Genomic DNA, 55,891 nt, shown 5'->3' with positions numbered 1-55,891 from the left:
GTTCCTCGACGCGGGCCTGCAGACCGCCGCCGGCGTGCCGCTGCAGTGCGGCGAGGGCGCGGACTTCCAGACCTTCCGCATCGGCCTCTTCGGGCTGGAGAAGTGGCACCACGCGGACCGCACCGTGGGTCACCTCGCCGCCGCGCTGGACCGCGTGGCGCCGCACTGAGCCGGCGCCGGTTCGCCGCCGCGCGCGGGCAACCGTCTTACGCCGCGCGCGGGCCGCGCGGGGCTATTCTCGGGGGATGGACAGCAGCAGTCGCAACCGCAGCGCCGGCGAGGGCGGCCTCCGCCCGGCCGGGGAGACCCCCGGGGCCGCCGGGAACCTGTTCGCGGGCCTGTCCCCCGAGGGCGACGACCCCGGGCCCTCGCCGGCCGCCACTGAGCGCGCGGTGCTGCTGGCGCGGTCCAAGTGGCTGGCCACCGGCCTGCTGCTGGCCGTGGCGGGGGTGTTCGCCGCCACGTACGCCTTCCCGCCGAGCCTGGCCGTGGAATGCATCCGCGCGATGTCCGAGGCCGCCATGGTGGGCGCGCTGGCCGACTGGTTCGCGGTGTCGGCCCTGTTCCGGCGCATTCCGCTGCCCTGGGTGCAGCGCCACACGGACATCATCGCGCGCAACAAGGACCGCATCGGCGGCAATCTGGCCGTGTTCGTGCGCGACAAGTTCCTCGACGCCCCGACCCTCGTCACGCTGATCCGCCGGCACGACCCGGCGGACATGCTCGCGCAGTGGCTCACCTCGCCGGGCAATGCCCAGTTGCTGGGTCGGCAGGTGGCGCGGCTGGCGCTGGCGGCGCTGGACACGGTGGAAGACGCGCGGATCCAGCGCTTCATGAACCAGGCCGCGCGCGCGCTCGTGGGCCAGCTCGACCTCTCGCGCACCATGGCCGCGGCGCTGGAGACGCTCACCCACGGCGGGCGCCACCAGGTGCTGCTCGACGACCTGCTCGCGCGCGTGACGCTGCTGCTGCGCGCGCCCGAGACCCGCACCTTCATTGCCGAAACCATCGTGCAGTGGATCAAGCGCGAGCACCCGCTCAAGGAAAAAGTGCTGCCCACCGACTGGCTGAGCGGCAAGGGCGCGGGCGCCATCGCGCAGGCCATCGACAGCCTGCTCGCCGAGGTGGCGAGCGACCCCTCGCACCAGTTGCGCGGCACGCTCGACACCGCGGTGCAGCGCCTCGTCGCCCGCCTGCAGACCGACCCGGAATGGGAGCGGCGCGGCCACGAGCTGCGCGAATACCTGCAGAACGACGACACCCTGGGCCGCTACGTGCAGGAGCTGTGGACCGGCCTGCGCGAGCGGCTGCAAAAGGACCTGGCCGACGAGGATTCCGAGGTGTCGCGCAAGGTGGCCGCCATGGGCCAGTGGCTGGGCATGGCGCTGGCGGGCGACCCGGCGCTGCGCGTGCGCCTCAATGTGCGCCTGCAGATCTGGGCCACGCAGGTGGCGCCCGACCTGTCGCAGTTCGTCGCCGAGCACATCCGCAGCACGGTGGACCGCTGGGACGCCAAGGAGATGGCGCGCCTCGTGGAACTGCACATCGGCAGCGACCTGCAGTTCATCCGCATCAACGGCACCGTGGTGGGCGGGCTCATCGGGCTGCTGCTGTTCGCGCTCTCGCACGCGCCCGAGCTGGTGCAGGGCGTGCAGGCCTGGATCGGGGGGTGATGCCCGGCCCGGGCACCCGGCGGCCGAACGCCGGGCCCTCGGGTCGTGAGCACGTTCTCAGTCTTCCTTGCTGCGCTTGGCCTCGCCGGCCTCATGCGCGCGGGCGATGGCCAGGATGACCTCCCGCGCGAGGCGGCGCTGGGGCACGGGCAGCTTCAGGTAGATGTCGAACAGCTCGCGGTCGTCGTAGCCCATGCCCGCGTGCCACTTGTGGATGGGCTCGCTCGTCCCGCGCTGGGCGGCGCTGCCCGGGTCCACGAAGTCCTCGATGCGCACCTGGAGCCATTGGGCGAGGGTGGTCAGCTTGCGCGGGCCCGGCATGGTTTCGCCCAGCAGCCAGCGGCGCACGCCGTGCAGCGTCATGGGCTTGCCCCAGTGGCGGGTGTTGAACTCCCGCTCCAGCACCGAGGGCTTGGCCTCGTACCCTGCCTTTTCCATTGCCTCCCGCAACTTCCGGGCGAATTTTTGTTTTGCTTCATCCTGCATGCGGTCACGCTAGGCACCGCTGGAGCGCGTGGCGTGACTCGCATGGCGAGTTACGGTCGCAGCGTGATCGCAGGTTCAGTTGCGTTCGTGACCAGGGGGTTGGCAGCCCCGGTGCGCGCCGCGCCGCAGGACCCGCGATGATGGCCTGGTTCGCCGTCGCGCGCCATGGGGCGCCGTGTCCGGGAGATCAGCTGCCGCCGCGGAGCGCCTCGTCGGCCTCGTGCGCGCGGGCGATGGCCAGGATGACCTCGCGGGCGAGGCGCCGCTGCGGCACGGGCAGCCGCAGGTACACGTCGAAGAGCTTGCGATCGTCGTAGCCCATGCCGGAGTGCCAGAGCGCGGACGGCTCCGTGGCGCGCGGCGCGGTGGCGGGGGTGTCGGCAACGCCCAGGAAGTCCTGGATCGGCACCTGCAGCCACTGCGCCAGCGTGGCGAGCTTGCGGGGGTCTGGCAGGGTTTCGCCGCACAGCCAGCGCCGCACGCCGTGCAGGCTCATGGGCTTGCCCCAATGGCGGGTGTTGAATTCCCGCTCCAAAACCGAGGGTCGGGCCTCGTAACCGGCCCTTTCCATAGCATTCCGTAACTTCTCGGCAAACTTTTGCTTTGCATCCTGCATGCAGTCACGCTAGATGGATGGCTGCATAAGTGCGTAATTCCAATATATAGTCACCAGATTGACGTGATTCATGGTTACGCAATGGCGGGCAAGGGGCCTGCGGATGCGGTGGCGGTCGATTCAGGAGGTGGCGCATGGGAGGCAATGGCGGCATGGGCACGGGGGAAGCGGTGCCGGGCCGAGGGCGGACAAGGGCGGGGTGCGCGGGGGCGCGTTCCGGCCATGGGCCGTCGGGGGGCTTGATGTTGTGCATGGGCGGGGGCGGCTGTCACCCCGCACGGAGCGAGTTTCCGTCCCTCGGGGCGGCGGCCCGTCCGGGACGGGCCCCGCGCGGGCGGGAGGGCGGGGCATGAACGGCATGGACACGGCGCTGGCGGCGCCGCGCAAGAGGGCGTGGCCGGAAGCGGCGGTCGGGGCGGGGCGCCCCTGGGTGGGCGAGCGGCCGGGCTCGCCCCGGGAGATGGTCGAGAACGCCGTCGCGCGGCTGCGCATCGCCTGGAGCGTAGGAGACCCGGACCTGACCGCCGACCACTGGATCGCCTCGGCCGAGTGGTCGTTCCGTGACCTGGCCCAGGCGCTGGAGGCGCGGCGGCGCGAGGTGGGCGCCCGGCTGGCGGCCCTGGGCGCGGCCCGGCTGCATGCCCAGGGCCGCAGCCTTGATGCGGTGGTGGCGCTGGCGCGGCGGCTGCCGGCGCGCCAGCTCTTCGGCCGGGCGCTGCCCAGCGGCGGGGTGCCGCGCCTGGAGGATCTGGTCACCACGGCCTGCCGCGCGGCCGGGTTGCTGGACTACGGCTGGCAGGGTCTGTCGGCCCCGGCCATGGCCGCGTGGGCGCTGGGCCACGGAACGGGCCGCATCGGCGTGGCGGCGGAGAACCCCACGGTGGCCTGGCTGGGCGGCGGGGCCGTGGCCCCGGCCACCGCCGAGGGGCCGTCCCTGGTGATGGATGGCGCCATCGACGTTCCCGTGCTGCGTGCGCTGCGGGCCAGCATCGAGGGCCGGCTGGACGAGGCGCTGTCGATCGCCCGCGTGCATTCGGCGCTGCTGCAGGACGCGGCCGAGCAGGTGGAGTGCGCGGCTGCCGCGCTGGACGCGATCGATCTGCGGGTGCAGGAGGTCACCTGGGTGCTGGGCCGCCTGGAGGCCCGCCTGGGCCCCGTGGTCCACCACGTGCGGCAGGTGCTGGATGCGCGGGAGGCGGTGCGCTCCGTGCCCCGGCCCCCGTTCCCGGGCGCCGTGCCGGGGGCGGACGGCGGCGTGGCGCCACCGGCGCCGGCGGGGTTGCCGGCGCCCCCAACGGTGCCGGAGCCCATCGCCCGCGAGACCCTGGAGCCCCTGGCCCTGCTGGGCGCGGCCCTGTTCCGCGCTTCGACGGTGCACATCCTGGACGACATGGGCCGGCTTACGCGGCAGAGCGGCGAGACGGTGGCCGCCATGCGCCGCCTGCTGCTCACCGTGGCGTAAGAACGTGTTCACGATCTCCCAGGGGTCGCGCAGCGGTGCCGCATCTCAAAACCGGGGCAGGTCCGGGTGCGCGATGCGGCCGCCGCGCACGAGCATCTTTCCGTACTCGGCGCAGCGGTTCAGCGTGGGGATGACCTTGCCGGGGTTGAGCAGTCCGGCCGGGTCGAACGCGGCCTTGAGCGCGAGCATCTGTGCGTTCTCCTCCGTGGTGAACTGCGTGCACATGCTGTTGAGCTTCTCCACGCCCACGCCGTGCTCGCCGGTCACGGTGCCGCCCATGGCCACGCTGGTCTCCAGGATGTCGGCGCCGAAGCGTTCGCAGCGGTGCAGTTGGTCGGGATCGTTGGCGTCGAACAGGATGAGGGGGTGCAGGTTGCCGTCGCCCGCGTGGAACACGTTGGCGCAGCGCAGGCCGTATTTCTGCTCCATCGCCTGGATGGCCAGCAGGATGTCGGCCAGGCGCTTCCTCGGGATGGTGGAGTCCATGCACATGTAGTCGGGGCTCATGCGGCCGCTGGCGGGGAAGGCGTTCTTGCGGCCGCTCCAGAAGCGCAGGCGCTCGGCCTCGTCGCGGCTCACGGCGATGGCGGTGGCGCCGGCCGCGCGCAGCACCTCGCTCATGCGGGCGATCTCTTCCTCCACCTCTTCGGGCGTGCCGTCGGATTCGCACAGCAGGATGGCCTCGGCCGCGAGGTCGTAGCCGGCCTGCACGAAGTCCTCGACGGCGGCGGTCATGGGCTTGTCCATCATCTCCAGCCCGGCGGGGATGATGCCGGCGGCGATCACGGCAGCCACGGCATCGCCTGCGCGGCGCACGTCGCCGAAGCTGGCCATGATGCAGCGCGCGAGCTGCGGCTTCGGGATCAGCCGCACGGTGACCTCCAGCGCCACGGCCAGCATGCCCTCGCTGCCGATCATGGCGGCCAGCAGGTCGTAGCCCGGGGTGTCGAGCGCCTCGCTGCCGAACGTGACCGGCTCGCCCTCGGCCGTGAAGCCGCGCACGCGCAGCACGTTGTGCACGGTGAGGCCGTATTTCAGGCAGTGCACGCCGCCCGAGTTCTCGGCCACGTTGCCGCCGATGGTGCAGGCGATCTGGCTCGACGGGTCGGGCGCGTAGTAGAGCCCGTGGGGCGCGGCGGCCTCGCTGATGGCGAGGTTGCGCACGCCGCACTGCACGCGCGCGGTGCGCGCCACGGGGTCCACGCCGAGGATGCGGTTGAAGCGGGCCAGCGACAGCGTCACGCCGCGCGCATGCGGCATGGCCCCGCCCGAGAGGCCCGTGCCCGCGCCGCGCGCCACCACCGGCACGCCGAGCGCATGGCAGGTGCGCAGCACGGCCTGCACCTGCGCCTCGGTCTCGGGCAGGGCCACCACCAGCGGGCGCTGGCGGTAGGCCGTGAGGCCGTCGCATTCATAGGGCGTGGTGTCCTCCGCGTGCCAGAGCAGCGCATGGGCCGGCAGGTGGGCGCCGAGCGCCTGGACGACCGCTGCCTGCAGGGCGGCGGGCTCCGGGGTGCCGGGCAGCGAAGAGGGGGACGCGGGTGCAGAAGGAAGGGCTGCGCTCATGCCCGCCACTGTAGGGGAAGGCTGTGCGCGCTGCGTGAGTTTTCTTGCACGGCCGCGTGAAATGCCGGGGCAGGGCGGGGCGGCGCCTGCGGGGCCGCTCCGCCTCAGAACGTGTTCACGATCTCCCAGGGGTCGCGCAGTGGCGTGTGCGGGTGGGATGCAAGGCGCGGTGCGCCGCCCATCGCCCGGCTATGGGCCAGCGCCGCAACGCCGCAGACCGCTCGCACACGCCACTGCCCTTCGGGTTGGAGCGAAATCGGGCGATTGCACGCCCCGGCTGCTGGCATGGGCATGAGCCCATGCGGCGCATCCGAGGCATCCACTCATCCCGATTGCGCTCCAACGCGACCCCTGCGAGATCGTGAACACGTTCTCAGACCGGCCCGGGGCTGACGGGGCGGCCCGCGCTCTCCAGCAGCCACAGGCGCCGGGTGCTGCGCGTCATGGCGACGTAGAGCATGTTGCGCTCGCGCAGGGCGTCCGCCCCGGAGGCGCTGCGTGGAAAGCGCCCCCGCTCCACGAAGGGAACGGCCACGTAGTCGTACTCATGCCCCTTGCAGCGCTCCACGGTGAGCAGTTGCAGGCTGGGCGCTTGCTGCCGCCGGTGCTGGTCGATGCTGGCGCCGACCAGGGGCGCGAGGCGGCCCAGGAAGGCATCGACGGACAGCCCCGCGCAGATGCGGGCCAGCGCCTGCAGGCTGTCCTGGCAGGAGCGCCGCTCCTGCGGGCTGAGCGGGGCCTGGGCGAAGAACTCGCGCACGAGCGGGTGCCGGCACAGCCGCCCCGCATCCGCGCAGGCCTCGGGGGGCAGTTCCAGCAGTTGCTCGCAGGGGCGCGAAGCCACGGGAGCGTTCGGGTCGAAGCTGCCGCGGGCCAGGAAACGGCGCAGCAGCGGCTTCTGGCCGACGAGGTCCACCGCCACGGCCCGGGTGTTCACCTCCACGGGGGAGTCGCGCTCCAGCGCGTCCATGTCGAAGAAGCCGTTGGCCAGCACATCGGGGTCGGGCTGGCTGGCGCGCCGCACATACCGCAGCAGGCCTTCGATGGCGTTGCTCACGATGCCCTGCGTGAGCCGCAGGCCTTCGCTGCAGCCCTGCATGGCCCACATGAGGGTGAGCAGCAGCGCGACCTCGCGGCGCTGGTAGAAGTGCTTCATCCCTTTGCAGGTGTAGTGCACGCCTTCCTGGGCGAACATCCATTCGAGCAGGATCGAATCCTCCGGCGACCGCAGGATCACGTGCAGGCACGGCGGGGTGCCGCCGGGCTCCCGGGGCGGCTGGCGCTGCACCGTGCCGTGGATCGCCAGCAGCTGCCGGGCGCAATCCTTGTCGTCCGTGTAGCTGCGCGGCTCGAACCATGCGGCCTTGTCGCGGTAATACGCCGAGAACTCCACGCCGAAGAGGGGGTTGAGCCCGCGGCAGATCGCATCGCCGAAGCGGTAGGTCGTGCGGATCTCGGCCACCTGGGTGTCCGCGGGCAGTTCCTGCCGGATACGGGAGAGGCTGTCGCCGAAGACCGAGAAGGCCCCGGGCCGGATGTGCTGGTTGAAGTCGCCCGCGCCCACGAACAGGCCGTTGCCGCCGCGCACGAGGTGGCGCAGCACCAGCATGGCGGCGTTGTCCAGGTCCTGCAGCTCATCGAAAAGGACCGCGTCGAAGCGGCCCGCCAGCGGCGCGAAGACGTCCTCGAAATCCAGCGCGCCGAGCTGCGTGGCGATCTCGTAGGTGCAGTCGCCGGGGGCGTAGAACAGGGGCTCGTCGTTCAGTCCGCGCCGCAGCCGTTCGTAGCGCACCAGGAGCTGGTAGAGCCCGTAGTCCAGTTCGTGCTCGCGGCAGTATGGCAGGGCGCCCAGGCCGGAGTTTTCCCTGTCGCGCAGCAGCATCTGCTGCTTGGCCCGGGCCTCGAAATCCAGGAAGGCCTGCACGTCCAGTTCATGCGAGAGGAAGTCGCCGAGTTCGGGCGCGTCGCCACGGCGCGGGTCGTGGGCGAGCGCGCCGTAGGCCTGGCGCACCAGCAGGTTGCGCTGCAGGGGTTCCGTGACGTGCACCAGCGCGGCACCCTGCTTTTCGAGCACCTGGGCGCACAGCTGCTCCACGGTCATGATCTGCAGCTGGCGCGGGATGGGCGAAACGAATGTTCCCAGGCGCTGCGCGATGGCGGCCAGCCCCGATTCCGAGTAGGCGAGCATCAGGATGCGGCCCATGCCCTTGTGGCGGATGAGGTCTGCGGCCTTGATGGCCAGGGTGGTGGTCTTTCCCGTGCCTGCCAGGGCGCTGATCAGGACCGAACTCGCGGTGGCGTTGAGTACCTCGTTCTGTTCGAGCGTCGGGTATCTTTTCTGAAAACTGGCGTCGTGCGGCACGGTCATGGACATGGGGGCAAAAGAGGTGGCATGCGTGAGAGCCCGTTCACGGTCCCGCAGACCCCGCTGCGCGGCGCCTGGGAGATCGGCAACGGGCTTCTTATGGCCGGGGCGTGCCGAGCATCGCCTGCACCCGCTCCAGCAGCGCGCCGATCTTGAACGGCTTGTGCAGCGTGCCGATGACGCCCATCGACTGGCGCCACGCATCGCGGTCGGGCTCGTGCACCGAGGTGATGGCGATCACGGGGGTCTGCGGCGGGCTGGCGAACGCGCCCTCGCGCAGCCGGCTCAGCAGGTCCGAGGCGATGGCGTTGTCGTCGCAGTCGATCACCAGCCCGGAGAACGTCCGGGCGCCGAGCAGCGGCACGGCGCGCTCGATGCTCGTCGCCTCGTGGAACTCCACCAGTTCCAGTTCGCGGGCCACCGCGACGATGGTGCGGCGCAGCACGAACTGCGGCTCGACCAGCAGCAGGGGCTGGCGGGCAAGGGTGCGTCCCGGGCTCATGGCTCGCCCTCCTCGCCGGCGATGGCTTCGTTGATGAGCTGCTGCAGGGCATGGAGCACCGCGATCTCGGTGCCGTTCAGCGCGCGCGGCTCGGTGTCGAGCACGCACAGCGTGCCGATGCGCTCGCCGCCCGGCGCCTGCAGCGGCGCGCCGGCGTAGAAGCGGATGTGGGCCTCGCCGGTCACCATCGGGTTGCCGGCGAACCGGTGGTCGAGCCGCGCGTCCTCGACGATGAAGACTTCGGGCTGCAGGATGGCGTGCGCGCAGAACGAGATGTCGCGCGCGGTCTCCTCCAGCGCGATGCCGATGCGCGACTTGAACCACTGGCGTTGCTCGTCCACCAGGCTGACGAGGGCCATGGGCGCGTCCAGCTGTTCGGCGGCAAAGCGCACCACGCGATCGAAGCGCTCCTCGGGGGAGGTGTCCAGCAGCATGAGATCGCGCAGGGCCCGCAGGCGCTCGGCCTCGTTGTCGGGCAGCGGCGCGGGGACGAAGGGGGGCGGTGGCGGCGGTGGGGCGTCGGGCATGGCGGCATTGTCGCCATCCTGCCGGCGGCGTGCCATCCCGGGGGCGACGGAGAGGCAGGATGTTTGCTATTGAATATATAGCTGAAAACGCAATGGATACGGCGACATGGTGGCGATTTGGGCCAAAAATCACTCACCCCATGGTTTTGCGCAGCCATTCCGTGAAGGCGGCGCACTCCCAGCGGTCCATGGTGCCGGTGCGCCAGCACAGGTAGTGCGCGTGGGGGCTGGGCGCATCGAGCGGGAAGAGCCGCACGAGGGTGCCGTTCTCCAGCCAGGGCGCGCCGAGCTTCAGGCGCACCAGCGCCACGCCCATGCCGGCGGAGGCGGCGTCGCACATGAGGCCGATGTCGTTGAACTGCGAGCCCTCGGAGGGCTCGGGCCAGTCGAGCCCGGCGGCGGCGAACCAGGTGCGCCAGGGCTCCAGCGGGCTGCGCAGCAGGGCCGCGGCTTCGAGGTCGGCGGGCCGCTCGAAGGGGCCGTGCTCGCGCAGGAAGGCCGGCGAGGCCAGGGGCGTGACCACGTCGCGCGCCAGCTCCACGTGCTCCATGTCGGCATAGTGGCCGGGGCCGAAGCGCACGATCAGGTCGGCGTCCTCGGCCACCACGTCCAGCAGCGGGATGGAGACCTGCAGGGCCAGGTCGATCTCGGGGTAGGCCTCGGTGAACTGCCGCAGCCGCGGGATCAGGATGGCCCGCGCGAAGGTGGGCGTGACGGCCAGCTTGAGCCGCCGCTTGCCCGGCGCGGCCGCCGCGCCCGGAAAGCGCTGCAGCGCACCCAGGCCCTCGCGCACGTGGGCCAGGTAGGCGCTGCCCTCGGTGGTGAGCGAGAAATCCGCCCGCCCGAAGAGCCGCACGCCCAGGATCTGCTCCAGCTGGCGCACGCGGTGGCTCACGGCGCTGGGCGTCACGCACAGCTCGTCGGCCGTCTGCGTCACGCTGCGCAGCCGCGCCAGCGCCTCGAAGGTGAGCAGGCACTGGATCGGCGGGATGCGCTGGGCGGTGTTTCTGGAAAATGGCGAAGCGGTGTTAGCGGACGCCATCTCATTGATCCGTTGTGCCGTGCACTATCCCCAGTGCATGCCACTGGCGCGGCCCAGGCCAGGGCCGCCGTGCAAGGGCTGCCCCGCCGCCCCGGCGCTGCGCGCTGCCCGTCAGAAGGCCGCGGAGCAGGCTACACCCGCAGCCACCGCGGAACCGGCTTCGCCGGGCCGCCAGTGGCGTCCCCCTGGAGGGGGAAGGCGCGAAGCGACACAGGGGGGGAGGCATGCTCTAGCGGAAGATCACGGTCTTGTGGCCGTTGAGCAGCACGCGGTGCTCGGTGTGCCACTTCACGGCGCGCGCGAGCACCTGGCTCTCGGTGTCGCGGCCGCGCGCGGTGAGGTCTTCCACCGTGTCGGTGTGGTCGGCGCGGGCCACGTCCTGCTCGATGATCGGGCCTTCGTCCAGGTCGGCCGTCACGTAGTGCGCGGTGGCGCCGATCAGCTTCACGCCCCGGTCGTGCGCCTGGTAATACGGCTTGGCGCCCTTGAAGCTGGGCAGGAAGCTGTGGTGGATGTTGATCGCGCGGCCCTCCAGCTTGCGGCACAGGTCGTCGGAGAGCACCTGCATGTAGCGCGCCAGCACCACCAGCTCGGCGCCTTCCTGCTGGATGATCTCGTGCTGCCGGGCCTCGGCCTGGGGCTTGTTGTCCTTGGTGACCGGGATGTGGTGGAAGGGCACGTTGTAGCTGGCCGCGAGCTGGTAGAAATCGCGGTGGTTGCTGATGATGGCGCAGATGTGCACCGGCAGCAGGCCCGACTTCCAGCGGAACAGCAGGTCGTTCAGGCAGTGGCCCTCGCGGCTGACCATGATGACGGTCTTCATGGGCTCGCTCGCGGCGTGCAGGCTCCAGTGCATGCGGTGCGGCTCGGCGAAGGCCGTGAGCCGCTCGCGCAGGCCGGCCTGGTCGTAGGCACCGCAGGCGAAGCGCACGCGCATGAAGAACAGGCCCGTGGCGTGGTCGTTGTACTGGGCGGCCTCCTCGATGTTGCCGCCATGCTCCAGCAGGAAGCCGGAAACCGCATGCACCAGCCCGAGCTTGTCGGGGCAGGACAGGGTGAGAATATAGGCTTGGGTCATAGCGGGGCGATTGTCGCAGCACGGCCCGCAGAAACGCGGAGCAAGGAATTCGATGAACGAGGAGCAGGGGGCCGTGCCCCGCGGCGAGACGGAGGCGATGGCCGGCGGATGGATGCCGGCCGGCCTGCTCCTGTACGCGGCCGCCGGGCTCGCGTGGGTGGCTGGCGCGCAGGACGTGCTGCCCGCCGGCAGCGGCATGCGGATCGCGCTGGAGGCCGCCTTCGTGCTGGCACCCGCGGCCTGCGGCGTGTGGGCCCTGCGGCGCTGGCGCGCGCGGGGCCGCGAGATGGCCGTGCTGGCCGACGGCGCCCGCCGGGCCGGCGAGCGCCTGCGGCTCGCCGCCACGGTGGTGGACAACGCGGCCGAGGGCATGGTGGTGACCGATGCGCAGAGCCGCATCCTGTCGGTGAACGCCGCCTTCACCCGCCTCATGGGCTACAGCGAGGCCGAGCTGCTGGGCCGCACGCCCCGGCTCTTCAAGTCGGGCCGCCATGGCCGCGCCTTCTACGAGGCCCTGTGGGGCGAGCTGGGCCGCACCGGCCACTGGCAGGGCGAGATCTGGAACCGCCGCAAGAACGGCGAGGTGTTCCCCGAGCGCATGTCGCTGTCCAGCGTGCGCGGCGAGCGGGGCGAGGTCACCCACTACGTGTGCCTGTTCACCGACATCTCGCAGGAGCACGAGCAGCGCCGGCGCCTGGAGGTGCTGGCCCACACCGATCCGCTCACGGGGCTGCCCAACCGGGGCTTCTTCTCCCGCCAGCTCGACGAGGCGATGGCGCAGGCCCGCACGCGCCGCGAGCCGCTGGCCGTGCTGCTGGTCAACCTGGACGGCTTCAAGGATGTGAACGACAGCTACGGCCATGCCGTGGGCGACGAGGTGCTGCGCCACATCGCCGCCCGCGTGCAGGGCGCGCTCCGGCCGGGCGACATGGCGGGGCGCCTGGAGGGCGACGAGCTGGGCGTGATCGCGCGGCGCGTGGAGGGGGCGCAGGGCGCGGTGGAGATCGCGCGCGGCCTGCTCGCCGCGCTGGCCGAGCCCTGGCGCTCGCCCGACGGCTTCGAGGTGGTGGCCTCCGCGGGCGTGGGCATCTGCCTCTTTCCCGACCATGGCGACAGCCCCGAGGCGCTGCTGCAGGGCGCGCATGCCGCCGTCTACGGCGCCAAGGCGCAGGGGCGCTTCTTCGACGAGCGCCTCACCCAGGCCGCGCGCGAGCGGCTCGTGCTGGAGGCGCGCCTGCGCACCGCGCTCGCGCAGGGCCAGTTCGCGCTGCACTACCAGCCGCAGGTGGACATCGCCTCGGGCCGCATCGTGGGCGCCGAGGCGCTGGTGCGCTGGATCGACCCGCAGGAGGGCCCGATCCCGCCCGACCGCTTCATCCCCGTGGCCGAGCAGACGGGCATCATCGGCCCGCTGGGCGAATGGGTCATGCGCGAGGCCTGCCGGCAGGCCCAGCGCTGGCGCGAGGCCGGGCTGCCCGAACTGACGATGGCGGTGAACATCTCGCCGCGCCAGTTCCACCTGACCGACCTCGCGGGCTGCGCGGCCCTGGCGCTGGCGGACACGGGTTTCCCGTCCACGCTGCTGGAGCTGGAGATCACCGAGGGCGCGCTCGCCGAGCGCCCCGACGAGGCCCGGCAGGTGCTGCTGCGCCTGCGCGGACTGGGGCTGCGGCTGGCGATCGACGACTTCGGCACGGGCTATTCGTCGCTCGCGCACCTCAAGCGCTTCCCGATCGACGTGCTCAAGATCGACAAGGGCTTCATCCGCGACCTGCCGCAAAGCGCGGACGACACGGCCATCTGCGCGGCCATCATCGCCATGGGGCACAGCCTGGGGATGGCGGTGCTGGCCGAGGGCGTGGAGACGCCCGCGCAACTGGATTTCCTGCGCGGGCGGGGCTGCGACCGCTACCAGGGCTACCTGTGCCACCGGCCCGTGCCCGCCGAGGCCTTCGCCGCGCTGCTCCAGGCGCGGCGGGTGGTTGACGCACCGATTGCTGCATTGCAGTAATCGCGGCCGTTCCGGGCGGCGGGCTTCCCGCCGCCAGCTACACCGTGTACGTGGTGTGCACGCGCCGCGCCCGGGCCGAGGTGCGCGAGCGCATGGTGGCGCTGCTGGAGGCCGCCAACTACCCCGTGCGCGACGTGGGCCAGCACGCCTCCGGCCGCACCGAGATCGAGGCCACGCTCTACGCGATGGCGGGGGAGGCCGACGCGCTGAACGCCGCCATGGCGGAGATCGAGCGCCTGCCCGGCGTGCTTCAGGTGTTCTGGAACGCCGGCTCGGAGGTGTGACGGGCGCGCGGCCCGGCGCCGGCGGGTGCGGGCGGGCGCAGCGCCGCGCAGTGGTCCTGGGGCGGCAGCGCAGGCGTGGGCAGGACGAGGTCCGCCGCGCGGGACGGCCAGGCCTCCTGCGCGGACTGCGGCTGGGCGATGAGCACCCGGGCGCGGACGTCGCCGCCCCAGTGCGTGGGCACGCCCAGGTCGCGCCGCACGTGGCCCGCGCCGGCCACCAGCAGCACCGTCTGGCCGGGCCGGCGCGCATCGGCGGCGGTGCGCGCCAGGCTGGCGTCGCGCGCGATCTGGATGCGCGCCATGGCGGGCAACTGCGCCTCGGGCAGCAGCCCGCAGTGGCCCTCGCGCAGCGTGGCGATCTGCTGCCGGAAGCCGCCCGCGGGCAGGTGCACATCCCAGGCACTGTCGTGCATGGCATCGCGCATCCGCGCGCGCGGCAGGTTGCCGCCCAGCACGGGCACGCCGGCGCGCACGGCCTCCATCGCCGCGGGGCCGTAGCGCGTCCAGGGCCAGGCCTTGTCGTTCCAGGCCAGGGCCTCGCGCACGGCGGCCTCGGAGGCCTCGCGCGGCAGGCCCGCCGTGCCGTGGCCCGCCTCGGCCATCTCCATCACCAGCGCCGCGAGCTGGCCGCGCCCGGCCAGCGTGGCCACGGCCTCGCGCTGCAGGCGCTGGTGGTCGGGCGCGTCGTGCTGCTCGCCGATCAGCAGCACGTCGGCGGGCAGCAGCGCCTGCCAGTCGGTGGTGGAGGGCGTGGCCCGGGGCGTGCCGCCGCAGGCCGCCAGCAACGCCAGGGCGGCGATGGCGGCAAGGCGCGCGGCCGTCCGGCGGGGCCGGGCCAGGGCGGGTGCGAGAGCGGGATGGGGAGCGGAAAGGGGCGGTGTGAGATCGCGCATGCCCCGATGCTACGCGGCGGCCGCACGCGGCGTGAGCGCGCGAGCACGTTCCGGGCGCGCGGGCGGGCCGTCAGCGTGCCAGCGGCACCGCGCCGCGTGCCGCTGCGGCCCGCGCGCCCAGGTCCAGCGCGCTGCACAGCAGCCAGTAGAGCAGGGCGACGAAGCCAAAGATCTCGGCCGGGGCGATCATCACGCGCGCATTGACCTGCGTGGCCAGGAACGAGAGCTCATGGACGCCCACGATGTAGGCGAGCGAGCTGTCCTTGATGAGCGTGACCCACTGGTTGATGAAGGACGGCAGCATCATGCGCAGCGCTTGCGGCAGCACCACGTGGCGCAGCGCCCCCCAGCGCGTGAAGCCCATCGCCAGCCCCGCCGTCCACTGCCCCTCGCCCACGCCCCGGATGCCCGCGGCCACGCCGTGGGCCAGGTAGGCGCCGCTCACCAGCGCGAGCGCCGCCATCACCGACAGCACGCCCGGCACGTCGATGCCCAGCCACAGCGGCAGCAGGAAATAGGTCCAGAAGATCAGCATCAGCACGGGAATGGCGCGCAGGAAGCCCAGCACCGCCGTGAGCAGGTGCAGGGCCGGGCCGTGCAGCAGCACCAGCAGCACGCCCAGCCCCAGGCCGAGCGCGGCCGACGCGATGCCCGAGCCGGCGCTCAGCAGCAGCGTGAGCAGCGCGCCGCCCGGCGGCCCTTCGGGGAAGGTGCCCCACAGCAGGTAGCCCAGGTCGTCGCGCAGGAACGAGAAATCCATCACGCTGCCCCGCGCCGAGCACCCGCCGCGCGGCACACCGCCATCCGGCCCAGCGCCGCCAGCAGCGCGATGGCCGCGATGTACAGCACCGTGGCCAGGCCGTAGACCTGGAAGGTCTTCCAGGTTTCGGCCTCCACCTGGCGTGCGCGGTACGACAGCTCCGCCAGGCCGATGGCCATGCCCAGCGAGGTGTTCTTGAGGATGTTCATGGCCTGCCCGGTCAGCGGTGGCGCGGCGATGCGCAGGGCCTGCGGCAGCACCACGTGCCGCAGCGCCTGCCAGGGCGTGAAGCCCAGCGCCTGCGCCGCCGCGCGCTGGCCGCGCGGCACGCCGCGCAGGCCCGAGCGGATGTCCTCGCCCACGTAGGCGGCCGAATAGAGCGCCAGCCCGGCGAGGGCCGCGAGAAACTCGAACGAAGGCCAGCGCGCGATCACCGTGCCATGCAGGGTCAGCGCATGCGCGCCGTTGAGCCATTCGAGCGTGCCCTCGGGCAGCAGGGCCGGCAGGCCGAAGTACCAGAACAGCAACTGCACCAGCAGCGGCGTGTTGCGCACCAGCGAGAGATAGATCCCCGTGGCGCGCACCAGCGCCGCGCGGCCGCTCTCGCGCGCGGTGGCCAGCAGCGTGCCCAGCACGGCCGAGGCCGCGATCACCAGCAGCGCGGACCACAGCGTCATCAGCCAGCCGTCGAGCAGCCAGCCCAGGTAGCGGGGCGCGAGCAGCAGCTCCTGCAGCGCCGGGAGGGAAACGTCAGGCATCGGAAAAAGGGCGGCGGCCCTGCCCGGAGGCGGCCGCCGCGGTGTCGCGGGAGGGACAGTGGCCGGGCGCGCGCGCCGTCAGGACGGGTCGCCGATCTTGAAGATGCGCTGCAGCGGCGTCTTGGTGGCGGGGCCGAACCAGGCGTCGTGGATCTTCTGCGCGCGGCCATCGGCCTCCAGGTCGCGCAGCGCCGTGTTCACGGCCTCCGTCAGCGCCGTCTCGCCCTTGGGGATGCCCACGCCGATGAAGTCCTGCGAGATCGCGAAGGGCGGGATCTCGTACTTGTCGCGGTCGGGCACCGTGGCCAGCAGGCCGATGAGCTTGGGCCCATCCTGCGAGATGGCCTGCACGTTGCCGTTGCGCAGCGCCGCGAAGGCGAAGGGCGTGTCGTCGTAGGCCACGAGCGTCGCCTGGGGGTACTTCTGGCGCAGCTGGATCTCGTTGGTCGTGCCCTTGTCCACGCCGATGCGCAGCGCGTTCAGCTGGTCGGGCGATTTCAGGGTGCCTTTCTTCGCGATGAACTGGGTGCCCGAGGCGAAGTAGGGCGTGCTGAAGTTGACGACCTTGGCGCGCTCCTCGGTGATGGTGAAGTTGGCCAGCACCAGGTCCACCTTGCCCGAGGTGAGCAGCGGGATGCGGTTGGCCGGGTTGGTGGGCACGATCTCCAGCTTCACGCCCAGCGCCTTGGCCAGCTCGGCCGCCACGTCCACGTCCAGCCCGACGATCCTGCGGGTCTTGGGGTCCACCTGGCCGAACGGCGGGTTGGCGTCGAACGCGGCCACGCGCACCACGCCGGCCTTCCTGACGTCGTCGAGCCGGTCGGCCCACGCGAAGGTGGATGCGGCCGCCAGGGCCGTGAGCAGCACGGCATGGCGGCGGAGTTTCTGGAACGGGGTCATGCGGGAGTCCTCCTGGTGAACTGGTTTTTTGGAACGCTGGGGCGTTGGCGGCCCGCCGCTGCGGCGGAGCCGTGGCCCGTGGAGCCGATCTTAGGAAGCGCAGGCCGGGCTGCATTGGAGGAAAGTGGATAAGGGTATGCGCGGAGGCATTGCTCTTGCGGAGGATGTGCGGCCCGCCCCGTTCGTGGGACCATGCGTCCATGCCCCCGGATCACCCAGGGGAGCTTCTCAAGGACGATCGCCATGGTCCACCTCAGCGCCACAGCCCCAGCCCGCGGCGGCAGCAGCCCCGCGCCCCTGCCTTCCATCACGGATTCCGACCGCAAGGCCTGGTCGGTGCTCGCCGCGAGCACGCTGGCCTTCACCGTGTGCTTCATGGTCTGGATGATGTTCGGCGTCATCGGCATCCCGATCAAGAAGATGCTGAACCTGAACGCCACGCAGTTCGGCCTGCTCATGGCCATGCCGGTGCTCACGGGCTCGCTCGTGCGCGTGCCGCTGGGTATCTGGACCGATCGTTACGGCGGCCGCATCGTGATGGCCTGCCTCATGGCGGCCACGGTGCCGGCCATCTGGTTCATGGGATACGCCACCCAGTACTGGCATTTCCTCGTGGCGGGTCTGTTCGTCGGGCTGGCCGGCGGCTCGTTCTCGGTGGGCACGCCCTACGTGGCGCGCTGGTTCCCGAAGGAGCGCCAGGGCACGGCCATGGGCATCTACGGCGCGGGCAACTCGGGCGCGGCGGTGAACAAGTTCGTGGCGCCCGCGATCCTCGTGGCCTTCGGCTGGGCGGCCGTGCCGCACGTGTATGCGGCCATCATGCTCGGCACGCTGGTGCTGTTCTGGCTGTTCAGCCACAGCGATCCGGCGCACCGCGTGCCCGGCCACGTGACCTTCATGGACCAGCTCCAGGCGCTGAAGGACCCGCGCGTGCTCAAGTACTGCCAGTACTACAGCATCGTGTTCGGCGGCTACGTGGCGCTCTCGCTCTGGATGGTGCAGTACTACGTGGGCGAGTACGGCCTGGACATCCGCACGGCCGCGCTGCTCGCCGCCTGCTTCTCGCTGCCCGGCGGCGTGCTGCGCGCCATCGGCGGCGCGCTCAGCGACCGATACGGCGCCCACAGCGTGACCTGGTGGGTGCTGTGGGTGAGCTGGGTGTGCCTGTTCGTGCTGTCGTACCCGCAGACCGACTTCACCGTGCTCACCGTGGACGGGCCGCGCAGCTTCCACATCGGCCTGAACGTGTACGTGTTCACCGGGCTCATGTTCGTGCTCGGCATCGCCTGGGCCTTCGGCAAGGCGAGCGTGTTCAAGTACATCAGCGACGACTATCCCGCCAACATCGGCGCCATCAGCGGCATCGTGGGGCTGGCCGGCGGCCTGGGCGGCTTCGTGCTGCCCATCCAGTTCGGCCTGCTCATGGACTGGACGGGCGTACGCTCCAGCGCCTTCATGCTGATGTTCGGCGTGGTGTGGGTGTCGCTGGTCTGGATGTATTTCACCGAGGTGCGCCGCACCGGCGTGGTGGATGCCCGCGCCAGCGCGGCGGGCCGCTGAGCGAAGGGGCCACAGCCATGCCGCCTTCCTCCAGCGCCCGCGCCGGGAGCACCCTCACCCTCTGGACCCCCGAGGACCAGGAGTTCTGGGGGACCGAGTGCCAGGCCATCGCGCGCCTGAACCTCTGGATCCCGGCGCCCGCGCTGTGCCTCGGCTTCGCCGTGCAGGACCCCACCACCCGCGACCCGAAGACGCTGCTGCTCGCGTCGCTGTGCGCCCTGCGCCGAGCACGGCGGGCAAGTCCTTTGCGGCGACATTGACATAGCCCAGTACGGCGCGCGTGCGCAGGAGTAGAAAGGCGGTTTCGCCGTGTTCCGGCGCGGTCCACGCGCCGTCTCAGGAAACTGGAACCCATGCAACGCGATCCGATTGCCTCCCTGGCGCCCGATGCGGCCCCCGCCCTGCCCGAGCAGCCCATCAGCCTCGACGTGCTGCGCGAGAAATACCTCAAGCCCGGCGAAGCCGATGCCGAGACGCTCTACCGGCGCGTGGCCCGCGCCCTGGCCTCGGTGGAGGTGCCCGAGCGGCGCGCGGAGATCGAGGCGCGCTTCCTCGCCAACCTGCGCGCCGGTGCCATCGGCGCGGGCCGCATCATGAGCGCGGCGGGCACCGACATCCAGGCCACGCTCATCAACTGCTTCGTGCAGCCCGTGGGCGACTGCATCCAGGGCATGGATGAAGGCGGCTACCCCGGCATCTACGAGGCGCTGCGCGAGGCCGCCGAAACCATGCGGCGCGGCGGCGGCGTGGGCTACGATTTCTCGCGCATCCGCCCGCGCGGCGCCGAGGTGAAGGGCACGGCATCGATGGCCTCGGGGCCGTGCAGCTACATCAACGTGTTCGACCAGTCCTGCGCCACGGTGGAGAGCGCGGGCGCGCGGCGCGGCGCGCAGATGGGCGTGCTGCGCATCGACCACCCCGACGTGCTGGACTTCATCACCGCCAAGCGCACGCCGGGGCGCTGGAACAATTTCAACGTCTCGGTCGGCGTGCCCGACGCCTTCGTGCAGGCCGTGCTGGACGGTGCGCCGTGGGACCTCGTGCACCCCGCGCGCCCCGGCGCCGCGCTGCGCGAGGCCGGCGCCCGCCAGCGCGCCGACGGCCAGTGGGTGTACCGCACGCTGCCCGCGCGCGAACTGTGGGACACCATCATGCGCTCGGCCTACGACTTCGCCGAGCCGGGCATCCTCTTCCTCGACCGCGTCAACACCGACAACAACCTGGCGTACTGCGAACGCATCGCGGCCACGAATCCTTGCGTGACGGCCGATACCTGGGTGATGACGGCAGAGGGTCCCGCACAGGTGGCAGACCTCGTCGGCCAGCCTTTCTCCGCCATCGTGGACGGGCGCGCGTTTCCCACGCAGAGCGCCGGTTTCTTTCCCACCGGCCACAAGCCCGTGCTGCAGCTGCGCACCCGCCAGGGTCACGCGCTGCGGCTGACCGAGGACCACCGCGTGCGGCGCGTGGCGAAGCAGACGCGCTACGTGCGCCAGGTGGAGTGGGTGGCCGCGGGCGCGCTGCAGCCGGGCGACGAGATCGTGCTGAACGACCACCGCGCCCTGCTGGGCTGGGAGGGCGAGGGCACCGAGGCGGAAGGCTATCTGCTGGGCCTGCTGATCGGGGACGGCACCCTGACAGCCGACAAGGCGGTGATCTCCGTCTGGCTCGCAGGGCAGGGCGAGGAACGCCTTGTCGTCAACGGCCCGGCCGCACCCGCATGCGGCGCGCACGGCATCGTGATGGCGGCCGAGGCCGCCGCGGGAACGCTGGCGCACCGGTCGGATTTCCGCGGCTTCCAGCGCGCGATTCCGCGAAGCGGCGGAGCCTGCGCGGAGCGGCGCATGGCCAGCGGCGCCGTGCGCGCACTGGCGCTGCGCATGGGCATGCGCCCCGGCGCGAAGGCCATCACCCCGGCGATGGAGCGTGCCTCGTCGGCCTTCTCCGTGGGCCTGCTGCGCGGCCTCTTCGATACCGCTGGATCGGTCCAGGGCCGCCACGACAAGGGCGTGAGCGTACGCCTCGCGCAAAGCGATGCCGCGCTGCTGCAGACCGTGCAGCGCATGCTGCTGCGATTGGGCATCGCCTCCGTCCTCCATCAAAACAGGCGCCCCGCCGGGCTGCGGCTGCTGCCGGATGGGCGTGGCGGCCAGCAACCCTATGGGACGCGGGCACAGCACGAGCTCATCGTGAGCGGCGACAACCTGCGCGGCTTCGCTGAACGGATCGGCTTCGATGACACGGCCAAGGCTGCGCGGCTCGATGCGGCGCTGTCCGGCTACCGGCGTGCGCTCAACCGCGAACCGTTCACGGCCACCGTGCAGGACGTGCTGCCGGACGGGCATGAAACCGTCTACGACGTCACGGTGGCCGACTGCCATGCCTTCGACGCCAACGGCCTCTACGTGCACAACTGCGGCGAGCAGCCGCTGCCCTCCTACGGCTGCTGCGACCTCGGCCCCATCATCCTGCCGCGCTTCGTGCGCCATCCCTTCGGCTTCGCCGGCGAGCCCGGTTTCGACTTCGAGGCCTTCGCGGCCAGCGTGGCCACGCAGGTACGCGCGCTCGACAACGTGCTCGACGTGACCTTCTGGCCGCTGCCGCAGCAGCAGGCCGAGTCGACGGCCAAGCGGCGCATCGGCGTGGGCTTCACGGGGCTGGGCAACACGCTCGCGATGCTGCGCCTGCGCTACGACAGCGATGCGGGCCGCACCATGGCCACGCGCATCGTCGAGTGCATGCGCGATGCCGCCTATGCGGCCTCGGTGGAGTTGGCCCGGGAGAAGGGCGCGTTCCCGAAGTTCGACGCCGGGGGCTACCTCGAGCCCGGCACGTTCGCGAGCCGCCTGCCGGCCGCGCTGCAGCAGGCGATCCGCGCGCACGGCATCCGCAACAGCCACCTGCTGTCCATCGCGCCCACGGGCACGGTGAGCCTGGCGTTTGCCGACAACGCCTCCAACGGCATCGAGCCGCCGTTCTCCTGGACCTACACGCGCAGGAAGCGTGAGGCCGACGGCAGCACCAGCGAATACGCGGTGGAGGACCACGCATGGCGGCTCTACCGTGCGCTGGGCGGCGACGTGGGCGCGCTGCCCGACTACTTCGTGAGCGCGCTGCAGATGCCGGCCGCCGGGCACATCGCGATGATGGAGGCCGTGCAGCCCTTCATCGACACGGCCATCTCCAAGACGGTGAACGTGCCGGCCGACTACCCCTACGAGGATTTCAAGAACCTCTACCTGCACGCCTGGCGCGCGCGGCTCAAGGGGCTGGCCACCTACCGGCCCAATGCGATCCTGGGCGCGGTGCTGGAGGCCCCGGCACCGGCGCCCGCCGTGGAGCCGGCGGCCGCTGCGGCCGAGCTGGCCGCGCCCTCCGTGGACCCGATGCGCGCGTGCCGCTCTGGCATGACTCGGAGGTGGCCGCGCTCGCCTACGCCGTGCAGAACATCCTGGCCCAGCGCGCCGCCGCTGCTGCTGCCGGCCCCATGCACCAGCAGGAGCTGCCGCTCGATGCACCCACCGTGGCGGTGGGCCTGCCGCCCGCGATGGCCGGCCGCAAATGCCCCGAATGCGGCGCGCACGCCGTGATCCGCAAGGATGGCTGCGACTACTGCACGCAGTGCGGGCACCTGGGCAGCTGCGGGTGAGGGCGGCGGCCTCGGCCGTGCCGCAGCGGTAGCGCCACCGGCAGGCCCCGGATAGCCGCCTTCATTCGCTTCGCGTTTCGGTGGCGGCATGGGCCTGGATCAAGCGCTGCCGCAGCGCTTCGGCCGTGGGGCCGAGCACCCGGTCCCTGCGCTGCAGCAGGCCCAGGGTGCGCCACAACGCAGGCGCCGTGAGGGGCACCCCGCAGACCCGTGGATGGTCGTGCGGCAACGCTAGCTGCGGGAGGGCGGCCATGCCCAGGCCCGCCTCCACCAGCGCCAGCGCGCCGGTGACGTGGTTGCACTCGTACCACGCCAGGGGTTGTTCGGGCAGATCGGCCATGACCTGGTCCAGCAGCAGGCGGTTGCTGCTCTGGTGCGACACGGACACCAGGCGCTGCCCCGCCAATTCCGACCAGGCCACTTCCGTGCGGCCCGCCCAGCGGTGGCTGCGCGGCATGGCCAGCACGTAGCGCTCGCGGGTCAGCGTTTCGAACCGGAGGGCCGGCTCCTGGCTGCCCGTGAAGCTGAGCCCAAAATCCGCATCGCCCCGCAGGACCGCATCCAGCACGTGGCGAGCGTTTTCGTCGATGACATGCACCTGCACTTCGGGCTGCGCCACCGCGAACGCCCGCAAGATGCGCGGCAGCAGGTGGTTCGCCACCGATGGAATGCACGTGACGGTCACACGCCCGCGGCGCAGCCGAGCCTGGTCGCTCACCCGCTGGACGGCCTCGTCGAGGCCCGCCAGGGCCGTGCGCGCCTCGGCCAGAAACTCCTGCCCCACCGCCGTCAGCTCCACGTGCCGGGTCGTGCGCTCCAGCAGCCGCGCGCCCAGGGCGGTTTCCAGCCGCTCCACCCGCCGGCTCAGGGCAGGCGCCGACAGGCAAAGGGCTTCCGCCGCCAGGCGGAAGCTCGCCTTTTCGGCCGTGGCCACGAAAGCCAGCAACTCTCCCATGTCGAATTTGATGCGTTGCATGCAAGAGTTCCGCTCTAAATTGCAATTCACAGATTATTACGGGCTGCCTAGGATGCGGTTTTCAAAGAGCCGACCCGGTCTCGGCCGCTTCCGGAGACAACCCCATGCAAAGACGCCCCCTGATCGTGGCCGCAGCCACGCTGGCCGGCCTGTTCCTGGCCCCCCTCGCCGCGCAGGCCCAGGACTTTCCCCCCAAGAAGCCCGTGACCCTGGTGGTCGGATTCGCCGCCGGCGGCTCGGCGGACATCGCGGCCCGCATCATCGCCAGGAAGCTGGGCGAGAACATCGGCCAGAGCGTGGTGGTGGACAACAAGCCCGGCGCGGGCGGCAACCTCGCCCATGCGCAGGTGGCCAACGGCCCGGCCGACGGCTCGGTGCTGCTGTTCGGCTCCATCGGGCCGCTCAGCATTTCGCCCCATTTCATGAAGGTGAGCTACGACCCGCTCAAGGACCTGGCCCCCATCACCATGGGTGTGAGCTTCCCCAACGTGCTCGTGGTGCCCGCGAGCACAGGCATCAAGACCCTGGGTGAATTCGTGGCCAAGGCGAAGCGCGAACCGGGCAAGCTCGATTTCGCCTCCACCGGCCCCGGCTCGGCCGCCCACCTGGCGGGCGAGCTGCTCAACGATGTGGCCAAGATCGACACGGTGCATGTGCCGTACAAGGGCGGCGCCCCGGCGCTGCAGGACGTGCTGGGCGGTCGCCTGGCGTCCTTCTACGCAGCGCCCCCGACGGCCCTGCCGCACATCGAGTTGGGCAAGCTCGTGCCGCTGGCCACTACCGGCCTGACGCGCCCCTCGTACCTGCCCAAGGTGCCCACGGTGGCCGAGACCTATCCGGGTTTCAACGCGACCAACTGGTATGCGTTCGTGGCGTCCGCCAAGACGCCCAAGCCCCTGCTGGACCGCTGGAACACCGAGCTGGTCAAGGTGCTCAACACGCCGGAAGTGCGGGACAACCTGCTCAAGCACGGCCAGACGGCCACGCCCGGCACGCGCGACGAGCTGGGCAAATTCATCGCGGCCGAGTACGAGAAGTGGGGCCGCATCATCCGCGAGCGCAAGATCACCGCGGACTGAAACGCGCGCTGCCACACACCACCACAACAACCAGGAGACATTGAATGCAGCCGCTCGCCCCGATTCCGACTTCGACCGCCGCTCCGGCCGGCCGCCGCCGCTTCCTCGGTACCCTGCTGGGCACCGTCCTGGGCCTCACCCTGGCCCTGGGCGGCCCCGCGCCTTCCACCGCGCAAGCGGCGGAGATCCGGGTCATCACCTCCGGAGGGTTCTCGGCCGCATACGACCAGCTCGTGCCGCTCTACGAACAGGCCACCGGCCACACGGTGGTCACCGCGCGGGGTGCCTCGATGGGCAACGCCCCGGACTCCATCCCCAGCCGCTTGGCGCGCGGCGAGACATTCGATGTGGTCATCCTGGCGGACTCGGCTCTCGATGCCTTGGCGGCCGAGGGCAAGGTCCAGGCAGGCAGCCGCGTGGACCTGGCCCGCTCGATGATCGGCATGAGCGTGCGCAAGGGCACGCCCGTGCCCGACATCGGCACCGTGGAGGCGCTCCGGCAGACGCTGCTGGATGCGAAGTCCGTCGCCTATTCCGCCAGTGCCAGCGGCACCTACCTTTCGGGCGAGCTGTTCCAGCGGCTGGGCGTGGTCGAGCAGATGAAGGGCAAGGCCACGCGGATCCTCAGCGAACGCGTGGGCGCCGTGGTCCTGCGGGGCGATGCGGAGCTCGGTTTCCAGCAGGTCAGCGAGCTGCTGCCCTTCAAGGAACTGGTGTTCGTCGGCCCGCTGCCCGATGAAGTCCAGCAGCGCGTCTTCTTCTCGGCCGGCGTGGCCGCGGGCGCGCGGGAGCCCGAAGCGGCACGCCACCTGATCCGCTTCCTCGCGGCACCGGCCGCCGCCTCCATCGTGCGCAGCACCGGCATGGAACCTGCCGCCGCGCGCTGATACGGTTTCGCAATCAAAAAGATCACTGCGTTGTTTCGCCTGTTGCTGTGACCGCTTCGCATGGCCGCCCGTCCGGATCCCGGGATGCCGCGAAAGTGTCTCGACGGTGGTGCCGCCCATCCCACGCAGGCGGAGGTGGCCGTGCGCCGGCATGTCGTGCGTGGCCCATGCCGGGCGCGCGGTGGTGCTGCACGGGCCACTTTTCCACCTGCAGGCACGGATGCCCACTGCGTTCCGGCACATCCAAAGGATCCACCATGTTCTCGAACAACGGAAAGATCGGCGCGCAGTGGCGTGGTCCCTTCGACCGGCTCCCCGCCGCGGGCCCGGCCCGGCAACGATGCGTCGCCTCCGCGGCAAGGGGGCGTGCTCCAGGCCGATGGCCGGCTGACCGGCCTGAGGTCGCCCCAGCGGCAGGGGCGGGCAGCGCCTGGCCTGCCCGGTGATCCCCACATGCAGGCATCGGTGCGCCAGCAGCCGAGGGCGCAACTTCCCGGCCATCGCCAGGGCCCGGCCAGTCCGGCGTCGCTGTCCCGCGGTGGTGGCGATCCCTTTTTCCACCACACGCCCCCGGGATCGCCCCGTCGGGAGCCGGTCGAGGATTCCTTTGCACGCCTGTCCATGCACGGGCCGGGGGGCATCCCGCCCTTCGTCCACGGCGATGCCCCGCCGCCGCATGCCGCCTTCAGCCCCAGGCATGAAACGCCCATGAGCCCCCTGTATCCCCAGGAGGCATCGCCGTCTTCGCAGTACGGGCCGCTCTCCCCATGGGGCGGCACGCCGCATCTGTCCGCGCCGTCCTGGGAGCAGTCGGCAGAGCCACCATCCCTGCATTGGACGGATCTTCCGCAGCCACCGATCCCCCACTGGACGGACGGCCGGCAGCAGGAAGACCTGGATGACTGGAGCATGCAGAAGGCGCTGGGGCGGGATCTGTCGGGGACGGAGTCGGTCGCAGACTGGGCCTTGCAAAAAGATTTCGGCCGTGATCTCTCGGGCACGGCACCGCTCGGCCACTGGAAACCGGCACATAGCCACCATGGAGCCGGTGCGTGGGCGCAACCGGCCTTTCATCGCGGCCAGGCGCCTCAGCCCACGGCTCCTTCACGGGGCCATACCCCGCAGCCGTCGGCACCGCCCTGGGACAACGCTCCTCAGCGGCCGGCATCTCCCGGGGGCCTGGAGCCCCGGCAACCCGACCTGTACGAGGCCCATGCCTTTCCGCCAGCGGAGGGGCACTGGACGGACCATCGGGTTCAGGAGTCGGTGGAGGACTGGGCTATCGACAAGGATTGGGGGCGGGATCTGTCGGGGACGGAGTCGGTCGCGGACTGGGCCCTGCAGAAAGACTTCGGCCGCGATCTCTCGGGCACGGAATCGGTCGGGCACTTCGGCTGGCGCAAGGACATGGGCCTCGGGCCCATGATGGCGCCGCTGAACGATTACTTCCGCGATACCCGGCCCCAACCGGGCGGCTTCCCCGCCGCCGGCTGGTACGCATCGCCGCAGCATTCGCCGCGGCACGAAGCTGCGCTTCCTCCCTGGCATGCACCGGCCGCGCACGGGCATGACCGCAGCACGGTGACGCAGGCCACCAACGAAGCGCTGCGGATGATGGAGCAGGCCATGCGTGCCCAGCAGTCCCTGGCAGAGCAGGCCTTCCCGGAGGCCCGTGAGCGCTGGCGGTCCTGAGAACGTGAACACGTTCTGAGCCCGCCGCGCCGGCGGCCGGCCGGGCTCATTCCGGTGCAGTGTGGCACACCGCTTCGATGTTGTGCCCGTCCGGGTCGCGCACGAACGCGCCGTAGTAGTGCGGGTGGTAGTGAGGCCGCAGGCCGGGCGCGCCGTTGTCGGTGCCGCCGGCGGCCAGGGCCGCGGCATGGAAAGCGTCCACCGCCGCGCGCGTGGCGGCGCGGAAGGCCACGTGGAGGGGCGGCTGGTTGGGCGTGCCCCGGCTGATCCAGAAATCGGGCTTCGGCGGCTCGCCGAACCCGGCCACGTCGGTGTGGCCCGTCACGGCGGCCGGAAACTCCGCGAGCAGCTGGTAGCCAATCGCCGCAAGCGCCTGGCGATAGAACGCCTTGCTGGCCTCGATGTCGGTGACGACGACGCCGGTGTGGTCGATCATTTCAATCCCTTGTCCGTGATGGGTTGGTTCAGCGAGCGCCGCAGTGTATCGGCCGTGCGCGCCGGCCAGTCCGCTGGGCGGAGTTCATCACCGTGCTGCTCCAGCGGTGCCGCTCGGCTTCGTGGCCCCGGGCAGGTCATCGCCCAGTTGCCCGTGGAGCCTTGGCGCGCCCGGGACGGCGCTGCCCTTGCCACTGCAGAAGCCACTCCGTGAGAAATTCATTGAAAGCCTCGGCAGCCGGCGAGACCACACGGACTCGGGAGCGGTAGATGCAGACCTGCCGGATCGCCTCGGGGTCCTTGACGCGCCGCATCACCAGCCCGAGCGGCGAGGCCGCCACGGAGATGTAGGCGGGCGCCAGCGTCGCCGCCAATCCTTGCGCGGCGATTCCCAGCGCGGTCGAGATGTTGTCCACCACATCGACGGGAAGAATCCGCGAGCCTTCCGGTGCGTTGAGGTGCATCTGCGCGACGCTGCGCTCATGGTCGCGGCCTGCCGCAACGAGATGGGCGTTGCGCAGATCCACCCATTTGAGGGTTTTTCGCGCCGCCAATGGATGCGACGGCGAGCACCAGAGAACCCAGGGGCTGTCGAAGACGGGCGTGGCCTCGACGTGCCCGATACCGCTGCGATCGGGGCCCACCGCCAGGTCCAGGTCGCCGCTCGCCACCCGGTCGACGAGCTCGTCCACGGGCGTGTCCCGGATGCGGATCACGACCTTGGGGCGGCTGGCGCAGAAAGCCTTGATGGCCGCGGGCAGAACCGCGCTGGCCAGCACCATCGGCGCCCCGATGCGCACGACGCCGGATGCCCGGTTCCGGACGTCCGCTGCGGCCGATTCGGCCATCTGGACGTGCCGCAGGACCGAGCGGGCAGAGCCCAGGAAGTCGCGGCCCGCGCTGGAGAGTTCCACCCGCCTCGTGCTGCGGTCGAACACGCGAAAGCCCAGTGTCGATTCAAGCTCGGCGATGAGCTGGCTGACGGCCGAAGACGACAGCCCCATCTGATCGCTGGCACCCGAGAAGCTGCGCATCTCCGCAACTACCACGAAGGCTTCGAACTGTCTGAAGGTGAAACGGGTCAGCGGCATGGAGCAAGTTCTCCGAGGAAAAAAGAGAGGCGGAGGGACGGTTTTGGATTGTCCACATCTGCTTATCAATGGGCCAGTATTTGTCGATTGTGGATGAGAGACCCCCCATCGATACTTCCAGCCATTCGTCACCTCCCTGACCAGGTCGATCCACGTGAACCTCAGCCCTGAAATCCACGCCTCGCTTGCCCGGCAGCTGCACGAGTCGCAGCGCACCCGGATCCAGCTGGAGCAGTTTTCCCGCCGGTACCCGGGCATGGGCATCGAAGACAGCTACGCCATCCAGAGTGCCTGGATGAAGCTCTGCCAGGCGGAGGGCCGCACGGTGATCGGCCACAAGATCGGCCTCACGTCGCGCGCGATGCAGATTGCGTCGCAGATCACCGAGCCCGACTACGGCACCTTGCTGGACGACATGCTGATCCCCGACGGCGCGGAGATTCCGGCGGATCGCTTCATCTTCCCCCGCCTGGAGGTGGAGTTCGCTTTCATCCTGTCCCGGCCTCTGCGGGGGCCCGGCGTGACGATGTTCGATGTCCTGAATGCCACCGACTACGTGGTCCCCGCCCTGGAGCTGATCGATGCGCGCATCGAGCAGTTCGACAGGCACAGCCGCGCGCCCCGCAAGGTGCTGGACACCATTGCCGACAACGCCGCCAACGGCGCGATCATCCTGGGGGGCAGGCCCATGCGCCCGAACGCCGTGGATTGGCGTTGGGCGGGCGCATTGCTGTTCAAGAACGGAGTGATCGAGGAATCCGGCCTCGGTGCCGCGGTGCTGAATCACCCGGCCCACGGTGTCGCATGGCTGGCCAATCGGCTGGCGCCCTATGGCCAATCGCTGGAGGCCGGCGAGATCGTCCTGAGCGGCTCCTTCACGCGCCCCGTCGCGTGTGCCGCGGGGGACGTGTTCCATGCGGACTACGGCACCCTGGGCTCGATCTCCGCGAGGTTCGCATGACGCCAACCCCTCGCAACACGTTCAAGGACGCTCTCCATGCCGGGCACCAACTGGCAGGCCTGTGGCTGGGCCTGGCGGACCCGTACTCCACGGAACTCTGCGCGGGGCTGGGCTATGACTGGGTGCTGATCGATGGCGAGCATGGCCCGAACGACCTGAGATCCATGCTTGGGGCATTGCAGGCGGCAGCGCCGTATGGCAGCGAAGCGGTCGTGCGCATTCCGCAGGGCGATCCGGCGTTGATCAAGCAGGTCCTCGAAATCGGTGCCCACACCCTGCTGGTTCCGATGGTGGAGTCCGCCGGGGCGGCCCAGGCGCTGGTCCGGGCCATGCGGTATCCGCCCCAGGGAAACCGCGGTGTCGGAAGCGGCCTGGCGCGATCGTCGCGCTGGAGCCGCTATCCCGGCTATCTGCACGAGGCCAATGAGCGCGTCTGCCTTCTGGTGCAAGTCGAAACGGCGCAGGCGCTCGGGCAACTGGATGCCATCGCCCAGGTGGACGGCGTGGACGGGGTCTTCATCGGCCCCGCCGATCTTTCCGCATCCATGGGGTACCTGGGACAGCCCGCGCACTCCGAAGTGAAGGCCGTGATCGAGCAGGCCATCCGGGCCCTCCGCTCGCGCGGCAAGGCTGCGGGGATCCTCTGCACGGACGAAGCGCTGGCGCGGCACTACACCCGGGTCGGCGCGCAGTTCGTGGCCATTGGCGTGGATACGACCCTGCTGTCGCGGGCGGCTGGCTCCCTGCTGCAGCGCTACCGCGATGGCGCCCTGCCTGCAACCGCCGAGGCGCGCCATGGGTACTGAACTCCGCCAGGCCCTGCGCGCCGCCTTCTCGGGGCGCCTGCTCACCGATGCCGCGGAGATGGCGCCGTACCTCACGGATTGGCGTGGCAAATGGACGGGCGCCGCCTGGGCCGTGGTCCAGCCCGAAAGCCCCGAGGACGTGGCCCGGGTGATGCGGTGGTGCCATGAACACCGCATTCCCGTGGTCCCCCAGGGGGGCAACACGGGGCTTTCGGGAGGAGCGACGCCCGATGGCTCCGGCCAGTCGGTGGTCTTGTCGCTGACCGGCCTGCAGCGGGTCCGGGAGGTGGATGTCCAGAACGACACCATCACGGTGGATGCCGGACTGACCCTGTTCGCGCTGCAGGAGGCGGCCAGGTCGGTCGATCGATTGTTCCCGTTGAGCCTGGCCGCGGAGGGCAGCTGCACGATCGGGGGGAATCTGGCCAGCAACGCGGGCGGAGTGCAGGTGCTGCGCTATGGCAATGCACGGGAGCTTTGCCTGGGGCTGGAGGTCGTGACCGCCGAGGGCGACCTCTGGAACGGCCTGCGGGGATTGCGCAAGGACAACACGGGCTACGACCTGCGCGACCTGTACATCGGCAGCGAGGGCACGCTCGGCATCATCACGGGCGCCACGCTGAAACTGTTTCCCCAGCCCGCGAGCCGGGTGCTCGCATGCGTCGCCGTTGCCACGCCGGCGGATGCGGTCGGGTTGCTGACGCTCGCCCGGTCGCGATTGGGCGCGGGGCTCACCGCCTTCGAGTTGATGGGCGATAGCTGTCTCCGATTGGTGGAGAAGCACATCCCCGGGGCGCGCGTGCCCTTCAATGAGCGCAGCGCCTGGTATGTGCTGATCGAACTGTCGAGCGAGCACGCGGACGGCCAGGCCGCTTCGATCCTGGAGGCCTGTCTCGAAGCGGCATTCGAGCAATCGCTGATCTCGGACGCCGCCCTGTCGTCCAGCCTGTCCCAGTTCGAGGCCCTCTGGGCCCTGCGCGAGAACATTTCCGAAGCGCAGGGTGCCGAAGGCAAGACGATCAAGCACGACATCTCCCTGCCGGTCTCCCGCATCGCCGGGTTCATCGAATCGACCGGCGCCGCCATTGCCGCGCGGTCCGGCGGGGTGCGCCTGGTGGTCTTCGGGCATTTGGGCGACGGCAACCTGCACTACAACCTGTCTCCCTCGGAGGGCATGGCCGAGAGCGATTTCCTGGCCCTGGAGGGGCCCATGAACCAGTTGGTGCACGACGCGGTGCATGCATCGGGGGGATCGATCTCCGCGGAGCACGGCCTGGGGGTGCTGCGGCGCGATGCATCGGCCCGCTACAAGCCATCGGTCGAGCTGGCCTTGATGCGCCGCATCAAGCAGGCCCTGGACCCCCGGGGCTTGCTGAATCCCGGCAAGTTGCTGGCTTGACGCGCACCGGCCCCACGCAACAAGAACATTGGAGACCTCCCCATGACCCGTCCCCTGCTCGACGTCGCCGGCATACCGGTGTCGCCAGACCATTACATCGATGGGCAGCGCATCGCCTCCCGCGAAACCTTCGAGCTGCACAGCCCCATCGACCAAAGCCTGCTGGGCCGCATCGCCGAGGGCCTTCCCGAGCATGTGGAGCACGCCGTCGAGGCGGCGCAGCGCGCGTTCACGGGCTGGGCGGCCTTGGGGGCGGAGGGCCGCAAGCCCTACCTCGATCGCTTCGCGGAGGAGATCGGCCGGCGGGCCGATGCGCTGTGCCTGCTGGAGAGCAGTGATGCGGGCGTCCTCCTGTCGCGCATGCGGCACGGCGTGGTCCCGCGCGCCATGCTGAACATCCGCTGGTTCGCCGAGCATGCCCTGGCGCTGCAGAACCGCACGCTGGAGACGGATCAGGCCACCCACCTGGTTCGCCACGATCCCGCGGGCGTGGCCGGCATCATCACTCCGTGGAATGCCCCGCTGATGCTCTCGACCTGGAAGCTGGGGCCGGCCCTGGCCTCGGGCAACACCTGCGTGCTCAAGCCGCCGGAATGGGCGCCACTGACCTGTTCCCTGCTGGCGGACGCGGCCCACGCGGCAGGCCTGCCCGCCGGCGTCTTCAACGTGGTCCAGGGCAGTGGCGCGCAAACGGGCGCCAGGCTGGTCAGCGATCCCCGGCTGGCCCGGATTTCGTTCACCGGCTCTGTGCCCACCGCGAAGCGGATCGCACAGGCGGCGGGAGCCCATCTGGTGCCATGCAGCCTGGAGCTGGGCGGCAAGAGCGCATTCGTGGTGCTGGAGGACGCGGACATCGATGGCGCCGCGGCCACCGGCGCCCTGATGTACCGCAATGCCGGCCAGGTCTGCCTGGCGGGGACGCGGTTCCTGGTTCACCGGAACATTGCCGATCGCTATGTCGAGGCCCTGCGCGGCTATGTGGAGAAGCTCAATGTCGGTGATCCCCGCAGCGAGTCCACCGAGGTCGGTCCGCTGATTCACCCGCGCCAGGTGGAGCGGGTGGCCGCCTTCGTGGACCGCGCGGTGGCCCGGGGGGCGCGCCTGCTGTGGGGCGGCGGCCGCCATCCGTTGGGCGCCCAGTACTACCGGCCCACCATGCTGACCGACCTGCACCAGAGCGACGAGATCGTGCAGAACGAAGTGTTCGGCCCCGTGCTCACGCTGCAGACCTTCGGCTCCGATGAGGAGGCCATCGACATGGCGAACGGCACCGACTATGGGCTGGGCGGCGTGTGCTACGGCGAGCAGGGGCATGCCATCGCGGTGGCCGAGCGGATCCGCTCGGGGTTCATCTGGGTGAACAGCTTCGGCATCCGCGATCTCGCGGCGCCTTTCGGCGGCATCAAGCGCTCGGGCATCGGCCGCGAAGGCGGTGACTGGAGCTTCGAATTCTTCTGCGACGTCAAGGACGTGATCGTCCCCCGGAAGCCTTTCAAGGCCAGCTTCAGCCATCGCTGAGCAGGCCGCCCTCCCAATCCGACCACCCGCAAAAAAGGTATCTCCATGGGGCAAATCCTGGGCGCAGCCATCGTCTCCCACCACCCCGGCTTGATGCAATGCGAGGAGTTCCGCGTGCTGCAAGGCGCCGGTGCCGACTCCGACCTGATCGCCGGCTATGCGCGCCTGCGCGAGCGCATCCAGGGCGTCAAGCCGGATGCCGTGCTGATTTTCGACTCGCACTGGTTCACGACCGGCTACCACCTCGTGGATGGCGGCGACCATTTCAAGGGGAGCTACATCTCCGACGAGATGCCCTGGTACCTGCATGGCGTGCCCTACGACTATCGCGGCTGCCCGGGGCTGGCGCTGCAGGTCGAGGCCGTCTCGCGCGAGCGGCAGGGCTATGTCCGGTGCATTCGGCACCCCGAGCTGGGCAAGCAATACGCCACGCTCAATCTGGTCAAGCACCTGCAGCTGGAGTTGAGCCGGATACCGGTGCTGACCGTCAGTTCCTGCCAGAACTGCGAGTGGCCCCAGTTCCTGGAGTCCGGCGAAGACATCGGGGAAGCCATCCGGCGCAGCGACCTGCGGGTGGTGCTGCTGGCGTCCGGGGCGTTGAGCCACAAGTTCAACGGCATCGACTGGCGCCCGAACCACCCGCGCATCTTTCATGAAAGCAACGTCTCTCGCCCCGAGAACATCGCCAGCGACAAGGCCGCCATCGAGCTGATGCGCCAGGGGCGGCACGGCGAAATCCTGGCGCGCTGGGATGAGGACTATCGCCGCAAGCCCTGGGAGGCGTTCGGCGCGCATTACCTGCAAATGCTCGGGGCGATGGGGGGCGCCGCATGCCAGGCCCGGGGAGAGCCCTTGTCCGCCTACGAGAACGCGCGCGGCACCGGAAACATCCATGTCTGGTTCGACACCGCGCCCCACCTGAATCCCTCCGGCACGGCCGGGTCCGCGCCCGCGGGCCGGGCCGGCGCGGCTTGAGGGCCTTCCCATCACTGCAGGGTCGGAGACACCCCATGAATTTTGAATTCCCGATGTCCGGGTTGCCCGCTGTCATGCGCGGGCCCCGGGTGGAACGCCGGCGCGTGCTGGTCGGAGGCAGCGCATTTTGGGGAACGATCGTGGAGGAGGGGCCGGACTCCGGCCGCCTGCGCCTCGACGACGGCCGCCTGCTGGAGGCCGGGGGCCAGGATTACCTGCCCCCCGTGGCGCCGGGCAAGATCATTGCCGTTCACATTTCCTACAGCTCGCGCAGCCACGAGACTCGCCAGAAGCCCAAGCCCACGGAAGCTCCGACGTATTTCACCAAGCCGCCCACGTCCCTGAACGGGCACGGCGGGCAGATCCTCAAGCCTGCCGATTGCCAGTACCTGAACTACGAGGGCGAATACGCCGTCGTGATCGGCAAGACCTGCCGCAACGTCACGCCCGAAGAGGCCTGGGACTGCATCGAAGGCTTCTGCCCCGCGCTCGACATGGGCTTGCAGGACTTCCGCGACACCGACCAGGGGTCGATGCTTCGCGTGAAGGGCGCCGACACCCTGCTGCCCATCGGGCCGGGCCTGGTTCGCGGCATCGACCTGTTCGCGCAGACCCTGCGCACCTACGTCAATGGCCGGGTGGTGCAGGAGGCCCGGATCGGAGAGGAAACGATCTGGGGCCCGCACTACGTCATCGCCGATCTGGCCCGGCACATCACGCTGCTGGCCGGCGACGTGATCCTGATGGGCACCCCCTGCCATTCCCGCTCGGTGGACCCGGGCGACTTCGTGGAGTGCGAAATCACGGGCCTCGGCCGGGTCGCCGGCACCGTGGTGGAAATCGCCGCCCCGCGTGCGAGCGCGCTGGGGGTGGGCCACCAACCCACCGATACACCGGAAGTCCGGCGCGTGGCCCTGGGCTTCGACGAACGGGTGCCGGACCGCTTGAAACAGAACCTGAGCGATGCCAGGAAAGCCAGGACGGGTTGACCGCCCATCTCTCTATCTCTGCATCCCACGAATAAAACCAAGGAGACCCACGACATGCCAACCCGCCGTCAACTGATGTCCCGGCTCGCCTGGGGGTGGGCCGCGTCCGCCGTGCCCCTCGGGGCCCGGGCCGACCCGCTGGAAAGTGCCAGGATCATCGCCGGGTTCGCCCCGGGCGGAACGATCGACACGGAGGCGCGCCGGGTCGCGGGCCGCTTGGCCGGCACCTATGCGAAATCGGTCTTCGTCGACAGCCGGCCGGGCGCTGGGGGCCAGATCGCCATCTCCGCGCTGAAGGCAGCGGCCCCCGATGGCGCCACGTTGCTGGTCACGCCCATGTCCATGCTGGGCATCTACCCGCACACCTACCGGAAGCTGCCCTATGACCCGCTGGCCGACTTGGCGCCCGTCTCGATGGGGGCCTACGTGGACATGGGGTTCGCCGTCGGCCCCATGGTCCCCGCCGCGGTGACCAGCGTTCCCGAGTTCCTGGCCTGGTGCAAGGCGCATCCGGATCTGGCCAACTTCGGCTCTCCCGCCCCCGGCTCGGTGCCGCATTTCGTGGGCGTGCTGATGGGCCGTGCCGGCAATGTGGACCTGCGCCACGTCGGGTTCCGCGGCACCCAGCCCGCCATCATGGACCTGGTGGGCGGCCAGATCGCCTCCGTCTCCGCGCCCGTGGGCGAGTTCCTGCCCCACCTGCCGGGGGGAAAGCTCCGCATCCTGTCCACCAGCGGCGCCTCGCGCAGCCAGTTCGTTCCCCAGGTTCCCACGCTGGTCGAGCAAGGCTTCAAGTCGCTCGTGTATGGAGAGTGGCACGGCTTCTTCCTGCCCGGCAAGGCGAGCCCCGCCGTGGTGAGGAATGCCAACGCGGCCATCCGCCAGGCGCTTGCGGCCAAGGACGTGATCGACGGCCTGGCGGCCATGGGGCTCGAAACCCGGTCCTCTTCGCCGCAGGAGCTGGCCGCCGCGCTGAAATCCGATCTGGAGCGCTGGGGGCCGATCGTGAAATCGATCGGCTTCAGTGCCGACGCATGAGCGGGGTGCGTTGACCGCCGGGGCTCGCAGGGGGCCGGGAGGGAAGGCGGGAAGCGAGGGGCGCCATCGCGCAGGCCTTGCCCCATGTCAACATGGCCTGCAGTGGCTCCGGCCGCGCCATGGCGGCTTCTGCGGACAATCCGGCGATCTCCTCGCGCTCCCGCATGCCACGATGATCCGCACCGCCGTCCCCCTTCCGCCGCGCGCCGCCCCCGGCCGCTCCGCCGCCGTGCCCGGCCTGCGCAGCCCCTCGGCCGGCTTCGACCAGCCCTTCGAAATGCTCCACGCCTGCCACGAGCGCGTGCAGCGCACCCTGGCGCTGCTGCAGCGCCTGCAGGAGCACCTGCGCGCGCGGGGCTGCGACGCCGCAGCGCGGGATGCGGCGCGCGACGTGCTGCGGTATTTCGACATTGCCGCGCCGCTGCACCACGAGGACGAGGAGCTGCACGTCTTCCCGCCGCTACTGGCCCACGGCGATGCCGGCGTGGTGGCGCTGGTGCGCGCGCTGCAGGCCGACCACGCCGCCATGGCCGGGGGCTGGGCCGCCGCGCGCGGGCCGCTGGCGGCGATCGCGGCCGGCGAGGCCGATGGGCTGTCTGAGCGGGACGGGGCGGCGCTGGCGGCATTCGCCGGGCTCTACGCCACCCACATCCGTCGCGAGGAAGAGGCGGTCTACCCGCAGGCCCGCGCGCTGCTGCCCGAGGGGGCGCTGGGCCCGATGGGGCAGGAGATGGCGCGGCGGCGTGGGGCAGGTTGATGCTATTAAAAATATAGCTGAATCGATAGAAAACACGGCGACATGGAGGCTGTTTTGCTGAGAATCCTGTCCCCCGGGTATGCGCTGTTTCTGTCTCGACCGGGTTGTCGGCTTTGTCGGCGCGTTTCATCTGCGCCTGCTTCTCCAGAATCGCTCAGCTCCGTCGCAATGAGCCCTGATAGAGTCCCTGAAAGTACATAACGGTGGGAGGCGAAGAGATGAACCAGGGCTACGCCAGTCAGCAACGCCTGCACGCGCTCGACAACCTGCGCGCCGCCATGATGTGGCTGGGCATCGTGCTGCACGTAGCAGTGATCCACATGGCCGGGTCTCCTCTGCTGCCCTGGCGCGACAACAAAACGACGCCTGCGGCAGACTTGCTGGTCGCCTTCATCCATGCTTTTCGCATGCCGGTGTTTTTCATCCTGGCCGGCTTCTTCGTCGGCTTGCTCATCGCGCAGCGTGGGCCGATGGCTACCGCCAAACACCGGCTGCGCCGCCTTGCGCTGCCCTTCGCTGTGTTTTGGCCGCCATTGTTCCTCTCGTGCTCGATACTGGCACTGCTGTTCCTGCATCGCATGGCCCGCGGTTCCTGGGGCCTGGACCTCGCTCTGACGCCTACCCAGGGGACTGGGGCGCATGGGTCACTGAACACGCTGCACCTGTGGTTTCTGTGGCTGCTGCTGTGGCTCAGCCTCCTCACGCCTCTGGTGCAGGTCCTTCTGCAGCGCACCATGCCGGCAGTCGGTCCGGCACTGGGGCGCTGGCTGGCCGCCATGGGCCGTACGCCATGGGGCATTGCATTGCTGGCCGCTGTTTTGGCGGCTGTGGGCGCGCAATACGGCAATGGACTGGTGCGGCCCGGTAACGCCTTCCTGCCACCGTGGACGGAGTGGGTGCACAACGGCCTGTTCTACGCTTTTGGGCTGGCGCTGTACTCCCATCGGCAGGTGCTGTTGGCGCATTACCTGCGGCGCTGGCCGTGGTACATGGCCGCCGGGATGGCGTTGTTTCTGGCTTCCGGCATCGTGCTCGAACAGGTTCCCATCGGGTCGCGCGATGCACTGCCGATGGGCGTGCGTCTGACTTTTTCGTTGGCGTACAACGCTACCGCATGGTGCTGGAGTTTCGCGCTGATCGGTGTGTTCTCTGCCTACTTGGGACGACCACGCCCCGTCATGACCTACCTCGCGGACAGCTCCTACTGGGTGTATTTGGTCCACATGCCTCTGACCATCGGCGTCGGAGCCTTGCTGTTCGGGCTGCCTTGGCACGCCGGTGTGAAGATGTTGATCAACATCTTGGCCACCACGGCTTTAAGTTTGGCGAGTTACCACGGGATGGTGCGGTTTACCTCCATCGGCATCCTCCTCAATGGCAAGCGCCCCAGCGGGCCGCGCCGAACAGAAGGCGCAGTGCCTGCATCCTGAGGCGGAATGCGCATCAGCGAGGCGTGGGGTCAGCTTCTGGCCGACAGCAGCCTTTTAACGAGTCACACTGGCACCATCACCAAGCTAAGACCGAAAGACGGCGTACAAGCCAATGGATGACAGGCATGCATTCCTCGCGCCTCTCAATTGATTTCCCTTGCTACCCCAAGCGCAGGATCGGCGCTCCGCGCCTTGCACGCATGCCGCACCACTGAACGTCCTATTGCACCCGCCCCCAAAAAAGAAAACGCACCCCAAGGGTGCGTCATCGCGATGCTGCAGCCGGTGCCCGGCCCGGAAAGAACCAAGGCGCCGGGAAGATAGTGCCTATCAGTGCACCACCACCGGATTCTGCGCCAGCCCCACATACCCATCCAGCGTGTCGTCTACCTCTTCCTGGGTGGGCGTATCGCGCTGCCAGGCGAGGATCTGCTGCTGGAACATCTCGGCCCAGGAGCCGTCGAGGTAGACCTCCTTGCCGGAGCGCTTGTCCACGATCTCGAAGCCGTGCCGCACCAGTTGGTGGGCGGGGGGAACGCCTGCGGGCACCTCGGCGTCGAGGGTGTCGGGCTGCATATGGACTACCACAAAGGTGTCGGAGTCGTAAAGCATGTGCATGGTGTTCCTCTGTCGATCCACAAGGTTCCTACGAACAGGCTATCGGCACGATGGCGCCAATGGCTTAGCCGTATTTACGTTCAGATGGCCACCCGGGTCCCGAAGTTCAAGACCCGGCCCATGCATCCCGCGTGCCGGCCGCCGCCGGGGCACGCATCCTTCGGATGCCTGGAAACAGTATTTCACGAAATACGGACGGGCGCGGCCGCTGGATGCGAAGTCGTGGCGGCATTCCACGAATGCTGTGGTGAAACCGCACAGGCCCCTTTGGCAGCGCGCCGGTCAGGGCGCCTCGCGCCCGGAGAGGCGCAGGTCGGCGTAGTCGCCGTTGGCCTGGGTGATGCGGATGCGCGCGGGCAGGAAGCCCAGCGCGGGCGCCAGCCACAGCTCGGCCTTCTGGTCGTAGTCCTGGCGGGGTAGGCGCTGGAGCTTGAGCGCGGGGGTGGGGCCCACGGGCAGGTCCAGGGTTTCGGTGCCTTCGACGGTGAAGGTCCAGCGGTCGGCATAGCGTGTGCCCACGGTGGTGAGGGTGATGCGCGTGCCGTCGGGGTAGCGTTCGGGCGCGGCCGCCAGCAGCGCGCCGAGCTGGATGAACACGCTCAGCCGGTCCTGCGCGCCCGGGGCGATGGCGACCGGGGGCGCGTTGGCGCTGAAGGTGGCGCGGCCCGCGCCGAAGTCGAAATGCGCCGCCTGCTCGCTGCGGGCCTTGTCGCCGAAGCGTTCGGGCTGCAGGCCCGCGGGGGTGACGAGGCCGGTGCTGGTCTGGGCGCGCGAGCCGACCAGGAAGGCCTTGATCTCCTGCCGGGCCTCGTAGCGCGCGCCGTCGTGGCGCCAGGCCAGCGTGGCGCTGGCGCGGTAGTCGAACTTCTTGGCCTGGCCGCTCACCTCGAAGGTGAGGCGCACGGGCGCGGGCAGGCGCACGGGGGGCGGCGTGGCACTGGCGTCGGTGGCGGCGCCCCCGGGCGGGCGGATCTCCACCCCGGCCGAGCGGGTGTCGTCCGGGGTGCTGGCGGCGGGGGCCGGGGCGGGTGCTGCGGCGCTGGCCACGGCGGATGCGGCCAGTGCGGCCGCCTGGGCCGCTGCTGCGGCGGCGGTCGTGGCGCCCGGGGGGGGCTCCTCGGGCGCGGGGGGCAGGGCGGGCTGCGGCCCGCCATCGCCCGGTGCGGGGCTGGCGGCCTCCGCGTCGGCGGGGGGCGCTACCGGGGGCTCGGGGGCGGGCTGCGCCGGGGCCGGGGCCGGGGCCGGCGTGGGCGGGCGGGGCTTGCGGGCCGGCGCGGGCCGGGGGCGCGGGGGCGGCGGCGCCTCGGCGGCCGGGGCTGCGGGGGCGGCCGGCGGGGGCTCGGCGGGCGGCGCGGGCTCCAGCATGCGCGTGTGGAAGGCCATGCGCGAGGGTTGACCTTGGCCGGTGCCGCCGCCCCAGTGCGGCAGGCCCAGCAGTACCAGGGCGTGCAGGGCCAGCACCAGGGCGGTGAGCGCCGCCAGCGCGCGGCGCGGCATCATCGGCGGCCTCCCGCGTGCACGGGGGAGGCGGCAGAGCGCGCGGGGCGGGGCATGCGGGCGGCTGGGTTCATGCGCGTCCAGGGCGCAGCGCATGAAACCGGCGCAGCGCCACAGGGGGTTGTGTCATCTCAACCTTGCCTGTACCCCAGGTCGCCGGAGAGCCGGTCGGCCATGGCGCGCAGCGGCCGGTCGATGGCGCCGTCCCAGGCGGGGTCGAAGGTGGCCACCGAGCCCAGCGTGGTCACGGCCAGCGCCAGGTGCCCGCCCGCGTCGAAGACCGGCGCGCAGAAGGCGACGATGCCGGGCAGCAGCGTGTCCACCACGCGCGCCGAGCCGCGCTCGCGCACTTCGGCCAGCAGGGCCTGCGCGGCCGCCAGGTCGGTGGGCACGTCATGGCGCCCGCGCCGGGCGGCGTCGGCCAGCTCTTCCTGGAGGAGCCCGGCCGTGACTTCCGGCGCGAGGTGGGCCGCGAAGCAGCGGCCGGTGGCGGAGGAGAGCAGCGGCATCACGTCGCCCAGCCGCAGGTTGGCGGTGACGGACTGGTGCGATTCCTCCCAGTGCACGATGGTGGGGCCCCGGTTGCCCCAGACGGCCAGCGCCAGCGTCTGCTGGATGTCTTCCTGCAGCGCGGGCAGCCGTTCACGGGCCAGCCGCACGGCGTCCAGCCGCGCGAGCGAGGCCAGGCCCAGCTTGAGCGCGGCGGGGCCGAGGTCATAGCGGGCGGTGCGCGCATCCTGCGACACGAGGCCCATGCGCTGGAAGCTCACGAGGTAGCGGTGCGCCTTGGCGGCGCTCATGCCGGCGGCGGAGGCGAGGTCCTTGAGCATCAGCGGGCCCCGGCTGCGCGTGAGGCCCTCCAGCAGCGAGAAGCCCACTTCCACCGATTGAATGCCCGCCCGTTCCTTGTCCATCTGCAATAGAATTTCCTGGAGTTTTGTTTAGTTAAATCAATTTAACCATTCGTAATTGCGCCCGGAATCCCTCGCGGGCGCGCCTTCGGAGACAAGAGGTCTGAGCCCATGAAACTCGCCACCTACAAAGATGGTTCCCGCGATGGCCAACTGGTCGTCGTCTCCCGCGATCTGGGCACGGCCCATTATGCGACCGGCATCGCGAGCCGCCTGCAGCAGGTGCTGGACGACTGGGGCTTCCTGGCGCCGCAACTGCAGGACCTCTACGACCAGCTCAACGCCGGCCGCGCCCCCCACGCCTTCCCCTTCGAGCCCGAGCGCTGCATGGCCCCGCTGCCGCGCGCTTACCAATGGGCGGACGGCTCCGCCTACATCAACCACGTCGAACTGGTCCGAAAAGCGCGCAACTCCGAAGTTCCCGAAAGCTTCTATACCGACCCGCTGATGTACCAGGGCGGCAGCGACGACTTTCTGGGCCCCTGCGACGACGTGGTGGTGCCCAGCGAGGCCATGGGCATCGATTTCGAGGCCGAGATCGCCGTGGTGACCGGCGACGTGAAGATGGGTGCCACGCCCGGGCAGGCGCTGGACGGCATCCGGCTGGTGATGCTGGCCAACGACGTCTCCCTGCGCAACCTGATCCCGGCCGAGCTGGCCAAGGGCTTCGGCTTCTTCCAGTCCAAGCCCGCCACCGCCTTCAGCCCCGTGGCGGTCACGCTGGACGAGCTGGGCGACGCCTGGGACGGCGGCCGCGTGAACCTCACGCTGCAGTCCACCTGGAACGGCCGCAAGGTCGGCATGTGCGATGCGGGCCCCGAGATGACCTTCCACTTCGGCCAGCTCATCGCCCACATCTGCAAGACCCGCAACGTGCGCGCCGGCTCCATCGTGGGCAGCGGCACGGTGAGCAACAAGGGCGTGGAGCAGAACGGCCGCACCGAGTGGCCCAAGGGCTACAGCTGCATCGCCGAGAAGCGCTGCATCGAGACGATCCAGGACGGCAAGCCCTCGACCGAGTTCATGAAGTTCGGCGACACCATCCGCATCGAGATGAAGAACAAGGCCGGCCAGAGCCTGTTCGGCGCCATCGACCAGGCCATCGCGGCCCCGGCCGGATGAGGGGGCTGGCCGCCGTGCGCTGGCGGATGGCGGCATGGGCCTGGGTGCTGGCCGCGCCGGCGTGGGCCCAGCCGGCCCCGGCCGGTGCGGTGCCCGATGCGCCCGCCGCCTCCCGCCCCGCCGAGGCGCGGCGGGAAGGCTGCCCGCCCGTGGCCACGCCGCTCGATGCGGCCACCATCCCGCAGGCCCTGCGCACGGCGCGGGACCACGGCATGCTCTGGCGCGTGGAGCAGGGCGGGCGCACGAGCTGGCTCTACGGCACCCTGCACGCCGCCCGGCGCGACTGGATGCTGCCCGGCCCCACGGTGCTGGCCGCCGTGCGCGCCAGCGACCGCGTCGCGCTCGAACTCGATCTGCTCGACCCGGCCGTGGCCACGGCGCTGCAGGAGGCCATTCGCGCCCGGGCCGGCGCGCCCCCGCTGCCGCCCGGACTGGCCCGGCGCCTGGCCGCGCAGGCCGAGGCCGCGTGCGCCGATCCGGGTCTGGCCGCGCTGCGGCCCGAGCTGCAGATCGCCTCGCTCGTGGCGCTGGCGGCGCGCAGCGACGGGCTCGACCCGGCCTACGGCATCGACTTCGTGCTCGCGGGCCTCGCGCGCGGGCTGCGCAAGCCCGTGCTCTCGCTGGAGACGGCCGAGCTGCAGATCCGCGAGCTGGCCTCCGACGACCCGCGCGAGACGGCCGAGGCCGTGGCCTCGGGCCTGGAGCAGCTCGAAGGCGGCGCCGCCCGCCAGGGCCTGCTCACCCTGGCGCGCGCCTGGGCCGACGGCCGGGCGAACCTGCTGGAAACCTACCCCCAGTGGTGCGACTGCCTGCGCACGCCCGAGGAGCGCGCCGGCTTCGACCGGCTGGTGGCCGGCCGCAACCCGGGCATGGCGCGCGCCATCGTGGCCGAGCACCGCGCGGGGCGCAGCGTGTTCGCGGCCGTGGGGGCGCTGCACATGGTGGGCCCCCAGGGTCTGCCCGCGCTGCTGGCCCGCCAGGGCTTCCGGGTCGAGCGCGTGGCGTGGCCCGCCGCGCCCGAGGAGGGTGCCGCCGCCCCGGAGCGCCCTGTGCGCTGACCGGCGGCGCACGGGGCACGGGGGCCACGCCCGGCCACGCCCGGGCCCGCCGTGCAGGCCCCGTGGACTCCCTGGCGTGCGTTTCAGGCAGAAAACCCGTCCATGTCGCCGTATTTATTGGGAAGTATGCTATATAAAATGTAGCAAATCGGTGGCAGGCCCGCGGCGTCAGGCCGGCAGGATGCCCGGCAGCAGCGGCCGGGCCAGCCGCTCGCGCCACCACTGCAGCGCGCGGCCGCGGGCCTCGGGCTTCCAGGCGAGCCAGAAGGTTTCCTCGGGCCGGGGCTCCTCCACCGCGCATTCCACGAGCAGGCCGCGCGCCAGCTCGCCGCGCACGCTGGCGCGCGGCACGAAGCCGTGGCCCAGGCCGTCCACCTGGCAGGCGATCTTGGCCGGCATCGAGGGCACGGTGATGCGGTGCTGCCCGAGGTGCAGGCCCACGGTGCGGTCGCCCAGCGCGCGGGCGCCGTCGCCCACCACGATGGCCGCGTGCTCCAGCAGGTCGCTGCGCGAGAGCGGCCGGCCCCGCCCGGCCAGCGGGTGCGTGGGCGCCACGCAGAAGACGAATTCCAGGCGGCCCACGGCCACGGCCTTGTAGCCCCCGCCCGAGGGGCCTTCGCCCGCCGCCACCACGATGTCGGCGCGGCCGTCGCGCAGCGCCTCCCAGGTGCCGGTGAGCGCCTCGCAGCCGATGCGCAGGCGCGTGCCGCAGTCCAGCGCCTCGAAGGCGCGGATGTCCTCGGCGAAGGCGCTGGTGGGGATCAGCGAGTCGTGCACCAGCCGCAGCTCGGTCTCGAAGCCCGTCGCCACCTGCCGCAGCCGCGATTCGAGCTGGCGCGCGGCGGCCAGCAGCCAGCGGCCTTCCTTGAGCAGCTCCTCCCCCGCGGGGGTGAGCGCCACGCGCGGGCCGTTGCGCGTGAAGAGCGCGATGCCCATCTGCTCCTCCAGCCGGGCGACGGCGTAGGAGATGGTGGAGGGCACCTTGTGGAGCTGTTCCGAGGCCCCCGCGAACGAGCCGTGGCGGGCGATCGCATCCACCAGTTCGATGGCTTCCAGGGAGAGTCTGAGCATGGGGTTCCGTCCTTGATCCAGATCATCGAAATTATCGATGATGGACGGCGAAACCTTTCAACCTGATGCATGTCAAGGCGCCCGATACTTTCTCCATCGACGCACTGAAAGCGAAACGACCCCTCTGGATACCCCCGGGGAGGTCTGCCCCGAAGACAGTGTGAATACCATCGAAAGTGAATGAAAGGAAACGCACCATGCTCGACATCCGCAAGGCTTCCCAGCGCGGCCACGCCAACCACGGCTGGCTCCAGTCCCGCCACACCTTCTCGTTCGGCCACTACCACGACCCGGCGCAGCAGGGCTTCTCGGACCTGCTGGTGATCAACGACGACCGCGTGGCGCCCGGCCAGGGCTTCGGCACCCACCCGCACCGCGACATGGAAATCTTCTCGTACGTGCTGGAAGGCGCGCTCGAGCACAAGGACTCCATGGGCACGGGCTCGGTGATCCGCCCCGGCGACGTGCAGATGATGAGCGCCGGCACCGGCGTGCGCCACAGCGAGTTCAACCCCTCCGCCGAAGCGCCCGTGCACTTCCTGCAGATCTGGATCGTGCCGGGCCTGCGCGGCGCCGAGCCCCGCTACCAGCAGCGCCACTTCACCGACGCCGAGAAGCGCGGCCGCCTGCGCCTGATCATCTCGCCCGAGGGCGAGGACGGCGCCCTCGGCGTGCACCAGGACGCCCGGGTCTATGCGGGCCTGTTCGACGGCGCCGGCGAATCCGCCACGCTGGACGTGGGCCCCGGCCGCAACGTCTATGTGCACGTGGCGCGCGGCAGCGTCGCGGTGAACGGCGAGCGCCTCGCGGAAGGCGACGGCGCCCGGGTGCGCCAGGCAGGCGCCCTCACGTTCTCGGCCGGCGAGGGCGCCGAGGTGCTGGTGTTCGACCTGCGGCCGCAGGAGCTGCCGTCGATGCCGCAGTGAGCGTTGCGCGTTGTTCTTGCCTGGGGTTATCCCGAGATACTTCGCTAAATGACAGCCTAATTCGTTCGGGCCTTGGGCTTTACCTTTGGTGGCTGGCATTCTCGGAAGGAATGAATGCTTTTCCTTTATGGCTGGCGCTCAAAAGCGTTGCTGAATCCGTGGAATCACAATGGACAATATTTCTGGATCATCTTCTCGCTCATCCCTGCGTCGCTCCATCGATGAGTTGGTCCAGCGCGTAAGTGACCGGACACAACTATCGACAACGGGCTATCAAACCGCCATGGGGCGGCTCAACAAGTCCCATAAGTCGGATGACGATTCCTTGATGACGCTGCGCAGGGCTCAGCAATACCGGGAAACGGCCAAACGCACATTCTCCTCTGAGACGTTGAAAAAATTGGCGGATCTTCAACAGAGTCGGATCTATCGTACGTCCAGCGGCAACCTGCGGGGTGCTATTGAAATGAGCCCGGAGCAACTGACGAAATGCATTGAGAAGTGCAGGGAAGCCGGATTCTCGAATTGCGACATACAAGCATTGGAGATCGGCTTGCATTTGCGGCACAAGCTTGGAATCTCCGACTTCAAGATTTACAGCAATCACAAGCTGAGCCACAACTATGTGGTTATCGATCCGAATGACGAATTTCCCAAAGGCGCCATCGTTGATTCATGGACCGGCCAGGGCGTGCGGGATCTGGATTTGAAGACGAAACTGAAGTTTCAGCATAGAGATGGAAACTACCAGATCAATCACAACATGCACGAATGGGTCAATGCCTACGGGGCAGACCACGTGATCGACTGATGTAGTACGGCGTGTAGGGCACGCCCTGTCGGGTGATTACCCAGTGCATGAAGATGACGGTGGCGCATGTTCTCCTTTGAAACGCGTCACAGGTCGTCGTTTTCGCTCTGGCCGGGCCAGGGCACGCAGAAACGGATCAGGTACCGAGCAATTCCACCTCCACCGCGCAGTCGTAGAACGTGGGTGCGGCGCCCATGTCGGTGAGGGCCTGGCCGGTGACCTCGTTCACGTTGGTGCCGTTCATGCCGAACTTGCGCCACCAGATGCCCAGGCCGTGGACCACGCCCGCGCGTGCGCGGCCGTTGAGCGTGGCGCGGCACTGGTAGCTGCCCCGGTCGTTGAAGACGCGCACGGCGGCGCCGTCGTCGATGCCGCGCGCGGCGGCGTCCTCGGGGTGCATCTCCAGCACGGGCTCGGTCTCGATGTTGCGCAGGCTCCGGACGTTCACGAAGGTGGAGTTGAGGAAGTTGCGCGCGGGCGGCGAGATCATGGCCAGCGGGTAGCGCGCGCCGGGCCGGCCGGGCTCGTGGTTGGGCAGGTAATCCGGCAGCGGGTCGAGCCCCTGCGCGGCCAGCCGCGCGCTGTGGAATTCGCAGCGGCCCGAGGGCGTGGGAAAGCCGCCTTCCGCGAACGGTGCATCGGGGATGGGCAGGGTGGCGAAGCCCGTGCCCAGCAGTTGCTCGAAATCCACGTGCGGGCCGTAGGCCTGGTGGCACAGGGCCTCGTCGTCGTCCGCGAAGCAGGGCTCGGTGAAACCCATGCGCGCGGCCAGCTCGCGGAACACCTGGGCGTTGGATTTCGCCTGCCCCAGCGGCGCGATGGCCGGGCGGTTGAGCAGCACGTCGGTGTGGCCGTAGGCCACGTGCACGTCCCAGTGTTCGAGCTGGGTGGTGGCGGGCAGGATGTAGTCGGCATGGTCGGCCGTGTCGGTCTGGAAGTGCTCCAGCACCACGGTGAAGAGGTCTTCCTGCGCGAAGCCGCGCGCCACCTTGGCCGATTCCGGCGCCACCGCCACGGGGTTGCTGTTGTAGACCACCACGGCCTCGATGCGCGGGCCGAAATCCGGCGAGGCCGCGCGCAGCAGGTCGTCGCCGATGGTGGACATGTTGACCGTGCGCGGCCGCAGCCCGGCCGGGACCAGGTCGGGCCGCTGCAGCGCCGCGCGCTGCACGGGGAACTGGCCGGAGCTGGACAGCAGCAGCCCGCCCGCGCGGTGCCGCCACGCGCCCACGAGCGCGGGCAGGCAGGCCGCGGCGCGCGTGGCGTTGCCGCCGCCGCGCGCGCGCTGCATGCCGTAGTTGAGGCGGATGGCCGCGGGCCGCGTGGTGCCGTAGTCGCGCGCGAGCTGGCGGATCTGCTCCACGGGCAGGCCGCACACGGCGGCGGCGCGCTCGGGGGGCCAGGCCAGGGCGCGCTCGCGCAGGCCCTCCCAGCCCAGCGTGTGGCGCGCGATGTAGTCGTGGTCCAGCCAGTCGTGAACGATCAGCTCGTGCATGAGGGCGAGCGCCAGCGCGCCGTCGGTGCCCGGCAGCAGCTGCAGGTGCTCGTGGCACTTGTCGGCGGTCTCGCTCTTGCGCGGGTCGATGCACACCAGCTTGGCGCCCGCGCGCTTGGCCTGCTGCGCATAGCGCCAGAAATGCAGGTTGCTGCCGATGGAGTTGCTGCCCCAGATCAGGATCAGCCCGGATTCGGCGAAATGCTCCACCTTCATGCCCACCTTGCCGCCCAGCGTCTGGTTGAGCCCCTCGCCGCCGGCCGAGGCGCAGATGGTGCGGCCCAGCAGCGACGCGCCCAGGCGGTGGAAGAAGCGCCGGTCCATGCTCTCGCCCTGCACGAGGCCCATGGTGCCGGCGTAGCTGTAGGGCAGGATGGCCTGCGGATCGCGCGCGGCGATGGCCGCCAGGCGCGCGGCGATGTCGGCGAGCGCCTCGTCCCAGCCCACCGGCTCGAAGCGGCCGCTGCCCTTGGGGCCGGCGCGCCGCAGCGGCGTGAGGATGCGGTCGGGGTGGTTCGTGCGCTCGGCGTAGCGCGACACCTTGGCGCACAGCGCGCCGTCGGTATGGGGGTGGGCCGGGTTGCCCTGCACGCGCACGGCCACGCCGTTCTCCACCGTGGTGAGGAAGGCGCAGGTGTCGGGACAGTCGTGGGGGCAGGCGCCGCGCACCTGGATGGTGGAGCCCGCTCCGGCAACCGGGGCGGAAGGGGGGAGATTCGTGGACATGGTGCTATAGCGGCCGATACACTCCGCCAACACTCGGGGGTGGGCGGGGAGGCCTCGTCTTTTCCGGATGATTTCACACAGCCCGCCCTTTGCGGACGGAGCCATCACAACGCACGGGGATTTCACCATGAAGCATGTTTCGCTGGCGCGCAGACGGTTTTCCATCGGCCTGGGAGCCGCCGCGGTCGCGGGGACCGGCCTGGTGCGTTCCCAGGGCGAGGGGCCCATCGTGCTGGGGCAGTCCGCGCCGTTCTCGGGGCCGGCCGCCCAGCTGGGCGTGCAGTTCCATGCGGGCGCCAAGCTTTACTTCGACCTGCTCAACGCGCAGGGCGGCATCGGCCGCCGGCCGGTGGAGCTGAAAACGCTCGACGACGGCTACGAGCCCGACCGCTGCGCCGCCAACACGCGCAAGTTCATCGAGCAGGACGTGCTGGCCCTCTTCGGCTACGTGGGCACGCCCACCAGCCTCGCGGCGCTGCCGATCTTCTCGCAGGCCAAGGTGCCGTTCTTCGCGCCGTTCACGGGCGCCGAGGCCCTGCGCCAGCCGTTCAACCGGCTCATCTTCCACGTGCGCGCCTCCTACAACGACGAAACCGCCGTGATCGTGCGCCAGCTCACCAACCTGGGCATCCACAAGATCGGCGTGTTCCACCAGGACGACGCCTACGGCAAGGCCGGCCTCGAAGGCATTACCGCGGCCCTCGCTGAACAGAAGCTCAAGCCCGTCGCCGAGGCCACCGTGGCCCGCAATTCCGTGGACGTGGCCGCCGCCGTGAAGAAGCTCGTGGCGGCCCAGCCCGAGGCCATCGTGCAGATCACCACCTACGCGGCCAGCGCCGCCTTCGTGCGCGCCGCGCGCAAGGCGGGCTATGGGGGCACGGTCTACAACCTCTCCTTCGTCGGCACGCAGGCGCTGGCCGACGCGCTGGGCAAGGACGCGACCGGCGTGGTGGTCTCGCAGGTCATGCCCTCGCCCTACCAGTCCACGCGGCAGATCGCGCGTGAGTTCCAGGAGGCCGTGAAGAAAGCCGGCGGCAAGGTGCAGATCAACTATTCCAGCATGGAAGGCTACGTGGCCGCCCGCGTCTTCACCGAAGGGCTGCGGCAGGCCGGCGGCAAGGTCACGCGCGATGCGCTCATCAGCGGCCTGGAGGCCCTGGGCAACGGGCAGGTGTCGGGCTTCCCGATGAACTTCAGCGCGGGCAGCCATGCCGGCTCGCGCTTCGTCGAGATGTCCATGCTGACCGGCGACGGCCGCGTGCGGGTGTAGCAACCCCCGCGCTTTGCCCGCGGCGCCGCGCTGCGCGGGAGGTCAGGCGCCGCCGAAGTCCCGCGTGTCGGCCAGGCCGCGCATGAAGGCCTCGCAGCGCGCGAGCTGCTCCAGGCTCACGTATTCGTCGGGCTGGTGCGCCTGCTGGATGCTGCCGGGCCCGCACACCACGGTGGAGATGCCCGCGTTCTTGAAGAGGCCCGCCTCGGTGCCGAAGGCCACGAGCGTGGTGCCGGCCTCGCCCGCGAGGCGCTGGGCGAGCCGCGTGACCGGATCGCCCGCGCTGCCCAGGAAGCTCGGGATCTCGCAGATCGGCTCGAAGGTGAAGCCGGCGCGCGGCGACACCGCCTGCATCGCGGGCTCCAGCGAGCGCGCGTAGGCCACCACCTCGGCCTGCATGCGCGCGGCGTCGGCCGTGGGCAGGTCGCGGAATTCGTAGCGGAACTCGGCGTCGCGCGGCACCACGTTGTCGGCGATGCCGCCGTGGAACTGCCCCACGCTGGCGGTGGAGAAGGGCACGTCGAAGCCGTCGAAGCGCGCTTCCTCGCGCTCGAAGCCCTCGGCCATGTCGCGCACGCGGCCCACCACGCGCGCGGCCATCTCGATGGCGTTCACCGAATGCGGCGTGAGCGAGGAGTGCGCCTCCTTGCCGCGCACGCAGCAGCGGTAGCGATAGACGCCCTTGTGCGCGATGGCCGGCACCATGTTCGTGGGCTCGCCCACGATGCAGGCGAGCGGGCGCACGCCGGCATCGCGCAGGTCGGCGATGAGCTCGCGCGCGCCGAAGCAGCCCACCTCCTCGTCGTAGCTGAAGGCGTAGTGGATGGCGAAGGGCGCATCGCTTTCCAGGAAGCGCTGGGCCTGAGAGAGCGCGATGGCGATGAAGGCCTTCATGTCGGCGCTGCCCCGGCCGTAGAGGCGGCCGTCCCGCACGGTGGACGAGAGCGGGTCCACGCTCCAGTCCTGGCCGTCCCAGGGCACGGTGTCGGTGTGGCCCGAGAGGATGATGCCGGCCGGCTTGCCCTCGCCCAGCGTGGCGAAGAGATTGGCCTTGGTCTTGCTTGCGTCGTGCGTCAGCCGGCATTTCACGCCCAGGCGCGCGAGTTCCGTCCGCACGAAATCGATGAGTTCCAGGTTCGAGCGGTGGCTCACGGTGTTCATGCGCACCAGGGCCTGGGCGAGCGAGAGGGCGTGGTCGGAAATCATCGTGCGAGGTGGAATAACCCTGTCTGGTGCGCTCGCGGGGGCAGGGCTAGACTGTCAGAACCAAGGAAGACATCCATTATGAAACTCATCGATTCGATCGTCACCGAGGCTGCGGCCATCGCCGCCGTGCGCCGCGACATCCATGCCCATCCGGAACTCTGCTTCGAGGAAGTGCGCACTGCCGACATCGTGGCCGCCAAGCTTGCCGAGTGGGGCATCCCCGCCCACCGCGGCCTGGGCAAGACCGGCGTGGTGGGCATCGTGCACGGCCGCGACGGCGGTGCCTCGGGCCGCGCCCTGGGCCTGCGGGCCGACATGGACGCGCTGCCCATCACCGAGTTCAACACCTTCGCGCACGCCAGCACCCACCCCGGCAAGATGCACGCCTGCGGCCACGACGGCCACACGGCCATGCTGCTGGGCGCGGCCCAGCATCTCGCGCGGCACCGCGATTTCGACGGCACCGTGTACCTCATCTTCCAGCCTGCGGAAGAGGGCGGCGGCGGCGCGCGCGTGATGATCGAGGACGGCCTCTTCACGCAGTTCCCGGTGGAGGCCGTGTTCGGCATGCACAACTGGCCCGGCATGAAGGCCGGCCAGTTCGCGGCGAGCGCGGGCCCGGTGATGGCCTCGTCCAACGAGTTCCGCATCGTCATCCGCGGCAAGGGCTGCCACGCGGCCATGCCGCACATGGGCATCGACCCCGTGCCCGTGGCCTGCCAGATGGTGCAGGCCTTCCAGAACATCATCAGCCGCAACAAGAAACCGGTGGACGCGGGCGTGATCTCGGTCACCATGATCCACACGGGCGAGGCCACCAACGTGGTGCCCGACAGCTGCGAGATGCAGGGCACGGTGCGCACCTTCACCATCGAGGTGCTCGACATGATCGAGCGCCGCATGAAGCAGGTGGCCGAGCACGTCTGCGCCGCGCACGACGCCGTGTGCGAGTTCTCGTTCCACCGCAACTACCCGCCCACCGTGAACTCGCCGGCCGAGGCCGACTTCGCGCGCAAGGTGATGCAGGGCATCGTGGGCGAGGCCGGTGTGATCCCGCAGGAGCCCACCATGGGCGCGGAGGACTTCGCCTTCATGCTGCAGGCCCGGCCCGGCGCCTATTGCTTCATCGGCAACGGCGAGGGCGCGCACCGCGAGATGGGCCATGGCGGCGGCCCCTGCACGCTGCACAACCCGAGCTACGACTTCAACGACGACCTGCTGCCCCTGGGCGCCACCTACTGGGTGGAGCTGGCGCGGCAGTGGCTCGCCACGCCGAGATGAACGGCACCCCCTGAGGCGCCTCGCACCTTCCCCCTCTCGTGCCTCGCTTGCGCGATGCGGGAGGGGGACGCCGCCAGCGCGGCGGGGCGGCCCTTGCGCGGCGGCCGCTGGCCTGGCCGCGCCGGTTCCATGCGTTGCGGGTAGCGTGCAGCGCCATGGAAAACGGAGAGGGTGAACATGTTCCGAGCGCGCGGCCGGTGCCGGTCCGCCGCGTGGACGCATGCCCTGATTCCGCGTGACGGATCGCCGGGGCGCAGGGCGCGCCGTGAAACCGCCCGGCTCGGGCCTTCCGGGGTCGCCAGGGCGCCCGGCCGTGCCGCTGCATGGGACGGCGCGACGAAGCGCGACGAAAAATCCCCGTCCGATCCCGCTCTGCCTCTGGCCTTTTTCGGCATTCCCGCAAACAATGGCCCCACTAAATCAATTCCACCACAGGCCGTGACCGTGGTCGGTTGAGCGCATATCAGGGAGGGTCTGCGGCCGTTCACCCACTGCGGGAGGGAGAAACCATGGCGTTTCAACGGTCGGGCTGGACTCTGGCCCAGCGTCTCGTGGCGATCAATGGCGCCATGTTCGTGTTGCTGGCGGTGGTCACGGCCGCTCTCTGGATCATGATGGCGCGGCTCAGCCGCGATGCCGAAGTCGTGCGGGCCTTCAACGTTCCGCAGCTCCAGCGCATCGCGGACCTGGAGCTCAACGTGACGCGGGTGTCGCTGCAACTGCGCCATGCGATCCTCTCGCGCAACCCCGAGGAGTTGAACGCCACGCTGGCCGACATCACCCAGAAGAAGGTACTGCTGCTGGACACGCTGGACGCCTTCGGCAAGGGCATGATCTCGGACGACGGCCGCCGGGCCTATGAGCCGCTGCCCGCGCTCATGCAGGATTTCTGGGCCGTGGGCACCGAGAACCTGCAGCTCATCCAGGCCGGGCGCAAGGAGGAGGCCTTCGCCTTCCTCGTGGACCGCACCATCCCCGCGCGCAACCGGCTGCTGTCGCCGCTCGGGATCGAGAAGGCGCGGCAGGTCGAGCGCCTGTCGGACCGCATCGGCGAGGTGCAGCAGTTCGCGGACTTCGGCCGCAACATCGCCACGGCGGCCATGCTGGCGGTGGTGGTCTGCCTCGCGGGGCTGGGCCTGTACCTGCGGACGGTGGTGCGGCAGCTGGGCGGCGATCCGCCCGAGCTGCGGCACGTGGCGCTGGCCGTGGCGGAGGGCGATCTGTCCGTGCCGGTGCCCGTGCGCTCGGGCGATGCCGGCAGCATCATGGCCGGGCTGGGCGACATGCGCGAGCACCTGTCCGGGGTGGTGGCCACCGTGCGCTCCAGCGCCGAGAGCGTGTCGGCCGCCAGCAGCGAGATCGCGGCGGGCAACCACGACCTGTCCTCGCGCACCGAGCGGCAGGCTTCGGCGCTGGAGCAGACCGCCGCGTCGATGGAGCAGCTGGGCTCCACCGTGCGGCAGAACGCCGACAGCGCGCGCCGCGCCAACGAGCTGGCCCAGGCGGCCTCCAGCGTAGCGGCCCAGGGCGGCGCGGTGGTGGCGGACGTGGTGGGCACCATGAAGGGCATCCACCACAGCAGCAGCCAGATCAACGACATCATCGGCGTGATCGATTCCATCGCCTTCCAGACCAACATCCTGGCGCTCAATGCCGCCGTGGAAGCGGCCCGCGCGGGCGAGCAGGGCCGGGGCTTCGCGGTGGTGGCGGCCGAGGTGCGCACGCTCGCGCAGCGCAGCGCCACGGCCGCCAAGGAGATCAAGTCGCTCATCACCGAGAGCGTGGAGCGGGTGAACCGGGGCAGCGCGCTGGTGGACAAGGCCGGCGCCACGATGACCGAGGTGGTGGCCTCGATCCGCCGCGCCACCGACCTCATGGGCGAGATCAGCGCGTCCAGCTCCGAGCAGAGCCAGGGCGTGGACCAGATCGCCGAGGCCATCACCCACGTGGACCAGGCGACCCAGCAGAACGCCGCGCTGGTCGAGCAGATGGCCGCGGCCGCGAGCAGCCTGCGCATGCAGGCGGCCGAACTGGTGCGTGCCGTGGCGGTGTTCCGGCTGGGCGCCGGGGAGCCGCATGGCGGCCCGGCGCCGGTCGCCGCCGTGCACCTGCACCCGGCCCCTGCGCCGCAGCCCCCGGCTCCGAGGGTGGAGCGCCCCGCCGCGCGGCCGGCGCTCGCGGGGGCGGGAGAGGCTCGCAGGCTGGGCCATGGGGCTCCCTCCGCGCCCAAGGCGCCCGCGCCGTCCGCCCCGCCGGCGGCGCGCGCCACCGCCACGGCAGGGGCCTCGGACGATTGGGAGACGTTTTGACTGACGTTTTAAGATAGGTGCTCGACCCCTTCACACCGACCACCCGGAGACCGAGCCCCCATGTCCGACCTGAACGCCGCTTTCGAAACCGCCGTCGCCAACTCCAAGAACCTCAGCGAGCGCCCGGACAACCCCACGCTGCTCAAGATCTACGCGCTCTACAAGCAGGCCACGGCGGGCGACAACGCCGAGAAGAAGCCGAGCTTCACCGACGTGGTCGGCCGCGCCAAGTGGGACGCCTGGGAGAAGCTCAAGGGCACGGCCGGCGATGCGGCCAGGCAGCAGTACATCGACCTGATCGAATCGTTGAGTTGAACCGGGCGTTTTTGCATTCCGCCGATGCCATTGCGGTGCCGTGCATCGGTGCTTGGGGTGGACATGGGGAATGTTGGAGCCGGGCGGCCGCGCAGAGCGTGCCGCCCGGGCGGCGCACGGCCTGCCGACCACCCGGGACGCAGTTCGGTGCCAGGTGTCTGGTGGGATCGTGCGCTGCACCTACCAGTGGCCACAGGACAGGGGTTCCCGTGCGGGGCATTTCGCGGGCGCGCATCACCCTGTAGCAGGCGTTCGCCCGCGTCGTCGGCGCCATGCATTCCGAACCAGACCGATAAGGCCTTCGGCTTTCGAATCACGCCTTCGCATGGCCGCAGGGACAGTTCGCATCAAAGGAACAAGATCAATCCTATTGTTTCAAAAAGAAAAAGATGATGCTCGCCACATCATTCCGGCTCACCGCGCGTTTCCCCCGAAACCCGGAGCTTGCCGGACGTCTCCGGACATGGCGGATCGGGGGGGGCAACCGGTAACAGGCAGATGAAAACCGCTTCGACAGCTCCCATCCCCCAGGCCATGGCGAAACGGTTCCGCACCGGCACATGGATCGCGGTGTCCGTGATGCTGGCTTTTGCCGGGCGTTCTGCCGCGGCGGACCTGGTCCTGCTGGACACCCACCAATACAACGCCAACGGCTATACGCTGACGGTGCCGGCCAATGCAGTGTCCATGGCGGTGGAGGTCTCGGGCGGCGGCGGCGGCGGGGCGGGCTCCGATCTGCAGGGGCCCGGTGGCAACGGCGGCAGCGCGGCCCACGTGCAGGCGACCATCTCCCTGAGGGGCCAATGCCAGTCAGTTAACAGCTGACTGGCATTTTTTCGTTGGGAACTTGTGCGCTCTGTTTTTGACCTCGCGCGGGTAGGTTCGCTCAGGTCGCCGTGGCGGTAGGACGAAGTAGTGGGCCTGTTGCAGCAACTGATCCAGCCGTTGGGGCAGCGTGCCCGGTGTGGCGAGGCTGGCTGAGTTGAGCAGACCGACGATGGCATGCTGGGCCGTATGGAAGCTGATGCGCACAGGCTGCACGCCCGCGTGCTCAGCCATCTTGCGCATCCATCGGCGCAGCAGCGTATAGGCAATCAGCAAGCCCCACAG

General features: G+C 70.3%; 50 protein-coding genes and 1 pseudogene (1 of these 51 cut by a window edge). 29 read left to right on the top strand and 22 right to left on the bottom strand.

Going from position 1 to position 55,891, the window contains the following annotated elements:
* On the top strand, positions 1-169 hold the 3' portion of the coding sequence (locus AX018_RS09685) for an aminotransferase class V-fold PLP-dependent enzyme (protein ID WP_111877082.1). The gene continues 965 nt to the left of window position 1, outside the view; 169 of the gene's 1,134 nt are visible here — the last part of the coding sequence; the start codon falls outside the window, past its left edge; its stop codon occupies positions 167-169.
* A gap of 76 nt (positions 170-245) precedes the next feature.
* A complete protein-coding gene (locus tag AX018_RS09680; RefSeq protein WP_111877081.1) occupies positions 246-1,673 on the top strand; it encodes a DUF445 domain-containing protein in 1,428 nt (475 codons plus the stop codon).
* Between the two features lie 57 nt (positions 1,674-1,730).
* Here AX018_RS09680 and AX018_RS09675 read toward each other — a convergent pair whose 3' ends face one another.
* A complete protein-coding gene (locus AX018_RS09675) occupies positions 1,731-2,159 on the bottom strand; it encodes an XRE family transcriptional regulator (protein WP_111877080.1) in 429 nt (142 codons plus the stop codon).
* A 187-nt stretch (positions 2,160-2,346) separates the two neighbouring features.
* Positions 2,347-2,775, bottom strand: a complete 429-nt coding sequence (locus tag AX018_RS09670) for an XRE family transcriptional regulator (RefSeq protein ID WP_111877079.1) — start codon at positions 2,773-2,775, stop codon at positions 2,347-2,349.
* Positions 2,776-3,124: 349 nt separating this feature from the next.
* Between AX018_RS09670 and AX018_RS09665 the strand changes: the two genes are divergently transcribed.
* The gene (locus AX018_RS09665; protein WP_111877078.1) at positions 3,125-4,237 is read left to right on the top strand and encodes a hypothetical protein; all 1,113 of its coding nucleotides are present in this window, start codon (positions 3,125-3,127) and stop codon (positions 4,235-4,237) included.
* A gap of 45 nt (positions 4,238-4,282) precedes the next feature.
* Here AX018_RS09665 and AX018_RS09660 read toward each other — a convergent pair whose 3' ends face one another.
* From AX018_RS09660 to purU, 6 genes are all read right to left on the bottom strand, one after another.
* Entirely contained in the window at positions 4,283-5,803 is a 1,521-nt protein-coding gene (locus tag AX018_RS09660) for an FAD-linked oxidase C-terminal domain-containing protein (protein ID WP_111877077.1), read from the bottom strand.
* A 373-nt stretch (positions 5,804-6,176) separates the two neighbouring features.
* Positions 6,177-8,177 carry a UvrD-helicase domain-containing protein gene (locus tag AX018_RS09650; RefSeq protein ID WP_111877076.1) on the bottom strand — a complete coding sequence of 667 codons (2,001 nt, stop codon included), beginning with the start codon at positions 8,175-8,177 and terminating at the stop codon, positions 6,177-6,179.
* A gap of 88 nt (positions 8,178-8,265) precedes the next feature.
* Positions 8,266-8,670, bottom strand: coding sequence for a response regulator (locus tag AX018_RS09645; RefSeq protein ID WP_111877075.1), 405 nt, complete (start codon positions 8,668-8,670; stop codon positions 8,266-8,268).
* Positions 8,667-9,197 (bottom strand): GAF domain-containing protein, encoded by a 531-nt coding sequence (locus AX018_RS09640; RefSeq protein WP_111877129.1) that lies wholly within the window; start codon positions 9,195-9,197, stop codon positions 8,667-8,669. The genes AX018_RS09645 and AX018_RS09640 overlap by 4 nt, the downstream gene beginning before the upstream one ends.
* 133 nt (positions 9,198-9,330) lie before the next feature.
* Positions 9,331-10,239: a LysR substrate-binding domain-containing protein gene (locus AX018_RS09635; protein ID WP_111877074.1), complete on the bottom strand. Its 909-nt coding sequence runs from the start codon at positions 10,237-10,239 to the stop codon at positions 9,331-9,333.
* A 229-nt stretch (positions 10,240-10,468) separates the two neighbouring features.
* The gene (purU, locus tag AX018_RS09630) at positions 10,469-11,317 is read right to left on the bottom strand and encodes a formyltetrahydrofolate deformylase (protein ID WP_111877073.1); all 849 of its coding nucleotides are present in this window, start codon (positions 11,315-11,317) and stop codon (positions 10,469-10,471) included.
* 52 nt (positions 11,318-11,369) lie between these two features.
* Here purU and AX018_RS09625 point away from each other — a divergent pair, with 52 nt between their 5' ends.
* Together AX018_RS09625 and AX018_RS09620 are read left to right on the top strand one after the other, a co-directional pair.
* Positions 11,370-13,328: a putative bifunctional diguanylate cyclase/phosphodiesterase gene (locus tag AX018_RS09625; RefSeq protein ID WP_111877072.1), complete on the top strand. Its 1,959-nt coding sequence runs from the start codon at positions 11,370-11,372 to the stop codon at positions 13,326-13,328.
* Positions 13,329-13,381: 53 nt separating this feature from the next.
* Entirely contained in the window at positions 13,382-13,612 is a 231-nt protein-coding gene (locus AX018_RS09620) for a hypothetical protein (protein ID WP_245951499.1), read from the top strand.
* Here AX018_RS09620 and AX018_RS09615 read toward each other — a convergent pair.
* The 4 genes from AX018_RS09615 to AX018_RS09600 form a co-directional block, all read right to left on the bottom strand.
* Positions 13,579-14,505, bottom strand: a complete 927-nt coding sequence (locus AX018_RS09615; RefSeq protein WP_111877071.1) for a ChaN family lipoprotein — start codon at positions 14,503-14,505, stop codon at positions 13,579-13,581. The genes AX018_RS09620 and AX018_RS09615 overlap by 34 nt on opposite strands.
* A gap of 70 nt (positions 14,506-14,575) precedes the next feature.
* Positions 14,576-15,265 (bottom strand): amino acid ABC transporter permease, encoded by a 690-nt coding sequence (locus AX018_RS09610; RefSeq protein ID WP_111877128.1) that lies wholly within the window; start codon positions 15,263-15,265, stop codon positions 14,576-14,578.
* Complete coding sequence (locus tag AX018_RS09605) at positions 15,265-16,023, bottom strand: amino acid ABC transporter permease (RefSeq protein WP_111877070.1); 759 nt, start codon at positions 16,021-16,023, stop codon at positions 15,265-15,267. The genes AX018_RS09610 and AX018_RS09605 overlap by 1 nt, the downstream gene beginning before the upstream one ends.
* A 78-nt stretch (positions 16,024-16,101) precedes the next feature.
* The gene (locus AX018_RS09600) at positions 16,102-16,923 is read right to left on the bottom strand and encodes an ABC transporter substrate-binding protein (RefSeq protein WP_111877069.1); all 822 of its coding nucleotides are present in this window, start codon (positions 16,921-16,923) and stop codon (positions 16,102-16,104) included.
* A 243-nt stretch (positions 16,924-17,166) separates the two neighbouring features.
* On the opposite strand from AX018_RS09600, the gene AX018_RS09595 reads away from it, so the two are divergent.
* The 3 genes from AX018_RS09595 (at position 17,167) to AX018_RS25435 (ending at position 22,073) form a co-directional block, all read left to right on the top strand.
* A complete protein-coding gene (locus AX018_RS09595; protein WP_245951498.1) occupies positions 17,167-18,483 on the top strand; it encodes an MFS transporter in 1,317 nt (438 codons plus the stop codon).
* Between the two features lie 17 nt (positions 18,484-18,500).
* Complete coding sequence (locus AX018_RS09590) at positions 18,501-18,743, top strand: hypothetical protein (protein WP_111877068.1); 243 nt, start codon at positions 18,501-18,503, stop codon at positions 18,741-18,743.
* A 93-nt stretch (positions 18,744-18,836) separates the two neighbouring features.
* The gene (locus AX018_RS25435) at positions 18,837-22,073 is read left to right on the top strand and encodes a ribonucleotide reductase barrel domain-containing protein (RefSeq protein WP_245951497.1); all 3,237 of its coding nucleotides are present in this window, start codon (positions 18,837-18,839) and stop codon (positions 22,071-22,073) included.
* A gap of 120 nt (positions 22,074-22,193) precedes the next feature.
* Here AX018_RS25435 and AX018_RS09580 read toward each other — a convergent pair whose 3' ends face one another.
* Complete coding sequence (locus AX018_RS09580; RefSeq protein WP_111877067.1) at positions 22,194-23,108, bottom strand: LysR family transcriptional regulator; 915 nt, start codon at positions 23,106-23,108, stop codon at positions 22,194-22,196.
* A gap of 104 nt (positions 23,109-23,212) precedes the next feature.
* Between AX018_RS09580 and AX018_RS09575 the strand changes: the two genes are divergently transcribed.
* The 3 genes from AX018_RS09575 (at position 23,213) to AX018_RS24740 (ending at position 26,766) form a co-directional block, all read left to right on the top strand.
* Entirely contained in the window at positions 23,213-24,187 is a 975-nt protein-coding gene (locus tag AX018_RS09575) for a Bug family tripartite tricarboxylate transporter substrate binding protein (protein ID WP_111877066.1), read from the top strand.
* A 44-nt stretch (positions 24,188-24,231) separates the two neighbouring features.
* Positions 24,232-25,074: a substrate-binding domain-containing protein gene (locus AX018_RS09570; RefSeq protein WP_111877065.1), complete on the top strand. Its 843-nt coding sequence runs from the start codon at positions 24,232-24,234 to the stop codon at positions 25,072-25,074.
* A 708-nt stretch (positions 25,075-25,782) separates the two neighbouring features.
* Complete coding sequence (locus AX018_RS24740; protein WP_146749277.1) at positions 25,783-26,766, top strand: hypothetical protein; 984 nt, start codon at positions 25,783-25,785, stop codon at positions 26,764-26,766.
* Between the two features lie 46 nt (positions 26,767-26,812).
* Here the strand turns inward: AX018_RS24740 and AX018_RS09560 are convergent, their stop codons facing one another.
* Together AX018_RS09560 and AX018_RS09555 are read right to left on the bottom strand one after the other, a co-directional pair.
* The gene (locus AX018_RS09560) at positions 26,813-27,202 is read right to left on the bottom strand and encodes a VOC family protein (protein ID WP_111877063.1); all 390 of its coding nucleotides are present in this window, start codon (positions 27,200-27,202) and stop codon (positions 26,813-26,815) included.
* A gap of 136 nt (positions 27,203-27,338) precedes the next feature.
* Positions 27,339-28,292: a LysR family transcriptional regulator gene (locus tag AX018_RS09555; RefSeq protein WP_111877062.1), complete on the bottom strand. Its 954-nt coding sequence runs from the start codon at positions 28,290-28,292 to the stop codon at positions 27,339-27,341.
* A gap of 154 nt (positions 28,293-28,446) precedes the next feature.
* On the opposite strand from AX018_RS09555, the gene hpaH reads away from it, so the two are divergent.
* The 9 genes from hpaH (at position 28,447) to AX018_RS09510 (ending at position 38,165) form a co-directional block, all read left to right on the top strand.
* Positions 28,447-29,253 carry a 2-oxo-hept-4-ene-1,7-dioate hydratase gene (gene hpaH / locus AX018_RS09550; protein ID WP_111877061.1) on the top strand — a complete coding sequence of 269 codons (807 nt, stop codon included), beginning with the start codon at positions 28,447-28,449 and terminating at the stop codon, positions 29,251-29,253.
* Positions 29,250-30,059, top strand: coding sequence for a 4-hydroxy-2-oxoheptanedioate aldolase (gene hpaI / locus AX018_RS09545; RefSeq protein ID WP_111877060.1), 810 nt, complete (start codon positions 29,250-29,252; stop codon positions 30,057-30,059). The genes hpaH and hpaI overlap by 4 nt, the downstream gene beginning before the upstream one ends.
* The gene (locus AX018_RS09540) at positions 30,049-31,458 is read left to right on the top strand and encodes an FAD-binding oxidoreductase (protein ID WP_111877126.1); all 1,410 of its coding nucleotides are present in this window, start codon (positions 30,049-30,051) and stop codon (positions 31,456-31,458) included. Before hpaI ends, AX018_RS09540 begins: the two co-directional genes overlap by 11 nt.
* Before the next feature lie 42 nt (positions 31,459-31,500).
* On the top strand, positions 31,501-32,976 hold the full coding sequence (locus AX018_RS09535; RefSeq protein WP_111877059.1) for an aldehyde dehydrogenase: 1,476 nt from the start codon (positions 31,501-31,503) through the stop codon (positions 32,974-32,976).
* A 45-nt stretch (positions 32,977-33,021) separates the two neighbouring features.
* Complete coding sequence (locus AX018_RS09530) at positions 33,022-33,951, top strand: DODA-type extradiol aromatic ring-opening family dioxygenase (RefSeq protein ID WP_111877058.1); 930 nt, start codon at positions 33,022-33,024, stop codon at positions 33,949-33,951.
* Positions 33,952-33,986: 35 nt separating this feature from the next.
* A complete protein-coding gene (locus tag AX018_RS09525; protein WP_111877057.1) occupies positions 33,987-34,940 on the top strand; it encodes a fumarylacetoacetate hydrolase family protein in 954 nt (317 codons plus the stop codon).
* 54 nt (positions 34,941-34,994) lie between these two features.
* Positions 34,995-35,978, top strand: a complete 984-nt coding sequence (locus AX018_RS09520; RefSeq protein WP_111877056.1) for a Bug family tripartite tricarboxylate transporter substrate binding protein — start codon at positions 34,995-34,997, stop codon at positions 35,976-35,978.
* Between the two features lie 172 nt (positions 35,979-36,150).
* Positions 36,151-36,735 (top strand): hemerythrin domain-containing protein, encoded by a 585-nt coding sequence (locus AX018_RS09515; RefSeq protein ID WP_111877055.1) that lies wholly within the window; start codon positions 36,151-36,153, stop codon positions 36,733-36,735.
* A gap of 218 nt (positions 36,736-36,953) precedes the next feature.
* Positions 36,954-38,165, top strand: a complete 1,212-nt coding sequence (locus AX018_RS09510) for an acyltransferase family protein (protein ID WP_111877054.1) — start codon at positions 36,954-36,956, stop codon at positions 38,163-38,165.
* Positions 38,166-38,495: 330 nt separating this feature from the next.
* On the opposite strand, the gene AX018_RS09505 is transcribed toward AX018_RS09510, so the two are convergent.
* The 3 genes from AX018_RS09505 to AX018_RS09495 form a co-directional block, all read right to left on the bottom strand.
* A complete protein-coding gene (locus AX018_RS09505; RefSeq protein WP_111877053.1) occupies positions 38,496-38,783 on the bottom strand; it encodes a BTH_I0359 family protein in 288 nt (95 codons plus the stop codon).
* Between the two features lie 282 nt (positions 38,784-39,065).
* On the bottom strand, positions 39,066-40,280 hold the full coding sequence (locus tag AX018_RS09500) for a DUF3108 domain-containing protein (RefSeq protein ID WP_111877125.1): 1,215 nt from the start codon (positions 40,278-40,280) through the stop codon (positions 39,066-39,068).
* Positions 40,281-40,411: 131 nt separating this feature from the next.
* On the bottom strand, positions 40,412-41,194 hold the full coding sequence (locus AX018_RS09495) for an IclR family transcriptional regulator (RefSeq protein WP_111877052.1): 783 nt from the start codon (positions 41,192-41,194) through the stop codon (positions 40,412-40,414).
* Between the two features lie 108 nt (positions 41,195-41,302).
* On the opposite strand from AX018_RS09495, the gene AX018_RS09490 reads away from it, so the two are divergent.
* Together AX018_RS09490 and AX018_RS09485 are read left to right on the top strand one after the other, a co-directional pair.
* A complete protein-coding gene (locus AX018_RS09490; RefSeq protein WP_111877051.1) occupies positions 41,303-42,313 on the top strand; it encodes a fumarylacetoacetate hydrolase family protein in 1,011 nt (336 codons plus the stop codon).
* The gene (locus AX018_RS09485) at positions 42,310-43,371 is read left to right on the top strand and encodes a TraB/GumN family protein (protein WP_111877050.1); all 1,062 of its coding nucleotides are present in this window, start codon (positions 42,310-42,312) and stop codon (positions 43,369-43,371) included. The genes AX018_RS09490 and AX018_RS09485 overlap by 4 nt, the downstream gene beginning before the upstream one ends.
* 168 nt (positions 43,372-43,539) lie before the next feature.
* On the opposite strand, the gene AX018_RS09480 is transcribed toward AX018_RS09485, so the two are convergent.
* Complete coding sequence (locus tag AX018_RS09480; RefSeq protein WP_111877049.1) at positions 43,540-44,442, bottom strand: LysR family transcriptional regulator; 903 nt, start codon at positions 44,440-44,442, stop codon at positions 43,540-43,542.
* Between the two features lie 197 nt (positions 44,443-44,639).
* On the opposite strand from AX018_RS09480, the gene AX018_RS09475 reads away from it, so the two are divergent.
* Both AX018_RS09475 and AX018_RS09470 read left to right on the top strand, forming a co-directional pair.
* Positions 44,640-45,368: a pirin family protein gene (locus tag AX018_RS09475; RefSeq protein WP_111877048.1), complete on the top strand. Its 729-nt coding sequence runs from the start codon at positions 44,640-44,642 to the stop codon at positions 45,366-45,368.
* Between the two features lie 169 nt (positions 45,369-45,537).
* Complete coding sequence (locus tag AX018_RS09470) at positions 45,538-46,179, top strand: type III effector (protein WP_111877047.1); 642 nt, start codon at positions 45,538-45,540, stop codon at positions 46,177-46,179.
* A gap of 136 nt (positions 46,180-46,315) precedes the next feature.
* Here AX018_RS09470 and AX018_RS09465 read toward each other — a convergent pair whose 3' ends face one another.
* Positions 46,316-48,400, bottom strand: coding sequence for a molybdopterin-containing oxidoreductase family protein (locus AX018_RS09465; RefSeq protein WP_111877046.1), 2,085 nt, complete (start codon positions 48,398-48,400; stop codon positions 46,316-46,318).
* 127 nt (positions 48,401-48,527) lie between these two features.
* Between AX018_RS09465 and AX018_RS09460 the strand changes: the two genes are divergently transcribed.
* Positions 48,528-49,670, top strand: a complete 1,143-nt coding sequence (locus tag AX018_RS09460; RefSeq protein ID WP_111877045.1) for an ABC transporter substrate-binding protein — start codon at positions 48,528-48,530, stop codon at positions 49,668-49,670.
* Between the two features lie 42 nt (positions 49,671-49,712).
* Here AX018_RS09460 and argE read toward each other — a convergent pair whose 3' ends face one another.
* Positions 49,713-50,876, bottom strand: a complete 1,164-nt coding sequence (gene argE, locus AX018_RS09455; RefSeq protein ID WP_111877044.1) for an acetylornithine deacetylase — start codon at positions 50,874-50,876, stop codon at positions 49,713-49,715.
* A gap of 78 nt (positions 50,877-50,954) precedes the next feature.
* On the opposite strand from argE, the gene AX018_RS09450 reads away from it, so the two are divergent.
* From AX018_RS09450 to AX018_RS09435, 4 genes are all read left to right on the top strand, one after another.
* Positions 50,955-52,157, top strand: a complete 1,203-nt coding sequence (locus AX018_RS09450) for a M20 aminoacylase family protein (RefSeq protein WP_111877043.1) — start codon at positions 50,955-50,957, stop codon at positions 52,155-52,157.
* A gap of 509 nt (positions 52,158-52,666) precedes the next feature.
* Positions 52,667-54,466 carry a methyl-accepting chemotaxis protein gene (locus AX018_RS09445; protein WP_111877042.1) on the top strand — a complete coding sequence of 600 codons (1,800 nt, stop codon included), beginning with the start codon at positions 52,667-52,669 and terminating at the stop codon, positions 54,464-54,466.
* Positions 54,467-54,526: 60 nt separating this feature from the next.
* Positions 54,527-54,781 (top strand): acyl-CoA-binding protein, encoded by a 255-nt coding sequence (locus tag AX018_RS09440; RefSeq protein ID WP_111877041.1) that lies wholly within the window; start codon positions 54,527-54,529, stop codon positions 54,779-54,781.
* Positions 54,782-55,315: 534 nt separating this feature from the next.
* Entirely contained in the window at positions 55,316-55,606 is a 291-nt protein-coding gene (locus tag AX018_RS09435) for a glycine-rich domain-containing protein (RefSeq protein ID WP_111877040.1), read from the top strand.
* Here AX018_RS09435 and AX018_RS25215 read toward each other — a convergent pair.
* Positions 55,592-55,891, bottom strand: a pseudogene (locus tag AX018_RS25215) (IS4 family transposase); the annotation flags it as partial. The gene AX018_RS09435 and the pseudogene AX018_RS25215 sit on opposite strands and share 15 nt — an antisense overlap.

The organism is Paracidovorax anthurii (genome assembly GCF_003269065.1).
In the GTDB taxonomy this organism is placed as follows: domain Bacteria; phylum Pseudomonadota; class Gammaproteobacteria; order Burkholderiales; family Burkholderiaceae_C; genus Paracidovorax; species Paracidovorax anthurii.
Note: the sequence above shows the minus strand (reverse complement) of the source record. Positions and strands in the feature narration are given on the sequence as shown.

Bases quoted from the DNA above. Each gene is read 5' to 3' on its own strand.
- AX018_RS09510 (WP_111877054.1), top strand. From the start codon at position 36,954: ATGAACCAGGGCTACGCCAGTCAGCAACGCCTGCACGCGCTCGACAAC.
- AX018_RS24740 (WP_146749277.1), top strand. From the start codon at position 25,783: ATGAGCCCCCTGTATCCCCAGGAGGCATCGCCGTCTTCGCAGTACGGG.
- AX018_RS09625 (WP_111877072.1), top strand. From the start codon at position 11,370: ATGAACGAGGAGCAGGGGGCCGTGCCCCGCGGCGAGACGGAGGCGATG.
- AX018_RS09575 (WP_111877066.1), top strand. From the start codon at position 23,213: ATGCAAAGACGCCCCCTGATCGTGGCCGCAGCCACGCTGGCCGGCCTG.
- AX018_RS09515 (WP_111877055.1), top strand. From the start codon at position 36,151: ATGATCCGCACCGCCGTCCCCCTTCCGCCGCGCGCCGCCCCCGGCCGC.
- AX018_RS09470 (WP_111877047.1), top strand. From the start codon at position 45,538: ATGGACAATATTTCTGGATCATCTTCTCGCTCATCCCTGCGTCGCTCC.
- AX018_RS09595 (WP_245951498.1), top strand. From the start codon at position 17,167: ATGGTCCACCTCAGCGCCACAGCCCCAGCCCGCGGCGGCAGCAGCCCC.
- AX018_RS09605 (WP_111877070.1), bottom strand. From the start codon at position 16,023: ATGCCTGACGTTTCCCTCCCGGCGCTGCAGGAGCTGCTGCTCGCGCCC.
- AX018_RS09660 (WP_111877077.1), bottom strand. From the start codon at position 5,803: ATGAGCGCAGCCCTTCCTTCTGCACCCGCGTCCCCCTCTTCGCTGCCC.
- AX018_RS09540 (WP_111877126.1), top strand. From the start codon at position 30,049: ATGGGTACTGAACTCCGCCAGGCCCTGCGCGCCGCCTTCTCGGGGCGC.
- AX018_RS09600 (WP_111877069.1), bottom strand. From the start codon at position 16,923: ATGACCCCGTTCCAGAAACTCCGCCGCCATGCCGTGCTGCTCACGGCC.
- AX018_RS09610 (WP_111877128.1), bottom strand. From the start codon at position 15,265: ATGGATTTCTCGTTCCTGCGCGACGACCTGGGCTACCTGCTGTGGGGC.
- AX018_RS09590 (WP_111877068.1), top strand. From the start codon at position 18,501: ATGCCGCCTTCCTCCAGCGCCCGCGCCGGGAGCACCCTCACCCTCTGG.
- AX018_RS09505 (WP_111877053.1), bottom strand. From the start codon at position 38,783: ATGCACATGCTTTACGACTCCGACACCTTTGTGGTAGTCCATATGCAG.
- AX018_RS09435 (WP_111877040.1), top strand. From the start codon at position 55,316: ATGGCGAAACGGTTCCGCACCGGCACATGGATCGCGGTGTCCGTGATG.
- AX018_RS09520 (WP_111877056.1), top strand. From the start codon at position 34,995: ATGCCAACCCGCCGTCAACTGATGTCCCGGCTCGCCTGGGGGTGGGCC.
- AX018_RS09485 (WP_111877050.1), top strand. From the start codon at position 42,310: ATGAGGGGGCTGGCCGCCGTGCGCTGGCGGATGGCGGCATGGGCCTGG.
- AX018_RS09445 (WP_111877042.1), top strand. From the start codon at position 52,667: ATGGCGTTTCAACGGTCGGGCTGGACTCTGGCCCAGCGTCTCGTGGCG.
- AX018_RS09450 (WP_111877043.1), top strand. From the start codon at position 50,955: ATGAAACTCATCGATTCGATCGTCACCGAGGCTGCGGCCATCGCCGCC.
- AX018_RS09535 (WP_111877059.1), top strand. From the start codon at position 31,501: ATGACCCGTCCCCTGCTCGACGTCGCCGGCATACCGGTGTCGCCAGAC.
- AX018_RS09530 (WP_111877058.1), top strand. From the start codon at position 33,022: ATGGGGCAAATCCTGGGCGCAGCCATCGTCTCCCACCACCCCGGCTTG.
- AX018_RS09570 (WP_111877065.1), top strand. From the start codon at position 24,232: ATGCAGCCGCTCGCCCCGATTCCGACTTCGACCGCCGCTCCGGCCGGC.
- AX018_RS09525 (WP_111877057.1), top strand. From the start codon at position 33,987: ATGAATTTTGAATTCCCGATGTCCGGGTTGCCCGCTGTCATGCGCGGG.
- AX018_RS09635 (WP_111877074.1), bottom strand. From the start codon at position 10,239: ATGGCGTCCGCTAACACCGCTTCGCCATTTTCCAGAAACACCGCCCAG.
- AX018_RS09615 (WP_111877071.1), bottom strand. From the start codon at position 14,505: ATGCGCGATCTCACACCGCCCCTTTCCGCTCCCCATCCCGCTCTCGCA.
- AX018_RS09480 (WP_111877049.1), bottom strand. From the start codon at position 44,442: ATGCTCAGACTCTCCCTGGAAGCCATCGAACTGGTGGATGCGATCGCC.
- AX018_RS09580 (WP_111877067.1), bottom strand. From the start codon at position 23,108: ATGCAACGCATCAAATTCGACATGGGAGAGTTGCTGGCTTTCGTGGCC.
- AX018_RS09645 (WP_111877075.1), bottom strand. From the start codon at position 8,670: ATGAGCCCGGGACGCACCCTTGCCCGCCAGCCCCTGCTGCTGGTCGAG.
- AX018_RS09640 (WP_111877129.1), bottom strand. From the start codon at position 9,197: ATGCCCGACGCCCCACCGCCGCCACCGCCCCCCTTCGTCCCCGCGCCG.
- argE (WP_111877044.1), bottom strand. From the start codon at position 50,876: ATGATTTCCGACCACGCCCTCTCGCTCGCCCAGGCCCTGGTGCGCATG.
- AX018_RS09475 (WP_111877048.1), top strand. From the start codon at position 44,640: ATGCTCGACATCCGCAAGGCTTCCCAGCGCGGCCACGCCAACCACGGC.
- AX018_RS09670 (WP_111877079.1), bottom strand. From the start codon at position 2,775: ATGCAGGATGCAAAGCAAAAGTTTGCCGAGAAGTTACGGAATGCTATG.
- AX018_RS09465 (WP_111877046.1), bottom strand. From the start codon at position 48,400: ATGTCCACGAATCTCCCCCCTTCCGCCCCGGTTGCCGGAGCGGGCTCC.
- AX018_RS09460 (WP_111877045.1), top strand. From the start codon at position 48,528: ATGAAGCATGTTTCGCTGGCGCGCAGACGGTTTTCCATCGGCCTGGGA.
- AX018_RS09650 (WP_111877076.1), bottom strand. From the start codon at position 8,177: ATGTCCATGACCGTGCCGCACGACGCCAGTTTTCAGAAAAGATACCCG.
- AX018_RS09440 (WP_111877041.1), top strand. From the start codon at position 54,527: ATGTCCGACCTGAACGCCGCTTTCGAAACCGCCGTCGCCAACTCCAAG.
- AX018_RS09665 (WP_111877078.1), top strand. From the start codon at position 3,125: ATGAACGGCATGGACACGGCGCTGGCGGCGCCGCGCAAGAGGGCGTGG.
- purU (WP_111877073.1), bottom strand. From the start codon at position 11,317: ATGACCCAAGCCTATATTCTCACCCTGTCCTGCCCCGACAAGCTCGGG.
- AX018_RS09560 (WP_111877063.1), bottom strand. From the start codon at position 27,202: ATGATCGACCACACCGGCGTCGTCGTCACCGACATCGAGGCCAGCAAG.
- hpaI (WP_111877060.1), top strand. From the start codon at position 29,250: ATGACGCCAACCCCTCGCAACACGTTCAAGGACGCTCTCCATGCCGGG.
- AX018_RS09675 (WP_111877080.1), bottom strand. From the start codon at position 2,159: ATGCAGGATGAAGCAAAACAAAAATTCGCCCGGAAGTTGCGGGAGGCA.
- AX018_RS09680 (WP_111877081.1), top strand. From the start codon at position 246: ATGGACAGCAGCAGTCGCAACCGCAGCGCCGGCGAGGGCGGCCTCCGC.
- AX018_RS25435 (WP_245951497.1), top strand. From the start codon at position 18,837: ATGCAACGCGATCCGATTGCCTCCCTGGCGCCCGATGCGGCCCCCGCC.
- AX018_RS09495 (WP_111877052.1), bottom strand. From the start codon at position 41,194: ATGGACAAGGAACGGGCGGGCATTCAATCGGTGGAAGTGGGCTTCTCG.
- AX018_RS09555 (WP_111877062.1), bottom strand. From the start codon at position 28,292: ATGCCGCTGACCCGTTTCACCTTCAGACAGTTCGAAGCCTTCGTGGTA.
- AX018_RS09500 (WP_111877125.1), bottom strand. From the start codon at position 40,280: ATGCCGCGCCGCGCGCTGGCGGCGCTCACCGCCCTGGTGCTGGCCCTG.
- AX018_RS09490 (WP_111877051.1), top strand. From the start codon at position 41,303: ATGAAACTCGCCACCTACAAAGATGGTTCCCGCGATGGCCAACTGGTC.